Genomic DNA, 57,671 nt, shown 5'->3' on the forward strand with positions numbered 1-57,671 from the left:
GACGGCGGTCCGCCCGACCCCGCCGACGACCGGCGGCCCGCCGCCCGGCGGCGACACCAACCTCGCGCTGAACAAGCAGGCCACCGCGAGCAGCACCAACAACGGCTTCGTGCCCGCCAACGCGGTCGACGGGAACGCCTCCACCTACTGGGAGAGCTCCGGCGCCCTGCCGCAGTGGCTCCAGGTCGACCTGGGGGCGGCGGCCACCCTGGGCCGGGCCGTGCTCAAGCTGCCGCCGAACGCGGCGTGGGGGTCGCGGGTCCAGACGCTCACCCTCGCGGTCAGCTCCAACGGCAGCACGTGGACGACGGTCACCGGGCCGATCGGCGTCACCTTCAACGCGGCGACCGGCAACCAGGCGACGATCACGATCCCGGCCCTCAGCGCCCGCCACGTGCGGGTCACGATCAGCGGGAACACCGGCTGGCCCGCCGCGCAGCTCTCCGAGCTGGAGGTCTACGCGACCGACACGGTGGAGAACACGCCCCCCACTCCCCCGGGCAACCTGACCGTCACCGGCAAGACCGCGACCAGCGTGTCGTTGTCGTGGACGGCGTCGGTCGACAACGTCGGGGTCGCCGGCTACCAGGTGCTGCGGAACGGCGAGCCGGTCGCCTCGCCGGCCGGGCTGACCCACACGGTCACGGGCCTGGCCCCGAACACCTCCTACACGTTCACGGTGAAGGCCCGCGACGGGCAGAACGCCTTCTCGCAGCCCTCGAACGCGGTCACGGTGACGACCGATCCGGCCGCGAACGTGAACCTGGCGGCCGGGAAGCCGACCTCCGAGAGCGGTCACGTGCAGAACTACGGGTCGGGCAACGTCGTCGACGGCGACGCGGGCTCCTACTGGGAGTCGCCGAACAACTCCTTCCCGCAGTGGGTCCAGGTCGACCTCGGGGCGGCGACGCCGGTGTCCCGCCTGGTGCTGAAGCTGCCGCCCGCCTCGGCGTGGCAGACCAGGACCCAGACGATCGAGGTCCAGGGCAGCACCGACGGGTCGGCGTTCTCGACCCTCTCGGCGGCGTCGGGCCGGACCTTCGACCCCGCCACGGGCAACACCGTGACGGTCACCTTCGCCGCGTCGGCGCAGCGCTACGTGCGGCTGCGGTTCACCTCGAACACCGGCTGGCCGGCGGGCCAGCTCTCGGAGCTGGAGGTCTACTCCTCGTGACGTGGCGGGGCCGTGCCGACGCCAGCCGGCACGGCCCGTCGCGTGAGGCGGATCAGCAGCGGGGCCAGGAAGGCCATCTCGATCAGGCGCAGGCTCTGCACGCTGGAGATCAGCGGCAGATCGGCGTGACCGGCGGTGGCGGCGGCCAGCACCGCGTTGATGCCGCCGGGAGTGGTGGCCAGGTAGGTGTCGCCGAACGGGATCCGGGTGAGGAGGGAGACCACCCAGGCCAGCGCGCCGCAGGCGGCGATCACGCCCACGGTGCAGCCCATCGCGACCGGCACGATCCGGCGCAGCCGCCGCACGGCGTGCCGGGAGAAGCGCAGCCCGACGTCCAGGCCGATCATGGTGAACAGCAGCGAGCGCAACATGCCGTCGGGCGCGAAGCCGTGCGCGAGGCCGGTCGCGCCCGCCGCGGCCGACACGAGCATGGCGCCCATCAGGGCCGGGCTGGGCAGCCGCAGGAGCGAGCCGACCACCACCCCGGCGACCGCGAGCGCCGCGAGCAGGGCCAGGCCGGTGAGCTGGTGTGTTCCGGTGACCAGGTGCCAGGCTCCGCCCTCCTCCGCGGCGGATCCCGCCGGAGCCGAGAAGAGCAGGTTCAGCAGCAGCGGCGTGCTGCCCACGACGACGCCCAGCCGGAGGTACTGCATGAAGGCCACCTGGCGGCCGTCGGCGTCGAGGTCGCGAGCCGAGGCCACCGCGGCGGCCGAGCCGCCCGCGATCATGCCCAGGGTGGCCGTGGCCCGGTCGACGCCGCCGAACCGCACCATGATCCACGCCGCGCCCTGGCAGATGAGCAGGGTGAGCAGCGTCACCACGACCAGCGGGGCGATCGACCCGCCGAGGTGCCCGAGCGCCGCCACGTTCAGGTACGACCCCATGAGCACGCCGAGCAGCGCCTGCGACCCCTTGTTGAGAACGCCCGGCGGCGGGCGGCGGACGACCCCGGTCAGGGCCGCGGCCAGGCCGAGCAGAAGCGGGATCAGCATGTGCGGAGAGGGCAGCGCCGGTTCGCCCAGTTCTCCGGCCGCGACCATCACCGGCAGGATCAGCGCCCACCCGGCGAGCTCGCGGAACTTGGGCAGGTCTCGCATATGCCCAGGTTAATGGCGCTTTTTGGTCAAGCGAACAGGGCGCGGCCCCAGTAGTCGCCCGCGTCCACGACCCCGGGCGGGCAGGCGAACAGGCCGCTGGAGACGTGCCGGATGTACTCGTTCAGCGGATCGGACTTGGCCAGGCTCGCCTGGATCGGCACGAACTGGGTGCGCGGGTCGCGCTGGTAGGCGATGAAGAACAACCCGGCGTCGAGGCGGCCCAGGCCGTCGGAGCCGTCGACGTAGTTGTAGCCGCGCCGCAGCAGGTGGGCGTTGCCGTGCGCGGAGGGGTGGGCCAGCCGGACGTGGGCGTCGGGGCGCATCGCGGTCAGGTCGACGGGGTCGAACTCGTGCTGCTTGCCGACGGGGGCGCCCTCGTGCTTGTCGCGGCCGAAGATCTCCTCCTGTTCGCGCAGCGAGGTGCGATCCCAGGTCTCGACGGTCATCCGGATCTTCCGGGTGACCAGGTAGCTGCCGCCGGCCATCCAGGCGGCACCGTCGCCGGGGGCGGCCCAGAGCTGCTCGCGCAGCAGGTCGGCGTCTTCGAGCTTGAGGTTGTTGGTGCCGTCTTTGAAGCCCATCAGGTTGCGGGGCGTGGCCTGGGCCCGGGAGGTCGAGGAGGTGCGGCCGAAGCCGAGTTGCGAATAGCGCACCGAGACCCGGCCGAAGCCGATGCGGGCCAGGTTGCGGATGGCGTGCACGGCCACCTGCGGGTCGTGGGCGCAGGCCTGGACGCAGACGTCGCCGCCCGAGATCTCCGGCACCAGCCTCTCGCCGGGGAACTTCGGCAGGTCGGCCAGCGCGGCCGGGCGCTTGGCGGCCAGGCCGAAGCGGTCGTCGAACAACGACGGGCCGAAGCCGACCGTCAGGGTCAGGCCCGAGGGCGGCAGGCCGAGCGCCTCGCCCGTGTCGTCGGGCGCGGCCTCGCGGGAGCCGCCGGTCGCGCCGAAGGCGCCCGCCTCCTTGCCCTGGGTGAGGCGGGCGGCGGCGGCCGTCCACTCCTGGAGCAGTTCGGCCAGCTCGGCCCGGTCGGTGGTGGTGACGTCGAAGGCGACGAAGTGGAGCCGGTCCTGGGCGGGGGTGACGATGCCCGACTGGTGTTCGCCGTAGAAGGGGAAGACCTCCTCGACGTGGGCCTGGGCCGCGGGCTCGGCGGGGAGCGCGCGGGCGGCGAGGGCTCCCGCACCCGCCGCCACGGCCCCGGCCGCGCCCAGTCCGAAGACCTGCCTACGACTGATCATCTAGTGGGCCACCAGGGGCGCGATCCTGCTGATCGGCTCGGCCAGCGCGTTGATCACGTCGGAGAGCCGCTTCAGCTCGTCCTTGGACAACTCGTCGTGCAGCCGCCAGCCGTCGCCCTTCTGGTGGGTGCCCAGTTCGGCCTCGGCGGCGGCGAACTTCTCGTCGAGCGTCGCGACCAGGGCGGCGTCGCGCTCCTCCAGCACCGGGCGCAGCGACTGGACGGCGGCCTTCGACCCGGCCAGGTTGGCGGCGAAGTCCCACAGGTCGGTGTGGGACCAGATGTCCTCCTCGCCGGTGATCTTGCCGGTGGCGACCTCGTCGAGGAGCTCCTTGGCGCCGTTGGCCAGGTTGAGCGGGGTGAGCCCGGCCGCGTTGGCCTTGCCCACGATGGTCTTCACGTCGGCGATCAGCTTGTCGGCGACGGGGCCGTCCCGGCTGATGTCCCCGGTGACCCAGAGGTCCTTCTCGATCTTGTGGAAGCCGGTCCACTCCTCGCCCTCGGCCAGGTCGGCCTCGCGGGCGTCGATGGCCGGGTCGAGGTCGCCGAAGATCTCGGCGACCGGCTCGATGCGCTCCCAGTAGGTGCGCGCGACCGGGTACAGCTCCTTGGCCTTCTCGATCTCGCCGGCCTTGACCGCGTCGACGAACTCCTGCGTCTTGACCAGCAGGGTGTCGCTCTGGGTCTTCACGTAGCGCTGGTAGCTGGCGGTCGCCTCGGCGAGCGCGGCGTCGGCGGTGAGCGGCTTGTGCTCGCCGGTGACGGTCAGCGCGTTGCGGATGCCCTTGCCGACCATGCCCGGCTTGCAGGCCGTCTCGTAGGCGCCGGCGGGCAGTTCGGCGATCAGCTCGCGGGTCAGGCCGGGCACGATGTTCTCCACCTCGGCCATGACGCGGTCGCCGGGAGCGTAGACGTAGAACTCGGTGACCTTGCTGCCGCTGTTGGTGATGGCGAAGGTGGTGGTGCCCGCGGCGAGTTCCGTGACGCCGACCTCGCACGCGGTGTCGCTGGCGGCGACCGTGACCTTGCCCGGCGCCTTGGCGGGGGCGGCGTCTCCCGGTTCCCCGGCCGAGCAGGCCGTCAGGGCCGCCAGGGCGAGCGCGCCGACGGCGAGACGGGTGATGGCGGACATGGTGCTCCTGTTCAGGCCACGCGGGCGGGGGCGAGCTGCGGCCGGGACGGCCGGAGGAAGAAGTAGAGGGTCGGCGCCAGGTAGAGCAGCCACGCGAGGGTCTCCAGGACGCTGGGCTGCGGCGTGAGGTTGAGCATCCCGGCGAGCAGCGCGCCGTACCAGGAGTCGGGCGGCAGGGCGCCCGAGACGTCGAAGGCGTAGGAGGTCAGGCCGGGCAGGATGTTCGCCTCCTGCAGGTCGTGCACGCCGTACTTGAAGATCCCCGCAGCGACCAGGATCAGCAGCAGGCCGGTCCAGGTGAAGAACGTCGTGAGGTTGATCCGCACGGCCGACCTGTAGAGGGCGTAGCCGAGGACGACCGAGGTCAGCAGGCCCAGCGTGATGCCGATCAGCGGCTGCGCCGAGGTGGTCGCGCCCTGGACGGAGGCGAAGAACAGCAGCGCCGTCTCCAGCCCTTCGCGCGCCACGGCCAGGAACGCCATGACGACGACCGCCAGCGAGCCCAGCTCCAGCGCCTCGGACAACTTGCCGCGCAGCTCACCCGAGAGCATGCGGGCGGCCCGCCGCATCCAGAAGATCATCCAGGTGACGAAGACGACCGCCAGCAGCGAGGTGACCGCGTCGAAGAGCTCCTGGCCGGTGTGGCCGAGGTTGGCGGCGGTGAAGGTGAGCACCGCGCCGAAACCGACCGACAGGGCCACCGCCGCGAACACGCCGGCCCAGACGTGCGGCAGCCGGTCGGTGCGGTCGCTCTTGACCAGGAAGGCGACCAGGACCGAGACGACGAGGGTCGCCTCCAGCCCTTCGCGCAGGCCGATCAGATAACTCGCGAACAAATGTCACTCCAACCGCGGCGAACTCCAGCTACACGCGGTAGAAGTTAACATAGGCTCACCTAACTCAGCCAACCGGCCGCGTGCTCCAGCAGTTCCCGCAGGTCTTCGACGGCCTCGCCGGTCCACACGACCGTCCCGGCGGCCACCAGGATCGGCAGGAGGGCGGGCAGCGCGGACCTCCGCCGCGCCGGAGCCAGCAGCGCGGCGACCCGCCGGGGCACCGCGCCCGCCGCCGCGTGCAGCGTGCCCGGGGTGCGCCCCAGCCCGGGACGGCCCGCCGCCACCAGCGCGGCCTGGCCCACGGCCCGCGCCACCAGCCGCCGGTCGCCCACCTCGGCCGCCGCCCGCTCGTCGGCCGCCCGTTCCACCAGGAAGCCGACCTGGGCGCTCACCCGGCGCAGCGCCGGATGCGCGGCCCCGGCCAGCTCCGCGAGCCGCACCAGGCGGTGGTGCGCGCCGTCGAGGTGGGCGCGCTCGTGGGCGAGCAGCGCGGCGTACTGCCGGTCGGTCAGCGCGTCGCGCATGCCGCGGGTGACCACGACCCAGCCGGGCCGTCCGGGCACCGCGAAGGCCGTCACGGCGGCGTCGTCGACGAGCAGGACGTCGCCGTCGGGGCGTGGGAACGACCGTCCGGCGCGCAGGTCGCGGCGGTGCCGCCGGTGCGTCCACCCGACCGCGGCGACCACGGCCGCCAGCAGCGGCACCGACCCCCACGACGCCCACGGCACGTCGGCGAGGTCGGCCCGGACGATCCGGTCGGACCACCCCATCAGATGGGCCACCACGGGGAGTTCGGCGAGCGCGTGGAGGGCGAACACCAGCAGGTTCGCGGTCCCGGCCACCGCGACGGCCACGGCCGTCCAGGCCAGCACCCGCGCGGCCAGCGCGGGCGCGAGCCGCCCCGCGACGAGGGCGGCGACGAGCACGGCGAGCGGCGGCACGACCACCACCGAGACCACGAAGTGATCGAACATGCGGGCACCTCCGGGACATCAGCCTGCCACGAGATCCGGAACGTCCCGATATAGGGTGTGGCCCGATGAACACGGACCCTCATGACCACGGACCCCGGTGACCGCGACGGGCGCCGCCCGCCCGGCGGGCTGGAGGCCGCGATCCTGACGGCCCTGCGCGAGGCGGGCCGCTCGCTCACCCCCGGTCAGGTGAGAGACCTGGTCGCCCCGGAGGGCGGGTTGTCCTACAGCGCGGTGGTGACCACGCTGATCCGCCTGCACGGGAAGCAGGCGGTGACCCGGCGGCGTGAGGGCCGCTCCCACCGCTACAGCGCGCTGGTCGACCCGGCCGACCTGGTCGCCCGGCGGATGACCGCCCTGCTCCAGGCCGAGCCCGACCGTTCGGGCGTGCTCCGGAGGTTCGTCGGCGACCTGGCCGCCGAGGACGAACGCCTCCTGCGCCGCCTCCTCGACGACTCCGCCGGCGAGGATTGACCGCCTCCGTTCACGCCCCCTTCACCGTTCGATGACACGGGCGGGTTTTGATCAACCTGCCCTCCGGCGCGTGGCCGGAGGCAGGACACCGGTGGAGGGGCCGTGCCCGCATCCCGTTTACGAAGAAGGAGCAGGGTTCTGACCGCCCTGCTCGTCATCCTGTCGACGCTGCTCCAGATCGGCTTCCAGCCCGTGGCGCGGGCCGCGACGTCGGTCACGCTCGACTTCCCGATGCCCGAGGGGTTCGACCGCGCCGACCTGACCGCGTGGGCGAGCGAGTTCAACGATCGCAACGACCTGCTGAGCGAGACGATCCAGGAGGAGATCGCCGCGCATCCGGCCGACTTCCCCGGCGCGGAGGACCTGGAACCCCGCGAGTTCGACGGCGCGTTCACCGTGACCGCCACGGGCCTGTCGGTCACGATCGAGGCCGACGTGCACATCGGCGACCTGACCTGGTGGGAGGAGGTGCTGATGTGGGTCAGCGTCACCGCCGGCGGGGTCGTGTTCCGGATCGCGTGCGTCCTGACCCTCGTCCCGGTGATGGCGAACCCGAACTTCGCCAAGGGGATCTGCGCGGGCCTCGCGGTGCTCATCAGCAAGGGACTCGTCCTGCTGATCACCGCCCTCAAGCACGGGCCCTCGGACGACTGGCACTTCTGGGAGCGGGCCCTGGCGGCGCTCTTGCTGGAGGCCGTCACCGCGGCCATCTGGGACGCCTGGCTCGGCCCCTGGACCGCGAAGAACTCGTGGACCTCGGTCTACAAGACGATCGGCGACGGGTTCGAGTCGGTCGCGAACACGGTCGCACGGTGGTGGGGCTCGTCCGCCGGATTCTTCCGCACCCTGGCCCACGTCGTACGCGGACGCGGACCCGGAACCACGGCGAGCACCGTGGAGCGGGCCATGGAACTGGGCTGGATGCCCCGCACGACCGCGCTGCGGGTGATGCCGCTCGGTGACTCCATCACCCACGGCGTCGGCGGGAACCCCGGCGGCGTCGGCTACCGGGCCCGCCTGTGGGACCTGCTGCAGGACGACACGAGCACCCTCGACTTCGTCGGCTCCGTGGACTCCGGGCAGGGCCACCTCCCCGACACCGACCACGAGGGGCATCCCCGCTGGTGGGTCAGCCAGATCGACGCCCTGGCCGCCGAGTGTGCCATCGCCCGCTATCGGCCCAACGTGGTCGTCCTGCACATCGGGACCAACGACCTGGCGAACGGCCAGGATCATCTGACGACGCTCGCCCGCTTCGGCGATCTGATCAACAACATCCACGACGTCGCGCCGCTCACCACGATCATCGTCTCCAGCCTCGTGCCGTCGACGACCGCGGCGACCAACTCGCGGATCGCGCTGTTCAACGCCTACCTCGCGACCGCCGTCACCACCTGGCTCGCCGAGGGCAAGCGCGTCCGGCTGGTCAGCAACGGCGAGCTCGAGGTGACCACGGCCGACCTGGCCGACACGCTGCATCCCAACAACAACGGCTACCGCAAGATGGCCGACGCCTACCACAACGAGATCAGGGCCGCGCTGGCCGCGAACCAGATCATGCCCGCGCTCTCCGGCGACAACCGGCCGTGCACCCCGGCACCCGGCAACCCGACGCCGCCGCCTCCCCCGGGCCCCGGACCGGCCGGGTGGGACTACGTCGGCAAGATCGCCTCGGTCCCGGGCGCCACCCGGGCGCAGGTGCGCTTCGCGGACCTGAACGGCGACGGCCGCGACGACTACCTCCTGGTCGGCGACCAGGGCCAGGTCAAGGCCTGGCTGAACAATCGCGCGGGTCAGGGCGGCGGCTGGAACTACGCCGGTGAGGTCGCCTCCGGCGCGGCCTCGCGCGACCGGGTCAGATTCGCCGACATCAACGGCGACGGCCGCGACGACTACCTGTCGGTCGGCGACGGCGGCGAGGTGTCGGCCTGGCTCAACGTCGGCACCGGCAACGCCGTGAGCTGGGCGTCCAAGGGCGTGGTCGCCACCGGCGTCGGCGCGACCCGCGACCAGGTGCGGTTCGCCGACGTCGACGTCGACGGCCGCGACGACTACCTCGTCGTCGACGGCCAGGGCAAGGTGCGCGCCTGGCTGAACGGCTACACCGCCGCCGGCGGGGCGTGGACGTTCCGCGGCGAGATCGCGTCGGGCGTCGGCGCCAGCGGAAACCAGGTGCGGTTCCACGACCTCGACGGTGACGGCGACGACGACTATTCGGTGTTCGACGACTCGGGTTACGTCCGGGCCTGGCTGAACAACGTCGGCGGCAACCGGCCGTGGATCTACCAGGGCACCGTCGTCGGCGGCGCCGGGGTCGGCCCGGCCGGGCTGCTCATGGCCGACATCGACGGGAACGGCCGCGAGGACTTCCTGACCGTCAACGACGCCGGTGAGGTCGCCGCCTGGCTGAACGACCGCTGGGGCCGCCCCGACCCGTGGGACTACCAGGGCCAGATCGCCTCCACCGACGCGCCCCGCCAGGAGGTCCGCTTCGCCGACCTCAACGGCGACGGCCGCGACGACTACCTCCTCGTGGGCGACCAGGGCCGGGTCCAGGCCTGGCTGAACGTCCGGGAGGCCGATCGGGTCGGCTGGAACCACCGCGGCGAGGTCGCCTCCGGCTCCGGCCCGCGCGACCACATCAGGTTCGCCGACCTCAACGGAGACGGCCGCGACGACTACCTCGTCGTCGGCGACCAGGGTCAGGTCACGGCCTGGTTCAACAGCGGCACCGGGGACGCCGTCGCGTGGTCGAGCAAGGGCCGGCTCGCCTCGGGCTCGGCCCCGCGCGACCAGATCAGGTTCGCCGACGTCGACGGCGACAACCGGGACGACTATCTCGTGGTCGACGACCAGGGCCGCGTCAGGTTCTGGCGCAACACGGGCACCGGCGACGGCGTCTCGTGGAGCAGTCAGGGCGAGATCGCCTCCGGCGTCGGCGCGGCCGGTGCCACGGTGACCTTCGCCGACGTCAACGGCGACCGCAAGGACGACTACCTGGTCATCGGCGACTACGGTCAGCTCCGCGCCTGGATCAACAACCGGGGCGGCTCCGGCTCGGCCTGGATCGCGGCCGGCGAGATCGCCGCGGGTGTCGGCGCGGCCCGCGCCGACGTCACCCTGGCCGAGATCAACGGCGACCGCCGGGCCGACTACCTCGTCCACGACACCCTGGGCGGGGTGAAGGCCTGGTTCAACAACGGGGCGAGCGCGCCGTCCGGCTCGGCCACCCCCATGCCGGGCGACCCCCAGCCGGCCTCACCCGGCGACCTGCCGCTGTGCGTGGCCAACCGATGCCAGTGACCTGAGTCCCTCTCACAACCGGGCCGCCCTCTCCATCCGCTCGACGAACCCCTCCTCCGTGAGGGTGGCGTCGTCGAGCACGAAGTCGAGGAACACCTCGTCGATCCCGGCGTCGCGGAAGGCCGCGACGTCGGCCTCGATCTGCGCCCACGTGCCCTGGAAGGGCCGCCGCCGGGTTCCGGTGAAACGGACGTTGGCCCGCACGACCACCTCCGGCTCCGGCCGCCCCGCCTTCCGGGCGCTCTCGAACAGGGTCTCCCGCAGGGGCAGCAGCATCTCCAGCGGCAACCCGCCCGGGAGCCACCCGTCGGCCACCCGGCCGGCCCGTTCGATCGCGCGGGGGGGCGTACACCCCCAGATAGACGGGCGGGGAGGACGCCGGCGTCGGCTCGAAGGCCGTCTCGGGCACGGTGAAGAACTCCCCCGTGTACGCCGTCCTCCCGGCCGCCCACAACCCCCGGAGCACCGCGACGAACTCCTCACTGCGCCGCCCCTGGCCCTCGGGTGTGTTCCCGGCCGCCTCGATCTCGTCGAGCGACCAGCCCTGCCCCAGGCCGGCCCGCAACCGGCCGCCGCTCAGCACGTCGAGCGTGGCCAGTTGCTTGGCCAGTACGACCGGATTGTGCAGCAGCATGCACAGGACGCTCGTGCCGAGCGTGATCCGCGAGGTCACGGCGGCGGCGAAGGCCAGCGTCGTGACCGGGTCGTAGGAGATCTTCATGGCCTCCGGGAGGCCGCCGTCGCGGGTGCCGGGATAGCGGCTGCGCGGCCTGACCGGGTCGAGCAGGCGTTCGCCCGCCCACAACGAGTGGTAACCGAGCGCCTCGGCCCGCCGGGCGACCGACGAGACGAAGCCGGGTGAGGCCAGCGGGCCGATGGACGGCAGGCCGAGTCCTAGTCGCATATCGAGAAACCTTCCACGATCACTCGCCGTTGACGCTGGACGCGGCGTACGCCGACCCCCTACGGTGCCGTGTGCCTGATGCGTCGACAGAGGGGGACACCGTGCGGCGGTGGGCTGCGGGGATGGTCACGGCCATGCTGGTCGCGATCGTGTGGGGGGCGCCGGCGGCGGCCCGCGCCGACGGCCCCGGGCAGGTGGCGCTCATCGGGGTGCCCGGCCTGATGTGGAGCGACGTCACCGAAAGTGACACCCCCAACCTGTGGCGGCTGGCCGGCGAGAGCGCCGTCGGGTCATTGTCGGTGAAGGCGGTCGGCACGATCACCTGCCCCTACGACGGATGGCTGACGGTGTCGGCCGGGGTCCGGTCGGCCGTCGGCTCGCGGTGCGGGCTGCCGCCCGCGCCGGTCGAGGGCACCAACCGGCTGCACGAGTTCGGCTGGTTCGCCTCCGTCGCCGGAGTGCCCACCGCCGGATCGGTCGGCGCGCTGCCCGGCACGACGGCGATCGGTCCCGGCGCGGTGCTGGCGCTGTCCGACCGGGAGGGTTCGGTCGACCGCTACCACGCCACGGCCGAGGAGGTCGCCGACTGGTCGGCGCCGCTGATCGCGGTCGACGTCGACACGCTGATCCGGCCCTACATCGCCGCCGACGGCAAGGTCTCCCGTGAGCCCGAGGCGCTCGCCCCGGCCGACCGCGCGGCGGCGGTCCGGCAGGCCGACGCCCAGGTGGGCGCGGTGCTGGCCAAGCTGCCCGCCACGGCGACCGTGCTGGTCGCGGGGCTGGCCGACCACGGGCCGGTCCCCCACCTGCGGGTGGCGATGATGCGGGCGCCCGGCACGACCGGCACCAGCCTGCTCGGCTCGGGCTCCACCCACCGCGACGACATGATCATCCTGCCCGACCTGACCGCGACCCTGTTCAGCGCCACCGGCCAGACCGCCGCCATCCCGCCGACGGTCATCGGGCAGCCGTTGGGCGCGGGCGAGCCGATCCCGCTCGACGAGGCCGTCGACCGGCTCAGGAACGCCGACACGGCCGGGCAGACGATCCGGAACATGGGCGGGATCTTCTTCACCACGCTGGCCGTGCTCCAGGTGCTCTTCTACGGCGCGGCGTTCCTGCTGCTGCGCCGCCGGTCGGCGCTGGGCGTGGTCAGGGTGGCCGCCGTGGCGCTGGCCTCGATCCCGGTGTCGACCTACCTGATCAACCTGACGCCCTGGGAGACCGGCCCCGCGCCGACGCTCACCCTGGTCGGCGGGCTGGCCGCCTTCGACGTCGTGCTCACCGTGCTCGCCCTGCGCGCGGCCCGGCTCACCCGGCCGGAGAACATCCTGGCGCCGCTCATCGTCGTCGCGGGCGCCACCGCCGCCGTGCTGCTCGGCGACCTCCTCTCCGGCACGCACCTGCAGCTCAACAGCGTCATGGGCTACACGGGCGTGGTCGGGGCCCGCTACTACGGCCTGGGCAACATCCCGTTCGCGCTGCTGGCCACGGCGGTGCTGCTGGTCGCCACGGCCGTCGCCGACACGCTGGTCCGGCACGGCCGCCGGCCGCTCGCGGTCGGCCTCATCGCCGCGCTGGGCGTGTTCGCGATGATCCTCGGCGGCTGGCCCGGGGTCGGCAGCGACTTCGGCGGCGTGATCGCGTTCGTGCCCGGCATCGCGGTCGCCGCGCTCATCGTGGCCGGGCGGCGGGTGTCGATCTGGAAGCTCGGCCTGTTCTGCGTGGCCGGCGGCGTGACCGTGCTGACCATCGCCTACCTCGACTACCGGCGCCCGCCCGGGTCGCAGACCCACCTCGGGCGGTTCGTCGGGCAGATCTTCGACGGCACGTTCTGGCCGGTCATCGCGCGCAAGCTCGACGCCATGCTGGGCACCCTGCTCAGCCCCAACCTGATGCCCGTCGTCATCGCCGCCGTGGCGTTCCTGGTGTTCGCGGTGCTGCGGCCCGGCGCGGCGACGGCCGGGGTGCTGCCGGTGGCGTTCGAGCGGGCGCCCACACTGAAGGCCGGTCTGCTCGGCGCGCTGGTCAGCGGCGGCGTCGGCATGCTGGTGAACGACTCGGGCGCGGCCGTGTTGTCGATGGCGCTGGCCCTGGCGGTGCCGCTGGTGCTGAGCGCCGGGATCAGGGCCATCCAGCTCGACGGGGCCTCACCCGGCGACGGCGGCCGTGCGGAGGGCCCGATAGAGCAGTCGCGCGTCGCCTAGCCGGTGGCGCAGCAGCTTCTCCAGCCCGCCGATCGGGACGAGGTTCTGCGGCGCCCTCGGGTCTTTGTAGTCGACCCCGGCCATCGGCGGCAGCGCGAGCGTGACCCGGTCGGCGAGCTCGGCGGCGTCTTCGGCCGACAGGTCGGCGCCCGCCTCGCAACGGGCGATCCCGGCCCACGGGGCCGTCGAGATCGTGGGCAGCCGCAGATACCAGGCGTAGCGGCTCCAGTTCGTGCCCATGAAGAAGACCGGGGTGCGCTGGCCCGGCTTCAGGTCGGACACCACGGCCGACTGGGCCGGCGGCAGATAGGACGTGTGGTGGGTCTTCACGTAGCCGACCGCGTTGGGCAGATGGGTGCGCCCGCGCAGCGGCCCGTCGACCACCAGCAGCTCGTCGTGCCCGGTCTGCGCGCGATATCTCAGGGCCAGGTCGACTTCGAGCTCGGTCAGTTTCTGCTGGAGCGCCAGTGACCCGTCGTCGTCGCCGGTCACCTCATGGGAGGTGTACGTCACCGGCCCCGCCACCAGGTCGGCCACACCCTTGGCCGGGCTGAACACCCCTCTCCTGACCTCGACCGCGACGGGCTCGGCCCCCTCGCCGCACCGGACGATCCCGGCGGCGTAGGAGGCCGCGATGCCGGGCGCGGGCATGCCGCCCCCGGGGTCGTCGACCCAGACCCGGGCGTCGATCCGGCGCACGCCGTCGGCGACCAGCAGCGTCTCGGGCGCTCTCGTCGCCGCGCCGGGGGTGATCGGCCGCCACTGCAGGACGGGGATCTCGACGTCGAGGGTGAGGGCGGCGCTGCTGCCCTCCATCTCGGCCTCGAAGGCCAGGCTCGCGCCATAGCCGGGGTCCCAGGGATCGACGCTGAACCCGGGGGCGTGGTACGTGGTGGTCACCGAACCACCTTTCTGACGTGGGAGCCGGAGGCGTCGCGGGAGACCTCGAACCGGACCGGAACCCGGTCGGCCAGGGCCGGAACGTGGGTGACGACGCCGATCACGCGTTCCTGGCCGGAGGCGAGCTTTTCGAGGGTGGCGGCCACCGTGTCGAGCGTGGCCGGGTCGAGGGTGCCGAACCCCTCGTCGAGGAAGATCGAGTCGAGGCTCCGGGCGGCCGCCGCCGCGAGCCCGGCGACCTGGTCGGACAGCGCCAGCGCGAGGGCGAGGGAGGCCTGGAACGTCTCCCCGCCCGACAACGTGCGGGCGCTGCGGCGCAGCCCCGCCTCGGCGTAGTCGACGACCTCGATGTCGCCCCGGGCGCCGAGCACGAGTTCGTACTGGCCGTCGGACAGATCCTTCAGCGTCTCCGAGGCGGCCGCGACGAGCAGTTCGAGGGCCTCGGCGCAGAGCCAGCGCTCGAACTGGTTGGCCCGCAGCAGCAGGGCCAGCTCATGGGCGACCCTGGCCTCCCCCTCGTGGGCGGCGACGCGCGCGGCCAGGTCGGCGGCGCGCTCCCGCGCCTCCCTGACCCGGGCGAGCCGCTCGTCGGCCTGCGCGGCGGCGCGGGCGACCTGCTCGGCGATCCGGTCGCCGGAGTTGACCGTGACACCGTGTTCGGCGACCCGCCCGGCCAGCGCCCGGCGGGCCTCCTGCGCGCTCCCCCGGGCCTGGTCGAACCGCGCCTCGGCCGCCTCGGCCTCCTGCCGCCGCACGGCCGCCGCGTCGTCACGCCAGGCCAGCAGGGCGGTCCAGGCGGCGTGGACGTCACCGGGGTCGAGCGGCGGCGGTCCGAACGCGGCGACGGTGTCACGGGCGGCGTTGAGATCCCGCCACGCCTGCTCGGCCTTGCGCCGGGCCTCGTCGACCGCGCGGGCGGCCTGGGCGGCGACGCGGCGTGCCTCCCGGGCGTCGCGCCGGATGGCAGCGACCTTCCCGGCGGCCTGGTCGATCGCCGCGAGCAGTTCCCCGATGGCCGCGGCCCTCCCGGGGTCGGGCGGGGCGGTCGTGGCCAGCTCACGGGCGCGGGCGGTGAGGAGCTCGGCCTTGGCCGCCAGACCGTCGTGCCGGGTGCGGGCCTGCTGCCCCTTCTCCCGGATCGCGGCGAGGCGACGTTCCGCGTCGGCCAGCTCGTCGGCCGCGGAGACGGCGTGACGGACACCGGCCCGCTGACCGGCGGACGCGGCCCGCGCCTCGGGGACGCCGCGGCCGGCGCGGGCCTGCTGACCGGCGGGCAGGTCGGAGCCGTGCGACTCGGGGCCGCCGAGACGCGCGCCGGCTCCGTGGGCGTTCTCCCCCGCGGGCAGGTCGTCCGCGGTGACCACCTGATGGCAGACCGGGCAGGGGTCGCCCGGAGTCAGGGTGCGGGCCAGGTCGGCGGCCGTGTGGGCGATTCTCGTCTTCGTGAGGTGGCGGTCGGCTTCCTCATAGTCGCGGAAGGCGGCGGCGAGTGCCTCGGCGGCTTCGGCCAGTTGGGCGGTGACCGCGTCGGCCTCGGTCCGGGCGGCGTCGGCCTCGGCGGTGCGGCGTGCGCGGTCGGTCAGGCCGGCGAGTTCCCGCGTCAGGGCGGCCTGGTCGCCCAGGGCTTCGAGTTCGCCTTCGGCCTGCTCTTCCAGCGTGTCGAGGCGGGCCTGCTCGCCCGCCGCCGCCTCGGCCCGCTCGGTGGCGCGGCGGGCCGATTCGGCCAGGCCGGGCACCTCTCCCGGGAGCGTCAGGGCGCCGAGCTGGGACAGCGCGCGGAGCACCGTGACCCGGTCGGCGTCGGCGGCCTTGGCGGCCTCGTCGAGGGTGCCCAGTTCCTCCAGGTCGGCGCCGACCCGCTCCGACAACGCGTGGAGGGCGGCGGCGCGCTCGCGGGCGGTCTCCTCGGCCTTCTCGTCGGCGTCGTGCAGGCGGGCCAGCTCTCCCCTGGCGAACTCGGCGGCCTGGCCCTGCCTGGTCTCCTCGGCGGCGGCGGCCTTGCGGACCCGCTCGTAGACGTCGGCGTCGAGGAGCTGCACGAGCAGGTCCTGGCGGTCGCTCGGGGTGGCGTGCAGGAACTCGGCGAAGCGGCCCTGGGGCAGTACCACGCACTGGGTGAAGAACTTGTATTCCAGCCCGGTGACCTGGGCGACCTCGACGGCGACCTGTTCGCCTTCGGCCACCGGCCGGGAGGTGGCGGTCAGCTCGATGAGGCCGGACTCGGCGGGGACCGACGGGTCGAGCAGGTCGAGCCGGGCCTCCTTGGTGCGGACGGTCCCCTTGGCGTCGCGCAGGAGGGTGCGGACGGCGGCGTAGCGGCGGCCCGAGACCTCGAAGACCAGGGCGACCTTGCCGGACGCGGCGGAGGGGGCCAGCGCGTAGGCGACCACGTTCTCCTTGCCCCATCGGGGCACGCTGCCGTAGAGGGCGAAGCAGATGGCGTCGATCACGGTGCTCTTGCCCGCGCCGGTCGCGCCGACCAGCGCGAAGTAGTCGACCTCGGCGAAGTCGACGTCGGTGGCGGCCCGGAAGCTGCCGAAGTTCTCCATGTGCAGCCGGATGGGGCGCATCAGCGGGTCACCTCGCCGGTGACCTCGCTGGTGACCTCGTCGTGGAGGCGGTCGAAGAGGGCGCCCAGGGCCTCGACGTCCTTGCCCGAGGCGGCCAGGTATTCGCGGACGAGGTCACGCGGGCCTCTCCCCGCGCCGGTCGCCTGGCGTCTGCGCACGCTCGCGGGCCGGAAGTCGGGATGCAGGTCGACCTGGAGCGCCCCCGGCAGCAGCTCCCTCACGGTGTCGGCCAGCCCCGCCCGGGGCTTCTCGGCCACGACCACCCGCAGCCAGGCGTCGCCCAGGTCGGCGGCCATCGCCTCCAGCCGGTCGAGACTCCCGGTGACGGTCGTCAGCACCTTCGGCTTCTCCAGGGCCACCTCGCGCACCTTCGCCGGCACGCCCGGCTCGACCTCGACGATCAGCACGCCGGGCTGGTTCTTCTCCTCTCCGAAGTCGACGGCGATGGGCGAGCCGCTGTACCAGATCGGGCACGGCCCCGGCATCTGCTGCCGCCGGTGGAGGTGCCCCAGCGCGGCGTATTGGGCGGTGGGGGGGAACGCGGTCGACTCGAAGTAGTAGGAGAAGATCGTCTGGGCCTGGCGTTCGCCGCCGCCCATCTTCCCGCCGGGGAGGGTGCCGTGGGTGGTCACCAGATTGACGGTGTCGCCGGTGAAACCGCCCGTCAGCGCCTCGGCGAGGCGGCCGAAGCGGTCGGCGTAACTGCGGTTGTGCTCGGCCGTCGTCTCGGAGATCAGCTCGGCGGCCCGCACCACGTGGCGGTGGGACAGGAACGGCAGCACCGCGCACTTGACCGGTTCGCCGGTCCGGGCGGTGAACTCGATCAGGCCGCCCTGGTCGGGCCGCCGGAACAACCCCGACACGTGGATGCCCAACGCCCCCAGCACCGGCCGGTAGACCTCCAGGAGCTGCGCGTTGTCGTGGTTGCCGGCCAGCACGACCACCTCGCGGCCCCCCTCGCGCAACTGCATCAGCGCGTTGACGACCAGGCCCTGCGACTCGGGCGTGGGCGCCGAGGTGTCGAACAGGTCGCCGGCGACCAGCACCAGGTCGACGTCTTCGCGGCGGGCCACGCCCACCAGCTCCCAGAGCACCGCGCGGTGCTCGTCGTGGCGCCCCCGGCCCTTGAGGACCTTGCCGACGTGCCAGTCGGCCGTGTGCAGGATCTTCATGGCACGCCTCTCAGAACGGGGGGATGTCGTCTTCGGGGGCGGGCAGCCCGGCGAACGGATCTCTGTCGAGACGCGTGGTGACCGGGGCCGCCCCGGCCTCGGAAGGCCGGGTCGCCCAGGCGGGGAACGGGAAGTTCACGGCCAGCGGCACGGGGATCTCGGGCTGGACGGCGAACATGGTGCCCGGTTTGGCGATGGTGGCCCGGTCGCGGGCGGTGCCGGTCAGCCAGCCGTATTCCGACCGGGTGGCCTCGGCGGGGTCGAGCCGCCCGGCGATGCGGACCGCGCAGTTGGCGACGATGCGCCGCTCCACCTCGGAGGCGGTCTGCTGGGCCCCGATGAGGATGACGCCGAGCGAGCGGCCGCGCTCGGCGACGTCGAGCAGGATCTCCTTGATCGGCGAGTCGCCGTCGCGGGGGGCGTACTTGTTGAGCTCGTCGAGGACCACGAAGAGCAGGGGCCGGGCCGAGCCCGACAACTCCTTGCGGGCGAACTCGCCGCGCAGCACCACGCCGACCACGAACCGCTGGGCGCGTTCGGGCAGGTTGTGCAGGTCGACGATGGTGACCTGGGCGTCGGAGACGCCGATGGAGTGGGGCCGCCCGGCCGGGAGGTCGCCGCGCACGATCGGGGTGAGCGACCTGATCGAGCTGCGCAGCCGCCGCAGGAACGCGTTGACCGTGCCGAGCGAGGCCGGGAAGCCGGTCCAGGCGGCCCGGCTCGACTCGTCGGCCAGCCGTTCGTCGATCAGGTCGACGAGCTGGGGGTAGGTGCGGCACTCGACGTCGTCGACCTTGACCGCGCCCGAGTCGCCCAGCGGCTCGGCCAGCACCTTCAGCCGCGCCGCGACCTGGCCGATCAGCAGGCTGTACTGCGCCTTCTCGTCGTCGGCGTCGGCGAACACGTAGCGGAGGAGCTCGGCGTCGCAGAACTCGGCCAGCGTCCAGTAGAAGGAGCTGACGCCCTTGGTGCGGGCCGTGACGTGGGGCACGCCGTGGACGTCGCCGGGCCTCGGCGGCGCGAACACGTGGACGCTGCGGAACGGCTGGGCGGGCAGCCCGAGCGTGGCGTAGGCGGCGCGGGCGGTGTCGTCGATCCGGGTGTTGGCGTGGTCGAGGAACAGCAGGTCCTCGCCCTTGACTGAGAAGATCAGCGCCTTGGTGTTGGCCGCCTCGGGCCCCAGCACGCCGGAGTTGAACACCGAATAGAGCAGGAACGTCGCGAACGAGGTCTTGGTCGCCACGCCCGACACCCCGGAGATCGACACGTGGGCGCCGCGGGTGCCGTCGAGGAAGTCGAAGTTGAGGAAGGCCGGTTCGCCGTCGCGGCCGAGGCCCATCGGCACCCGGCGCTCCATCACGTCGAAGTAGAGCGCCTGGTCGCGGTCGGCCCCCTTGGCCCGGAACGCCGGCGCCCCCGGCAGCGGCGGCACGAACACCTCGGGCTCGACCCGGGTGACCCGCACCTCCGCGACCTCGACGACGGCCGCCGGCAGCGCGCCCTCGGAGATCAGGAACACGTCGGAGTCGTAGGCCGCGCCCTCGTGCCGGGCCTCGACGTGGGTGACCACCCCGGCGACCAGCACCGGCCCGTGGCCCGGCACCTCGCGCCGCGTCACCACCACCTCGTCGAGCTGCACGACCTTTCCCGGCTCCAGGCCGATCCAGAACGACAGGGGCGAGGCGGACTGTGTGCCCAGCACACGGCCGACAGCCTCCCCAGCAGGGGCACCAGAGAACCCATCCGTCACCCGAGGCAGGGTAGTGCAGCCTTACGACGTTTTCTCGGGCCATGCCCGCGCGAGCAACTCCCGGGTGTCCCGGAGCAACTGTGGTAGGACGCGCGTGTGCCCGACGATCGGCATGAAGTTGGTGTCGCCGCCCCACCGGGGCACGACGTGCTGGTGGAGATGGGCGGCGATGCCCGCGCCCGCGACGTGGCCGAGGTTCATCCCGACGTTGAACCCCTGCGCCCCGCTCGCCTCCCGCAGCGCGACGAGCGCCTTCTGGGTGAACTCGGCCAGCTCGGCCGTCTCGGCGGCGTCGAGGTCGGTGTAGTCGGGCACGTGCCGGTAGGGGCAGACCATCAGGTGGCCGGAGTTGTACGGATAGAGGTTCAGGACCGCGTACACGACCTCGCCCCGGGCCACGATGAGCCCGTCGGCGTCGTCCATCTTCGGGATCTCGCAGAACGGGCAGCCGTCGCCGGAACCCGGCCCGGTCGGCTTGTTCTCCCCCTTGATGTACGCCATCCGGTGCGGCGTCCAGAGCCGTCCGAATGCGTCGGGCACGTCTGTCATGTCGGCCAGCATAGGGGGACCAGGTCACGCGACCCCCGCCGACCGGGCCTAACGCCGGACAAACCCTTCGATCTTCCGGCAGAATCCTGCTGACCTGAGGAGATGATCGTGTGACCGACGTCGCGTACGAGCACCAGAACGAGACCCCCTCCGAGGAAGAAGCCCCCGCCGCCGAGGAGAGCGCCCCCGCTCCCCAGATCTCCGTCGCGGGCCTGAAAGGCAAGATCACCGTCGCCGACGAGGTCGTCGAGAAGGTGACCGCCCTGGCCGCCATGCAGGTCCCCGGCGTCGCCGACCTGGGCGGCGACCTGGCCCGCGCGTTCGAGTCGGTCCGCGACCGCATCGGCTTCGGCTCCAAGCGCGCCAACCAGGGGGTGAAGGCCGAGATCCAGGACGGCATGGTCGCCATCGACATCACGATCGTCATCCTCTACGGCCACGTCGTGATGGAGGTCGCCGCCGAGGTCCAGTCGAGCGTGGCCACGTCGGTCGCCCAGATGCTCGGCATGGAGGTCGTCGAGGTCAACGTCACCGTCGACGACGTGCGCCTGCCGGGCGAGGGCAAGGCGGAGGAGGCCGCCGCCTGACCGCCACCCGACCGGGCTCCCCGCGGAGCCCGGTCTACGCGGGCAGGTTCCCGTCGCCGCCCAGGTTGGCGACCACCCGGCGCAGCACGTTGATGGCCGTCACGTAGTCGTCCGGGTCGACGCCCGCGCGGGTCTTCTCCAGGACCGGGGCCAGCCGCTCCCACGCCCGCCGCCGCCCGGCCTCGCCGCCCGGGGTCAGGGTCATCGTCCCGCCGTCCTCGGTCAGCCAGCCCCAGTGGACCAGTTCGTCGAAGACCTCGTCGAAGTCGAGGCCGAGGTCCTCCCACGCCGACAGGCGCTCGGCCAGCTCCGCCCGGGTCCAGCGGCCCGGTGACCCGGCCGCGTGGTTGATCGTCCACCAGTGGGGCTGGGTCAGGCCCTCGACCGCCAGCTCGGCGCGGATCGCGCCCACCACCCGCCGGTAGGCCTCGCCCGTCCACGCCCCGAGGGGCTGGCCGTTCAGGACCTCCGGCGGATACTCCCTGATCGTCGTCATGGCAGACGACGCTAGAACCTCAAGCCGACTTGACGTCAACTAGGCGAGGCGGCGCTCCACCGCGTCGACGATCTCGGCCACCGCCTGGTCGACGGAGACGCCGTTCTTCTGCTCGCCGTTGCGGTAGCGGAACGACACCGCCCCGGCCGCCACGTCGTCGTCGCCGGCGAGCAGCATGTAGGGCACCTTCGACTTCTGGGCGTTGCGGATCTTCTTCTGCATGCGGTCGGCGGAGGCGTCGACCTCGACGCGGATGCCGTGGGCCTTGAGCTTCTTGGCGACGTCCTGCAGGTAGGCGACGTGGTCGTCGGAGATCGGGATGCCGACCACCTGGACCGGCGCCAGCCAGGCCGGGAACGCGCCCGCGTAGTGTTCGGTCAGCACGCCGAAGAAACGCTCGATCGAGCCGAACAGGGCGCGGTGGATCATGACCGGACGCTGGCGGGAGCCGTCGGCGGCGGTGTATTCGAGCTCGAACCGCTCGGGCAGGTTGAAGTCGAGCTGGATGGTCGACATCTGCCAGGTGCGGCCGATGGCGTCGCGGGCCTGGACGGAGATCTTGGGGCCGTAGAAGGCCGCGCCGCCCGGGTCGAGGACCAGTTCGAGGTTCTCGCCCTCGGCCACCTCGCGCAGGACCGCGGTCGCCTCCTCCCAGGTCTGGTCGTCGCCGACGAACTTCACCGGGTCCTTGGTCGACAACTCCAGGTAGAAGTCGTTGAGGCCGTAGTCGCGCAGCAGGTCGAGCACGAAGCGCAGCAGCGAGACCAGCTCGCCGCGCATCTGCTCGCGGGTGCAGTAGATGTGCGCGTCGTCCTGCGTGAGGCCGCGGACGCGGGTCAGGCCGTGGACGACGCCCGACTTCTCGTAGCGGTAGACCGTGCCGAACTCGAAGGTGCGCAGCGGCAGCTCGCGGTAGGACCGGCCACGGGCCCGGAAGATCAGGTTGTGCATCGGGCAGTTCATCGGCTTGAGGTAGTAGCGCGCGCCCTCGAGCTCCATGGGCGGGAACATGCCGTCGGCGTACCAGTCGAGGTGGCCGGAGACCTTGTAGAGGTTGTCCTTGGTGATGTGGGGCGTGTTGACGAAGGAGTAGCCGGCCTCCTCGTGCTTCTTGCGCGAGTAGTCCTCCATCACCTTGCGGATCACGCCGCCCTTGGGGTGGAAGACCGGCAGGCCGGAGCCCAGTTCGTCGGGGAAGGAGAACAGGTCGAGCTCGGCGCCCAGCTTGCGGTGGTCGCGCTTCTCGGCCTCTTCGAGGAAGGCGAGGTATTCGTCCTGCTTCTCGCGGGACTCCCAGGCGGTGCCGTAGATGCGCTGGAGCTGCGGGTTCTTCTCGCTGCCGCGCCAGTAGGCGCCGCCCGAGCGCATCAGCTTGAAGGCGGGGATCACGCGGGTGGTGGGCAGGTGGGGACCCCGGCAGAGGTCCTTCCAGACGAGGTCGCCGCTCTTGGGGTCGAGGTTGTCGTAGATCGTCAGCTCGGCGCCGCCGACCTCGACGCTCTCGCCCGAGTCGCCGTCGGCCGCGCCGCCCTTGAGGCCGATGAGCTCCAGCTTGTAGGGCTCGGCCGCCAGCTCCTCGCGGGCGGCGTCGTCGGAGACGGCCCGGCGGGCGAAGGTCTGCCCCTGCTTGACGATCTCGCGCATGCGCTTCTCGACGCGCTTGAGGTCGTCGGGGGTGAACGGCGCCTTGACGTCGAAGTCGTAGTAGAAGCCGTTCTCGACGGGCGGCCCGATGCCGAGCTTGGCCTCGGGGAACAACTCCTGGACGGCCTGGGCCATCACGTGGGCGGTGGAGTGGCGCATGATCGCCCGGCCGTCGTCGCTGCCGATCTCGACCGGCTCGACGACGTCGCCCTCGGCGGCCGGGGCGGCGAGGTCCTTGAGACCGGAGGCCACGCGGGCCGCGATCACGGTCCGGCCGTCGGCCTCCAGCAGCTCGCCGTACGTCGTGCCCTCCGTTACCGAGCGCTCGACCCCTGCGACGGTGACGGTGATAGCGGACACGATGGTTCTCCTAGGACGACGGGCGCGGATGTCAGGCCGACTCTACCGGGATTCGCGCGCCCTATTTCCCGCGCCGGTCCGGGGCGCCCAGCGCCAGCAGGTCGGCCACGGTGCCCGCGAAGACGTCGAGATCGAGCGGGCTGGCGGCGTACTGCTGAATGGCCCAGCCGGACCACGGCGCGGGCACCCTGGGCTCGCCGATCGGGCGGCCCGGGTCGGCGATCCACAGCGGATAGTCCGCCAGGCCCTCGCAGTTGCCCTCGGCGGCGAAGTGGAGGTGCGTCCAGACGAACGGGAGCAGCCCGCAACGCCGGGTGACCTCGGCGCACCACCGGCGGCCGAACTCGGCGACCTCGGCGGCGGGCAGGCCGTCGGTGGCCTTGAACTCCAGCGCGGCCAGGTCGCCGGGGGCGAGCCGGACGGTCTCCAGGAAGTGCCTGGCCTGGGCGCGGGCGTCGCCCAGCGGCCGGGCCACGTGGTAGGCGCCGCGGACGAAGCCGAACCGGCCCATGGCCGTCCAGTTCTCCGCGAAACGGGTGTCGGCGAGCCGGTCGCTCTCGGTGGCGCGCGCGAAGGCGAACACCGCGTCGGTCTCGGCCTGGGCCGACCAGTCGACGGGGCCCTGCCAGTCGGACACGTCGATGCCGTGGATCACCGCTGAAGGGTAATACCGGCGTCATCGGGTCGCGACCGGTTCGTATATTTGACCGCTCGTTCCAGATAGGCGTACCGTCCTGGTGTGGCACGGATCAGGGAGTTCGACACCGAGGCCGCCGTCGAGGCGGCCATGTGGGCCTTCCGGCGCACCGGCTTCGAGGGCACCTCGATCCAGGACCTGGTCGAGGCCACCGGGGTCGGCCGGGGTTCCCTCTACGCCGCGTTCGGCAGCAAGGAGGGCCTCTACCTGGCCGCGGTCGACCGCTACCGCGACACCTACGCCGTCCCGCTGATCGAGGAGCTGCGGGCCGGCCGCCCGGCCCGCGACCTGATCCACGGGATCCTGCTCGACCTCGTCGACGAGATCGTCGCCGACGGCGACCGCCATGCCTGCCTGTTCGTGAGCGCGGCGGTCGAGCGGGCGCCCCACGACCCCGAGGTGCGGGTGCGCATCAGGGCCACCACCGCCTCCCTGGAAGACGCGTTCGCCGACCTGATCGGCGAACAGGGCCTCGCGGGCGACCGCGACCCGCGCGACCTGGCCCGCTTCCTGATGACGACCATCCACGGCATGCGCGTCATGGCGGCCGTCACCCCCGACCGGGCGGCCCTCACGGCGATCGCGGAGGTCGCCCTGGGCTGCCTGGCCTAGTTCTTTCACGCCCTAATTCTGGAACGTACAGTCAAGAAAAGGAGCCGTCGATGGACACGATCGGCGTCGGCATCATCGGAGCGAGCCCGGACGGCTGGGCCTCCTTCAGTCACGTCCCCGCCCTCAAGGCGCTGCCCGGCTACGAACTCCGGGCGGTCGGCACGTCCCGGCGGGCCTCCGCCGAGGCGGCGGCGGAGCGGTTCGGGGTCGCGGCGGCCTTCGACGACCACGAGGCGCTCATCGCCCACCCCGGCGTCGACCTCGTGGTGGTGGCCTCCACGGTGACCCGCCACCACGAGCACGCCGCCGCCGCGCTGGCGGCGGGAAAGATGGTCTACTGCGAGTGGCCGCTGGCCCGCGGGCGGGCCGAGGCCGAAGACCTGGCGGCGCGGGCGGCGGGCCGGCGTACCGTGATCGGGCTGCAGGCCCGTTACGCCCCGGCGGTCCGGCACGCCCGCGACCTGGTCGCCGGCGGCTACGTCGGCGAGGTGCTGGGCACCACGCTGATCGGGTCGAGCATGTCGTGGGGCGGCGAGACCGACCGCGCCCACGCCCACCTCTTCGACGCCGCCACCGGCCTGACCCCGCTGACGGTCTCGGCCGCGCACGCGCTGGAGGCGATCGAGCACGTGCTCGGCGGCTTCGCCGCCGTGTCGGGAAACCTGGTCACCGCCCGGACACGGACGCGGATCGCCGACGACGACACCACGATCCCGGTCACCGTCCCCGACCAGGTGTCGGTCACCGGCCGCCTGGCGGGCGGCGCGGCGCTCTCGCTCTTCTACCGGGGCGGGTGGTCGCGGGGCGAGAACCTGCGCTGGGAGATCAACGGCACCGAGGGCGACCTGGTGCTGCGCGCCTCCGGCCCCAACGGCAACCTCCAGACGCGCGACCTGGTGCTCGAAGGCGGCCGGGGCGGCGACGACACCGTCCACGAGATCTCCGTGCCCGGCTCCTACTTCCACCCGGTGCCGCGCGGCCTGGAAGGTCCGGCGCAGAACGTCGCCCAGGTCTACGTGGCGCTCGCCCGCGACCTGCGCGACGGCACCCGGACCGTGCCCGGCTTCGACCATGCCCTGGAGCGCCACCGCCTCGTGCACGCCCTGGAGCGACAGCAGGTCAGCGCCGCTCCAGCAGCTCGGTGAACAGGGCCTCCCAGCGCGGCATGATCGAGTCGGCCGTGTAGTTCCGGGCCGTCTCCAGCGCCGCCGCGCCGAGCCGCTTGCGCAGCGTGTCGTCCTCGATGAGCCGGGTGATGCCCTCGGCCAGCGCGGTGACGTCCTTGGGCGGCACCAGCAGGCCGTTGACGTTGTCGACGATCACGTCGCCGGGGCCCGTCGGGCAGTCGAAGCTGACCACGGCGAGGCCGTGGGCCATGGCCTCCAGCATCACCATGGGCAGTCCCTCGAACCGGGAGCTGAGCACGTAGATGGAGGAGTCGGCCAGTTCGTCCCAGAGCCTCTCGGTGCGGCCGCGGAACCGGATGCGCTCCGCTTCGGTGATCTTGTTGAGCAGCTTGGGGAGCGAGGAGCCCTCTCCGTACACGTCGAGGGTCCAGTCCTTGTGCGGGACCTGCTCGAAGGCGGGGATCAACAGGTCGAAGCCCTTCTGGGTCTTCAACCGGCCGGCCGCGATCACCCGGCGGCTGGTCAGCGCCGACTGGCGGCGCCCGGCGATGTGCACCGAGTTGGGCATCAGCCGGGTCTTCACGCCGGGGGCGAGGCGTTCGTACTCGTTCTTGTCGGTCTTGGTCAGCACGGTGACCAGGTCGAGGCGGCCGTAGTGGCGGGCGATGTCCTGGCGCACCGGCTCCTTGTGGGTGCGCAGGTTCATGTGCTCCTGGCCGACCCGCACGACGCTCTTGCGGCCGTGCCGGGCGGCGATCAGGTTCAGCCCCGGCCGGGTGGTGACCAGGATGCCGTCGTCGAGGCTGGATACGTACTCGGTGACGGCCTTCTCGACGTGGGCGGTGAACCAGTGGGCGGCGAACTCGCCCTCGGGCACCGCCTTGCCGCGCAGCCGCCGCATGACGCGGTCGGTGAAGGTGACGGGCTCGATGCCGCCGCGTTCGTCGACGACGGCGGTGACCTTGACGCGCGGGTCGATCTCGAACTGGGGGCGGTCGCGGCGCTGGACGGCGCTGACGATCTCGACGTCGTGGCCGCGCTGGGCCATGGCGTTGGCCTGGGTGATGACGGTCCGAATTGTTCCACCCATGCCGAACGCGTGGAGGAGCATATAGCGGATCTTCACTTGGACAGGTACCCCCAGCTAACGCTCATCGGGCGGAGCACGTCGGGAATCTCGGACTCGTCGGGCAGGTCGCGCCCCTTCTGGACCTCGCCGGAACGGATCTTGTCCTTCCAGTCGCCCAGGCCCTTCTGCACGACCGTCTGCGCGGAGCCGTAGCGCAGCATGCCGGCTTCGAAGGGGATGCCGAGGAAGTCGCAGACCGCGCGGATCTGGCCCTCGGGGTCGGCCGTCAGGTCCTCGTAGTGGATCGTGTGACCCTTGAGGCCGTTGCGGGCGCGCTCGACGGCCTTCATGTAGCGCAGCGCGTCGGCCGCCGCCTCGGTGAAGTCGCGCTTCTCCGGGTCGGCCTCGTGCCACGACCGGGCGATCGAGACGGGGTGGCGCAGCAGGAAGACGAACCGGGCGTCGGGCCAGCAGGCCGCCAGGCGCTCGAAGGCGAAGGCGTTGGCCGGGGTCTTGTCGACGATGTGGCTCTTGCCGCTGCGCAGCAGTTCGCGGTGCAGCACCCGGTCCCACAACAGGTGCTCCAGGTCGGCCTGGTTGTGGCCGAGGGCGTGCATCGCCCGTTCGGCCAGCCCGGTGCCGAAGCCGACGGTCAGGCGGCGGACGTGCAGTTCGTGGGGGGCGTGCAGCAGCGAGTGGGCGTTCAGGATCGAGCGCAGGAGGGTCGACCCCGACCGGACCGGCGACATCACGAAGATGGGGGCGCGCAGCAAGCGGTCGGTCCGGGCGTCGGCCGGCGGCCGCACCTCCGAGGCGGGCGCGGGGGCGGGCTTGGCCGCCTTCGCCTTCCCGGCCTTGGGCGAGTTCGCCGGTGCGGACTCGCCCATCTTCGTCAGATGAAACCCGGTGAACTCGCCCAGCGCAACGTTCACTCGTTGTTTCCAGTTCATGTGTGGACCTTACGGACTTTCCCTGAGAATTACCTGGAACTGTCCGTAGGTTGGCACATCAATGCCGGTGCGTGTGATCGAAAATGGCTGATGTCGCCCGGATGCTCGTAACCGGGCGTTAACACCGCGGCCGCGCAGCGGGCGTCCGCCCGGAGCGCGAACCGCCGCCGCTTCGACGGCATCCTGCCGGTCTGTCTCCCGTCGCGGCCGGCCTGACGGTGGTCGCCCGGGACGACGCGGCCATCGGCGACACGGCCACCCCGGTGCGGAAGGTCACCGTCCCGGTGACGCTCCAGCCCCGGGGCTCGGGCGAGAGACCGCCGAAACGGGCCCGGCCCACGCCCCGATCACCACGACGGCGCAGCAGAGAACGACCATCAGGCAACCGTCGACGACCAGGTTGGCGCCGGCCGGGACCAGCTCGCGGGTGGTCCCGTCGGCGTAGCGGCACACGTGGCTCAGGGGCAGCCAGGTCCAGCTCGTCGCCGGAAAGGCGAGCGGGCCGCCGGTGCAGTACTCCCCGGTGGGCCGAGGTTCCGGGAACGCGCCCCCGGCCATCCCGTACACCCAGGCCGCGACCGCGACCACCGACGCGAGCAGGGCGCTCACGCCGCACCGGCGGGTGAGCGTCCACCGGTCGTCCACCTGTTGGTCGGTCACGGTGACCATCATGGCCTCAGGACGGGTTCTCCTCCTCGACTCTGGCCAGAAGGGTCGCCACGAAACCGCTCACGAAGGCGTCGAGCATGGCGGCGGGCAGCGCGAAGGGCGGGATCGTCGGCACGCCGCCCGTCGTCTCGATCAGGTAGGCGCGGCCCAGCGAGATCACCGGGTCGACGTCGTCGGTGAGGACGCGGCGGGCGAGTTTCGCCACCGTTTCCGGTTCGCCCATGAACCGGTTCTCGTAGAACTGCGCGAAGCGGGTCACATGACCGCCGTGCAGGTAGTAGGAGCCGGCCGCCTGCGCGATCGACTCGCCCGAACGCACCCGCACGGCCAGGTTGTAGGCGTCGGCGTCCTCGACCAGGTCGCGGAGCTTGAAGGTGCCCTCGCCCACCGGCTTGGCCAGCCGTTCGGCGCAGTAGGTGTAGCCCGAGGCGTAGCTGCCGCTGTCGCGCCGCCACTCGCCGTAGAAGGTCATCAGGTCGCCGCCCCAGCCCGCCACGTCGGAGCCGTTCTCCGCGACGATCGGCAGCGGCGGCGGGGCGACGTGGACGGCGTTGCAGGCGGCGGCCAGGTGGGAGACCTTCAGGCCGATGCCGTGGAAGGGGTCGGTGAACTCCCGGAGCGGGGTGACGCCCGCGTTCTTCACGAAGCGGACGAACCCCTCGTCGACCCCGCCGATGAGCTGCCGCCACATGACGTCGTCGTAGTCCTCGTGGCGGAGGAACTCCAGCACCAGCCGGTTCGGGTCGCCGCCTCCGTAGGCGACCGCCAGGCCGTGGAGCGCGGCGAGGTGGGTGACGAAGTCGGCCGCCGGACGGACGGGGTTGCCCACCGAGGAGACGCCGGGGTCGGCCGCCGTCCTGCGCACGTTCTTGTCGATCTGGATCCGCCCGGCGCCGGCCCCCACCCACAGGGTCTGGATCTGGTTGAACGACCAGTTCTCCGGTAGGGCGAACCCCATGTTCCCGGAGAAGCCGCTCGACATCCCCGACACGAACGACCACCGGGCGAAGGTCTCCCGGGTCACCTGTGCGCAGACGTTCCGCGAGCCGTAGACGCCGTGGACGTATCTCTTCCCCTGGTGGGCGAGCCCGCCGACCACCCCCTTGAAGTAGGGGATGACGTTCGAGGTGATCTGCGGCCGAGTCGCGTCGAAGTCGACCGCGAAGTAGATGACCGTCCCGGCGTCGAAGCCGTGACCGGCGGCGGCGGCGTGCGCGCCGAGGGCGTCGAGGTAGCCCTGGGTGTGGGTGAAGTAGGCGGCCGTCTTCCCCGAGTACTGCGAGATCGGGAAGACCCGCAGGCCGCCCCCGAAGATCGTGGCGAGTTCGCCCGGCTGGATCTGCTTGTGCAACGGCTGCGCGCTCGGCCGCTCGTCGAGGTAGCGGCCCACGATCCGGTAGCCCGCGTCCCACAGGGCGCGCGCCCGCTCGGCCGTCACGGTCGTCATGCAGTCGGCGGCCGCGCCCGGACGGTCGGGGTCTCCGGTGGAGACCAGGAGCTGACACCAGGTGGCGTAGTCGGCCGTCCCGGTCACGGGGAGCTCGGAGAACTCCTGGAACGCCCGCAGGTATCCGGCCAGGCCCGCGTCGAAGGTCTCGGTGAACTCCGCCTCGCGATAGAGGCCGTCGGCACCCGGCACCCGGCCGTTGAACACGCATGCCGCGCTCAGGATCCGCACCCAGATCCCGGTGTCCCCGGGCGCGAGCGGATGCCCGCGCAGTCCGTCGCGGGTGCCGGGCCCGAAGTTCCCGCCGGCCTGCGCGTCGGACATTCCCAGCTCGAATTGCACGGCGAGGTACAGGGCCCTCTGCACGTCCCGCGAGAATATCCCGTCACACGGGATGACGAAGAAGTTCGCCCGGTCGGTATAACGGAGATTGAGCCACTGCTGCACCGCCCGGACCTTTCCCGTCCCACCGGCGACAATGACATAGGCGTCCATTGTGAGAATCGCCTTGAATATCTTCGGCGGCACGTCGCCGTCGGCCGCGCCGAGCCCGGCGTCGGCCTTGAGTTCCCGCACCGAGGTGTCGGTCGTGGAGTCGTAGACGCCGGCCTGGTCGCCGCCCCAGTAGCCCTTGCAGAACAGCCCGTGCTGGATGATCTGGACGACGTTCATCCTTGTCGAACCGGTGCCGACGACACCCACCCCGGCCAGCGTGTCCGCCCCGAACACGCCGTCGACCTCGGGCAGGCCGAGCTCGATCTGCAGGGCGCGGGTGAGGGAGCCCATCGTGGCCCACCCGGTGACGCCGTCCTCCCGGCACCGGACGTACCCGTCGGCCTCCGCGTAGGTGGCGTTGACCCAGCGTTGCGCCGCCAGCACCTTGTGATCCATCGTCCCCCCGTTTCGGTGATTGCCGGAAGGATTGCGATCGTCACGTGTGAATTCCGGCTCCGCAAGGGAAATCCATGCTTACCCGCGCCCCGGGAAAGCCCGCCGGGGCGGCTTTCGCCTCTTCCGCCCCGGCGGGCCCTTTTCTCATTGACTATTCCGCCGGCAGCGCCTCGCGGAGGGCCGCGACCGCGGCGGTCTCGGCCCGGTGGATCTCGGCGAGCCGCTCGCCCAGCGCGGGGAAGAAGCCGGGCGCAGGCGGCGTCGCCTCCTCCTTCAGCGCCCACAGTTCCGCGGCCGCCGCCTCGGCGTCCGCCGTCCCCGCCGAGCCCTCGGCCACGGCGGCGCGGACGGCCACCGTGAGTTCGCGCAGCCGCCGGTTCTCCGCCTCCGGCAGCGCCGCCTCGGCGAAGTCGTGCCACAGGCCGTGAACGCGCCGGAACTCGGCCGCCGGTCCGCCCAGTGGCAGGCCGAGCAGGCCGGCCGCCTCGTCGAGGCCGTCGGCGAACAGGTCGCGGTGGTTGCCGCCGTCGGTGCCGACCGGTTCGACGGCCTCCCAGATCGACAACATCGCGCCCGCCAGGCCGCGGCCGTCGGCGAACACCTTCGGCCAGCCCTTCGCCGCCGATCCGTCGGCGACGGTCCGGCTCCACTTGCGCCAGGCCGGCAACGAGAACGAGTCGGAGGACCCGCTGAGGTGGGCGGCGCAGTCGCGCAACCCGGCCAGCACCGCCTCCTCCAGCCGGGGCCGGGCGGGGGTGACGGCGTGCAGCATGTTCTTGTACGACCCCACCCGCGCCCGCGCCGCGTCGAGCCGGGCCCGGTCGACGCGCAGCGGCGCGAGGTTGCGGTCGTCGACGTGGACGGCGTCGCCGTCCTCCCGGTAGACCACGACCGGATGCCCGCCCCGGCCGTCGAGGGCGGCGGGGGCGTGCCAGTAGCCGACGTGGTAGAGGTCGGGCAGCACCACGCACGCCCGGCCCGCCGCCAATTCGGCCGACAACCGCGCCGACGCGCCCTTCGCGCCGCCGGTGGTGTGGACGTCGAACGGCACCCCGAGCCGGGTCAGCGTGGTGTCCATCCACCTCTGCGGGTACTGCCAGCGGTTGCGGAACCCCAGCACGACGGTGGCCGACCCGTGGCGCTTGAACTCCCAGAGGATGTAGCCCGCGCCGAGCCCTCCCCCGGCCACGTAGACGAGCGGCTCACTGACGGGGAACCCGCCGTTGCGCAGGATGTTGGCCACCGCCGCCGAGGCCGAGTGGCGGCCGCCGTGGAGGGTCCACCCGTGGTCGGTCTGCGGGCCCGCCGCGCCCGCGACGTGCATGCGTGCGGTGGTGTAGCTCTCGCCCGTCTTGGCCATGCGCGCCCGGATGCGCGCCTTGAGCTGCTTCTTGCCGGTCATGACGACTCCATCGCGGCACACGCGGACACCCGGTCCACGCCCGCGATGTTCGCTCCGGCCGCTTCGGTTGTCGCCGTGCACGGATCCGCCGCGCTCCAGAGGCGATGAGGTCCCCTTTGCCTCCGCGTGCGGCGAGCCGCGTGGAGACCCGCTGAAGGAGGTTCGGCGGTGGAGCCCGCCACCGCCGAACTTACACCTTCGGGATGTCGACCGCGATCTCGTCGCCGAGCCGGTATCCGGTGGCCAGGTCGAGCCGGTCGCCGCTCCAGAAGCGCCCCGGGTCGTACCAGTTGGCCGCCTTCCGGTTGGTCAGCAGGCCCATCGCCTCGTAGGTCACCGCCACCACCTCGGCGCAGTAGGCCGACTCCAGGGCCATGTCGCGGGCGCGCCGCGACGGCAGCCGCCCGCGCAGCCAGCGGCCGGCCAGGTGGGCGGTCGAGGGGAACGGGGTGCCGTCGAGGCGGGCGATCGTCTTGAGGACGGCGTCTTCCATCTCGCGGGTCACGTCGGGCTGGAGCTGGCGCAGCCAGCCGCGCTGGCCGTACTTGTTCGACCAGGTCACCACGGCCTCGCGCAGGTCGTGGAGCTGCACGCCGCGCTGGCGGGTGCCGGTCCACATGTCGGTGAGGGACCGGCCCAGCTCGGCGTGCCACATCAGCGGCGGCAGGTCTTCGATCACGACCGACATGCCGACGTGGTTGACCGGGCTGTTGGTCGTCATCTGGATCGCCCGGTCGGGGACCGAACGGCCGCGGAACACCCAGACGTCACCGGTCCGGGTCTGGGTCAGCGCTTCGTCGAGGGTGATGCCGCTCATATCGGTAACCTAAGCACATGCGCTGGTGGAAAATCCTGGGCCTGGCCGCGTTCGCGGGCGTCGCGGCGACCGGAGTGGTGGCGGTCCGCGCCGAACGGCGTCGCCGGGCCTACACCCCCGAGGAGATCCGCGACCGGCTCCGCGAACGGACGGCCGAGATCTCCTCGCAGGGCACGCCTAACCCCTGACCGATCGGGGCGGCACGGTGTTGCCGGTCAGCGCCGCGTCGTCGATCGAGACGGGGCGGTAGGGCAGGGTCGCGAGCCGGCGCCGCATCTGGCCGAGGGTGTCGGCGAGGGTGTCGGCGCGGGCGCTGACGAACGCCCACTCGTGCTCGTCGGAGCCGTAGTAGACGACCGACGGGAACGCCCGGGTGAAACGCTCCCAGGAGCGGCGCAGCGTGTGGTTGCGCCACAGGGTCATGCATCCGGCCTGGGTCGACACGACCCCGCCGGGGGCCAGCGCCTTGCGGCACATCTCCAGGAACGCGGCGCCGTAGAGGCGGTCGTGCTGGGCGTCTCCCTCGGGGCTCTCGTCGGGCAGGTCGACGACGATGACGTCGTAGCCGGCGGCCGACTCCAGGAAGGCGTAGCCGTCTTCGTAACGCATGGTGATCGGGCCGGTGCCCCGCTCGGCGGCGGTGAGCTCGGCGACGGTGTAGCCGTAGGGCAGGTGGTCGGCGCAGATCCGGACCGCCCGCCGGTCGATGTCGACGTGGTCGACGACCCGGGCGCCCGCCGCGACGAGGAGCTGGCAGGCCACGCCCTCGCTCGACCCGATGACCAGGCAGCGGTCGAGCCGGTCGGCGAGCAGGGCCGGGGGGATGACCAGGGCCTCGTGGTAGACGAGCTGGCTGAACTCGGTCGACTGGCGCTCGCCGCCGCAGAACAGGCTCGCGCCCTGCTCTGTGACGGCGACCAGGACGTCTTGGAAGGGGGTCGTCTCCTCGTGGAGCACGGCGTCGACCCGCCACAGGCGGCGCATGCCGCCGGTCGTCGGCTCATCGATCCACAGGTGACCGTCGTGTTCGATCAAAGGGTTGCCTCCACTCGCTGACCGCCTCTCCCGATGATCCTCGTCGTCACCCGGCCGGGTGTCAGCTCGGCGGCCATGACGCTCATGGCCTTGCGGGGGTCGGCCCGGTCACCGCAGGTGAAGACGTCGACGAAGGCGGCGCGGTGCTGGGGGTAGGTGTGGAGCGAGGCGTGCGACTCGGCCAGCAGGGTCAGCACGGTGACCCCCTGGGGGACGAACCGGTGGGAGACCACCTCCATGACGGTCGCCCCCGCTTCCTTCATGGCCCTGGGCAGCAGCGTGCGCAGCAGGGGTTCGTCGTCGAGGAGCGCCGGGTCGGCGTCCTCGAACTCGACGATGACGTGGATGCCGCTGAACCGGCCGATCTGCGTGGTCATCAGCCCGGCACACAGAAGGTCGGCAGCGCCGGCAGGCCGTTGACCGCCGCGCAGGAGTAGCTGGAGGTGTACGCCCCGGCGTCCATGATCTCGATGGGGTCGCCGGGGGCGAGCGAGAGGGGCATGGCGTAGTCGGTGTGCTGGTAGAGCACGTCGTCGCCGTCGCTGGTCGGCCCGGCCAGCACGACCGGCCCGTCGGGGCCGAACCCGGCGGGGGTGTGGATGCGGTAGGCGATGGTGTCGTTCTCGGTCTCGACCAGGCCGTTGTAGCGGCCGACGTCGAGGAACACCCAGCGGCGCGGGTCGGCGGGCACGCCGCCGCGGACCGCCACGACCTCGGCGCGGATCATGCCAGACGGGCCGACGAGGGATCGGCCCGGCTCGATGACCAGTCGCGGACGGTCGCGGGGTTCGAAGTGGCGGGCGAGCGACAGGTCGACCGCGCGGGCGAACTCCTCGGAGGAGGCCGACGGTTCGCGGTAGGAGATCGGGAACCCCCCGCCGATGTCGATGACGGGCAGCCGCACGCCCTCGGGTTCGAGCATCTTGGCGATCTTCGCGGCGGCGGCGATGCCGGCGTCCCAGGCGGCGAGGTTGCGCTGCTGGGAGCCGACGTGGAACGTGACGCCCTGGGGTCGCAGGCCCCGGTCGGCGGCCTCGGCGAGCATCTCGGGCGCCGCCTCCTCGGGGCAGCCGAACTTGGCCCCGAACGGCATCGCGGCGGCCGGCGGGGTCACCTGGATGCGGCAGAACACCTTCGACCCGGGCGCCTCGACGATGATGTTGCGCAGGTCGCCGGGGTTGTCGAAGGCGAAGGTCCGCACTCCGCGCTCGTAGGCGGCGGCCACGTCGGAGCGCTTCTTCACCGGGTTGCTGAACGACAGCCGGGACGCGGGCACCCCGCGCGCCAGGCAGAGCTCGATCTCGGCGAGGCTGGCGACGTCGAAGCCGGCGCCTAACCGGGCGAGGGTGGTGATGACGCCGGGTGCGGCGTTGGCCTTGACCGCGTAGAGGATCTCGGCGCCGATGAACGCGAGGCTCATGGTCCGGTAGGTCGATTCGAGCGTCGGCAGATCGATGAGCAGGCAGGGACTGGGCGTCTCGTGACGGTCGGCGAAGGCGCGCAGCCGCACTGCGGCCCCCTCCATCGCGCCCTCGACACGTCGAGTGAGAGTCAGGTCTGGCACGGCTCCCCCTTACTTTCCGTGGTATATCGCCCACCGAAAGTAGTCACACGGGAACCCCGATGACCATAACCTGAAGGTGACACGGACCTTACTTAGCGAATTGATAGAGCCCGGCGGTTTTAACTCTGTGACGGGAAGGGCAGAAGAGAAGTTTCCCGTCCGCCCATATGTGGATATTTCACCAATCGTCCGCTATAGATCCAGGACGACGTCCTCGCGCACCGGCGCCGAGCAGCAGATGAGCGCGTCCCCGGCCGCCGGCGGCTCCAGCGGCTCGGTCCGATAGCGGACCTCACCCGCCAGCAGCCCCGTCACGCAGGTGTGGCACACCCCCGTCCGGCACGACCACCGCACCGGCACGTCGCACGCCTCGGCCAGTTCGAGGAGACTGCCGTACTCCTCGCCCCACCGGACGGTCAGCCCGCTGCGCGCGAAGGTGACCTCCGGGCCGGTCCCCCGGGACGCCGGCGGATGCGGCCGGACGTGCCGCGCGTCCACCACACCGGGGTTGACAGCGGCCAGTGTGCCGAACAGTTCGGTGTGCACCCGCGCGGCCGGGAGCCCCGCGCCGGCCAGCGCGTCGGCCATGGCGCCCATGAAGCCGGCGGGCCCGCATATATAGGCGTCGGTGTCGGGCGTGAGCCCGAGTCCGGCCAGGCCGGCGGCGGTCGGGCGGCCGGTCTCGGCGTGCGGCGGCAGCGGTTCGCCGGGTTCGGGGGCGGTGAAGAAGACCTTCCACCGGGCGCCGGGGATGCGGTCGAGCAGTTCGTGCACCTCGTCGGCGAACACCTGCGTCCTGACAGCGCGTGTCACGTGCAGCCACCAGACGGGCCGTTCGGCGCCCGTCTCGGCCAGGGTGTGGAGCATCGCCAGCACGGGGGTGATGCCGATCCCGGCCGAGATCAGCGCGACCGGTGAGGAGGCGTCGGCCATCGTGAAGTCGCCCCGGGGCGCGGCCACCTCCAGCGCGTCGCCCTCGGCGACCCGGGAGTGCAGGTATCCACTGACCTCGCCGCCGGGTTCGTGCTTGACGGTGATTCGATAGCCGGAGGATCCAAGCGACAACGAGTAGCTGCGCACCGAGCCGCCGGGCACCCGTACCGTCAGATACTGGCCCGGCAGGGCCACCGGCAGCGCCGAACCGTCGCCGGGGGCGAGATAGAAGGAGACGGTGTCCGCACTCTCCCGGCGCACCCGCGTGACGGCGAGCGGCCGGAACCCCGGCCACGCGGGCCGGGCGAGGGGGGCGGCGGTGAGCAGGTCCCGGAACGAGCCCTGCCAGCCGGGGCTCAGCGCCGGGTTGTCCAGCGCGGCCCGCAACCGGGCGGGGTCGCGCGGGCCGGGGAGGTAGAGCAGAGCGTCGGCCTCGGCGACCGAGACCTCCCCCGCGCCGACCGACAGGCGCTCGATGTCGTCTCCGGCCTCCACGAACCCCTCGGTGATCACCCGCAGGTAGAACCCGGGCCGCCGGTGCCCGACGAGCAGCGAGGCCATCTCGGGCACGCCCATCCGCAACCCCACCCGGAAACAGGTGACGCGCGGCTGGGTGACCTCGAAGACGGCACCGCCGATCCGGTAGCGGTCGCCGATGCGGACCTCGTCGTCGGGCAGCCCGTCGACGGTGAGGTTCTCGCCGAACTGGCCGTAGGTGAGGTCGTCGCGGCCGAGGTGACGGCTCCAGTGGGCGTAGGAGTCGATCTGGTAGACCAGCACGGCGCGCTGCTCACCCCCGTGCCCCGCCAGGTCGCCCTGCCCGTCGCCGTCGATGTTGAGCCGCCGCACCCGCCGCGGCCCCTCGACGCTGCTCTTCCAGATGCCCGTGTGGACGGTGCGGCCCTCCCAGGGCACGTCCTTGGGCAGGCCCACGTTGACCGACAGCAGTTTTCCGACGATCTCCCCCATACCGGGAGACCTACCCAGCTCAGCGCACGCGGCCCCGCGGCTTCAGCCGCAGGGAGGGCAGTTCGGGGGCGCGGAGCGGGTCGCCGTCGTAGCCGGGCACCGGGCCGAGGGCGCCCTCGCCCCAGGAGCGGCGGAACTCGACGATCTCGTCGTGCGAGCGGCCGACGAAGTTCCACCACATGACGATGCGCTCCTCGAAGGGCTCGCCGCCGAGCAGCAGCAGGCGGGCGTCGCCGCCGAGGTCCACCGAGGAGCGGCCCGCGCCCAGGTAGAGCAGCGGCCCCGGCTCCAGCGTCGTCCCGGCGACCTGCGCGGTCCCCGACAACACGAGCGCGGCGTACTCCCAGGCGGGCTTCAGCGGCAGCCGCGACGGCGCGGACACCACGATCTCGGCCCCCGCGATGGGCGTGTGCGCGGTGGCGGGCGAGGTCAGCCCGGCCAGCTCCCCCAGGAGCACGGTCACCGAGCAACCGGGCTCGGTGAGCTCGGGCAGGTCGGGGTGGTGCTCGAAGGCGGGGGCGGTGTGCCGGGCGCTCTCGGGCAGCGCGACCCAGAGCTGCGCGCCGTGCAGCCGCCCGTATTCGGACTCCTCGGAGTGGGCGATGCCGCGCCCGGCGGTCATCAGGTTGAGCTGCCCCGGTTTGATCACCTGCTCGCTGCCGAGCGTGTCGCGGTGCAGCACCTCGCCCTCGACGAGCCAGCTCACCGTCTGCAACCCCGTGTGGGGATGGGGCGGCACCGTCATCGTGGCCGGTTCGGGCCCGTAGGCGTCGGCGAAGCACCACGCCCCGACCATCCGCCGCCCGGCGGTGGGCAGCGTGCGGGTGACCTTCATGCCGCGGGTCCCGCCCAGCACGACGTCACGGCCGGGCAGCAGCTCCGGTTCGCCCGCGCCCTCGCCGCCGCAGACGGCCTCCCGGGGGTCGCTTTCGAGGTTGCTCATGTACGGGAATCTACGCCGACGCCCGTACGAGAGAAGACGAAGGCCCCGCTCGCGGACGAGCGGGGCCTTCGGTCGCGGCAGGGTCAGCCGGCGTGGGCGCCGTTCACCGACAGGACCCGCTCGGCCGGCGGGATGGCCGGGAACTGGCCGGTGTCGACGATGCCGTGCTCCAGGTAGGCGGCCTCGATCAGCGCGTGGGCCTTGGCCTCCAGCTTCCAGAGCGAGCGGAACTCCTTGGCCATGTCGATCGGGACGCCGGTCTCGCGGGCGATGTCGGCCGCGCGGGGCACGAAGCGCTCCTCGATGGCCTGGTCCCAGTAGGCGCGGGCGGCCTTGATCCACGACGAGCGCTGCATGATGTCGACCGGGGAGGCGACGGGCCGGCGCTGCTCGTCCTCCTCGTCGGCCGGGGCCATCAGGGCGCGCACGGCGATGCTCGGCTGCTGGGGCTCGGGCTCCCACGGGACCGGCGGGTGGAGGTCGAGCAGGGCGCTGGTGTTGAACAACGCGCCGATCTGCGAGAGCAGCGCCTCCTGGCGCTCGGCGTCGTTGGCCAGGCCGGTGTGCTCGACCGCCTGGTCCATGGCGCGGTCGAGGCGGGCCAGCGCGGCGCGCATGCGGCGCTCGGAGGCGCCGGTCTCGCGCAGGTGGCGGGCGCGCTTGGCGGCCAGGGCGACCCGGGTGAGGCGGCGGTGGGCGTCGACGTCGCTGGCGGTGCGGTCGCTCGACTCGGCCAGGCCGAGGCGGACCATCGCGCGCTCGGGGGTGAGCCGCCAGTGGATGCGGCTGCGGCCGGTGAGGCGGACCCGCTCGATGGCCATGCCGCGCTCCCAGAGCCACGCGGCGACCAGCGGGGCGGCCAGGCGGAAGATCGCCTCGGCGAGGCTGGCGGCGTCCATCGCCGACAACACGGCCGACAGGCCGGTGAGCACCCAGACCGCCAGGCCGTCGATGCCGGCGGCGTAGTTCTCCCGCATGTTGCGGCGGGCCCGGACGGCCGAGGTGATGACGGCGACCTCGATGAACGCGAAGAGCAGCAGCCGCAGCGGGCCGTCGAATCCGAGGACGTCTCCGGCGAACTGCCACATGCCCTGGGCGGACACCCCGGTCGCGATGCTCGCCGCGACGATGGTCAGGATGTCTTCGGTCGGCCGGGGGGCGACGTACTTGGTGAAGACACGGCCGGCTCCGCGCCAGACGGCGCGCAGGACATAGAGCAGGATGACGAGCGCCACCAGGGCGAAGACGGCGATGATCGCCGCGCCGACCGGGTTCGCGGAGACCCAGGCGGAGACCTCTTCGAATTCAGGCATACGAACCATCAATCTCGACGTCCGACGGTATAACGACGCGATCATTCCAGAATGTCGCGTGCCACGCGCACGAAACCCCTGTGACAGCGGGGAAATCGGTGATTCCAGCCTCCTGTGGCGGGCACGCTCATCGGGTACCGAACCGGCCCGAATCGTTGTTAGATGGCCCTCGGCGGAGGAGGACACGAATGGACGTCGCCGACCTCGTCAAAGGGGCCGCCGGTGGAGACGAGACCGCTTGGAACGCTCTCGTGGCCCGGTTCACCGGGTTGCTGTGGGCGGTGACGGCCGGGTTCGGGCTGGGCGACGACGACCGGCGCGACGTCGTGCAGGAGGCCTGGTTACGGCTGGCCGAGCGGCTCGACCGGATCGAGCAGCCCGACAAGGTCGGCGGCTGGCTGGCCACGACCGCCCGGCGCGAGGCGCTGCGGCTGGCGAAGGCGGCGGGCCGGGTGACCCCGGCCGGAGACGGCTTCCTCGCCGACGTCCGCTCGCCCGACCGCACCCCCGAGCAGGTCCTGCTCGACGCCGAGCAGGCGGCGCTCGACGCCGCGCGGGCGGCCCGGCTGCTGGCGGCGTTCGAGCAGCTCGGGCAACGCTGCCGCGACCTGCTGCGGATCCTGTCGGCGACGCCGCCGCCCAGTTACCTGGAGATCGCGGCCACCCTCGACATGCCGGTCGGCAGCATCGGGCCGACCCGGGCCCGCTGCCTGAAGTCGCTGCGCGCCAAACTCGGCGGCCCCGAGTAGGTATCAGGAGCGGCCGGTCACCCTCCTACCTTCCGTGACAATCGTGTCTGAACTGAGGGCCGCCTTCGTCGGACGTGACCGCGAACGGGCCGCCCTCCACGCGTGCGCCGACCGGGCCCGCTCGGGCCGCCCGGCGCTGGTCCTGGTCGACGGGCCGCCGGGGGTCGGCAAGACCGCGCTGGTCCGCAGCGCGCTGGAGGGCTTCCGGGTGCTCGCCGCGAGCGGCGATCCCCTCGAAAGCTCCTTCGATTACGGCTTCGCCCAGCAGTGGCTCCACGACGACGCCTCGGGCGACCCCATGGACGTCGGCGCCCGCCTGCTGGGCGTGCTGACCGGTTCGGCGGAGCCGGTGGCCCTGGTGGCCGACGACGCGCAGTGGGCCGATCCCCCGTCGGTGCGGGCGCTGGCGTTCGCGCTGCGCCGCCTGCACACCGGCAACGTGCTGGTCGTCGTGGTCACCCGGGACGAACCGCCCGACGGGCTGCGGCGGCTGTTCCGCGACGCGACCCGGTTGTCGCTGACCGGGCTGAGCGCGGCCGAACTGGGGGAACTCGCCGCGAACCTGTGCCCGGTGCCCCTGGGGGCGGCGGCGCTGGCCCGGTTGCGGACGCACACCGGCGGTTCCCCGCTGCACGCCGAGGCGCTGCTCCGGCAGGCCCCGCCCGGCGTGCTGGCCGACCCCATGGGGCCGCTGCCCGCGCCGCGGGGGCACGCGATGGACGTACAGGACCGGCTCGGACGGCTCGACGAGCGGACCCGCGCGCTGGTCCGGGCGGCGAGTGTGCTCGGCGAGGAGGGCCCGCTCTGGCAGGCCGAACGGCTCGCCGGCACCCCCGGCGCGATCCTGCTGCTCGACGGGGCGGTGACGGCCGGGCTGCTGGTCCACCGGGTCGGCGGGGAGCTCCTGGTGGGCTTCCCCGATCCGCTGACCAGGGCGGCGGTCTACGAGGGGCTGCGGCCGGGCGAGCGGGCGCGGCTGCACCTGGAGGCCGCCGCCATCTGCCCCGACCCGGTCGACCGGCTGCGGCATCGCATCAGCGCGGTCTCCCGCGCCGACGACGCGTTCGCCCGGGAGGTGGCCGCCTTCGCACGGGAGCAGGGGGCGGCCGGGAACTGGGAGGTGGCGGCCGACCACCTGGAGCGCGCCGCCCGGCTGACCGCGTCGGCGCGCGAGCGCGGGGTGCCGCGGGCGGAGGCGGTGCACGCGCTGCTGCTCGCCGGGCAGCCCGGCCGGGCCGCCGAGCTCGCGCGGGAGCCCAACGCCCATCCGGGCGCGCGGGCGTTCGCGGCGGGGCTCGTGGCGGAGGCGTGCGGGGACGGCGGTCGGGCGCGGAGCCTGCTCGAACGGGCCTGGCACGACCGGGAGCCGTCCTTCGAGGGCGCGGTCGCGACGGCGCTGGCGCGCCTGCACCTGTCCGACGGCCGGATGCACGAAGGCCATCGGTGGGCGCTGCGGGCGTCGGGGCCGGGCGCCGGCTTCGTCCAGGCGGTCTCCCGGTTCGCCGCCGGGCGGCAGGACGAGGTCCTGGACCTCCGGCTGCCGGACCCGGCGGTGGCCTCGCCCGGGGAGCTCGACCTGCTGACCGGCCGCGCGGCGGCGCGGCTCTGGACGGGCGACGCGTCCGGGGCCCTGGCCGACCTGAGGGGGGTCCCCGGCGCGGTGGCCGAGACGCTGCGGTGCCTCGCGGAGGTGCGGGCGGGGGCCTGGGACGACGCGCTCTCCCGCCCCCGGGGGACCTGGACCGCGCCCTACACCGTGGCGGCGCAGGCCATGGTCCACGCCGCGCGGGGCGAGGTCGCGACCGCCCGGACGCTGCTCTCGCACGGGCTGGGCGCCGTGAGCGGGCTGGCCCGGATGTTCCTCGACGCGGCGGCGGCGTTCGCCGACCAGGTCGAGGCCGGCACCCCCGATCCCGCGATTTCGCCCGACGCCGGATTCGCCGCTTGCGGGTGGATGTTGCCGATGGCGGAGGGCGGGCCGCGGGTCCGGGCGGGGGTGGCGGCCGCGTGCGGGGAGGGCGCGGCGGCGGCGCCGCTGTTCGAGGAGGCGGTGCGGTCCCCCGATCCGTTCGAGCGGGCGCGGGCCGAGTTCGCCTACGGCTCGTTCCTGCGCAGGTCGGGGCGGCGCACCGACGCGGCGGTCCGGCTGCGCGCCGCCCGCGACGGGTTCCGGGCGCTCGGGGCCACACCCTTCCTGGAACGGTCCATGCGCGAGCTGGCCGCGTGCGGGAGATCGAACGACGCGCTGACGGCCCAGGAGAGCACGGTCGCCGGGCTGGTGGTGGCGGGGCTGACCAACAAGGAGATCGCCCGGCGGCTGACGCTCAGCGTGAAGACGGTCGAATATCACCTGTCGAACGTGTTCGCGAAGCTGGGGGTGTCCTCCCGGACCGCTCTGGTGGCGCGGCTGGTGCGGGGTCAGCCCCTGCGGGCGTAGAAGCGGCCGTCGTGGCGGTCGATGCGCAGCGGGCGGCCGAAGCACGCCGACAGGTGCTCGCCGGTCAAAGTCTCCGCGACCGGGCCGCCGGCCAGCACCCGGGCGTCGCGCATCAGCAGCGCGTGGGTGGTGGTCGCCGGGACCTCCTCCAGGTGGTGGGTGACCAGCACGGTCGACAGGCCCGGACGGACGGCGAGCTCCTCCAGGGCCTCGATCAGGTCTTCGCGGGCGGGCAGGTCGAGGCCGGCGAAGGGCTCGTCGAGGAGCAGGATCTCGGGGTCGGCCATGAGGGCGCGGGCCACCCGGACGCGGGCCCGTTCCCCCTGGGAGCACACGACGAAGAGCCGATCGGCCAGGTCCTTGCAGCCCAGGTCGGTCAGCAGGGCCTCGGCCTTGGCGTGCTCGGCGGGGCCGTACTGGTCCCAGAGGGGGGCGCTGGTGCCGGTGTGGCCGGTCAGGACGACCGTCTTGGCGGTCGCGCCCTCCTCCTCCAGCAGGCTCTCGTCGACGAGCCGCTGACTGGCCGCCACCAGGCCGATGTGGCGGCGCAACTCCCGCAGGTCGACCTTGCCGAGCTGCTTGCCGAGCACCCGGGCGATGCCGGAGGTGGGGTGGCGCACGGTCGCGGCGACCGACAACATCGTGGTCTTCCCGGCGCCGTTGGGGCCGAGCACCACCCAGTGCTCGCCCTTCCGGACGGTGAGGTCCACGTCGGAGACCAGCGCGCGGCCGACGGCGCGCACGCTCACCCCGTGGAGTTCAAGCGCGGAATCGTTCATCCGCACAGCATGTCAGGGTGTTTCAGGACACCCGGAACTGCCCTCCCACGCGGTCGAGGTCGGCCGGGTGGTCGGCGATGTGGATGCGGTCGCCGTGCTTCACCCCGGCGGGCACGGCCGAGTCGAGGTAGGTGTTGATCCCCTTCACCAGGAAGTCGTCGAGTTCGCCGTCGACGAGCCGCAGCAGCGCCGCGCCGCCCTTGGCGGTGATCAGCTCGATCGGCCGGCCGTCGAGTTCGAGGCAGACGGCGCCCTCGTGGTCGCTCTGGGTCAGCACGGTCAGGTAGGCGACGTCGCGGTCGGGGTGGACGCGCAGGTAGGCGTCGGCGTGGCCGTGGGTGATCCGGACCCGCGACGCCGCGGCGGCCGGGGCGGAGGGGAGGGCGTCGGCGAGGACCGTACAGGGACGGAGGTCCTCGTCGAGGGCCGGCGCCGGGCCGTCGACCACGACCGAGCCGCCGGCCGCGATGTGCGCGGCCAGCAGCGCCTGCACGTGGCGGTGCATGAACGGCCCGCCCGGCACGGTCACGCTCCCGTGGACGGCGAGGTCGTCGACGGTGGCGCTCTGGAGTTCGACCAGCGCGTAGTCGGCGCCCTCGGCGCGGCAGCGCTCGTGGTAGGCGCGCAGCGACCGGCCCAGCCGCGGGGCGTCGGAGCCCTCGGGCGAGAAGGCGGCGATCCCGGCGTAGGGGAGGTAGAGGCCGTAGGCGCCGGCGCGCTCGGGGCGCGACTCCAGGAACTCGGCGCCGTGCAGGGTGAGGAAGTCGGACATCGACTTCAGCGTGTGGGCCTTCGGGGTGGCCGCGCCGTTCTCGTCGATCGGGGCGCAGTCGGGGTAGGGCGACTCGTGCAGGTCGTCGAGTTCGGTGGTCCAGCCCGAGGTGTTGACGCCGGTGTAGACGTTGAACCCGGTCGCGCCGGCCGCCAGCGCGAGCAGCGTCTGGTGGTAGGAGGTGGTGCCGTCGGCGTAGGCGGGGTCGTAGAGCTTGGAGAAGCCCCAGTTCTCCTCCAGGTTCGGGCCCGGGGCCCGCTTGGCGGCCGTCACGTAGCGGGCGTGGGAGTCGCGGTTGGCCGAGACGACGCCCATCCAGTTGGTGAAGCCGTAGTGGATGCCGTCCCAGATCTCCGGGCGGACCCGGGCCAGCCAGTCGTCGAACGAGTGGTGGTGCTCGGCGGGCGGGTTGAGGTTGACCACGACCGGGACGCGCGCGGCGACGGCGGCGCTCCAGCGGTGGTAGACCTCGGCCAGGTACTCGGCGTGGAAGCGCCCCCAGTCGGCGTAGGACTGCAGCTCCTCCGATCGCGCAGGCCCGGTCCACTCCCTCGGGGGCTCGATGTCGGACCAGTCGCCGATCGCGGTGCCGTGGAGGCGGTCGTACTCCTCGACGGTGCCGTACCAGTCCTTCAGCCGGTCGCGGTAGAAGGCCAGCGCCGAGGCGCTGTAGTCGTAGGCGCTCAGCGGGAGCGCGCCGCTGGTGTAGATGCCCTCGTTGGCGATCTGCATCAGGATGATCGGCCCGTCCGGCCAGGTCGCGGGCTCGATGACCTCCTTGCCGGTGGCGTTGAGCCACTGGGTGACCATGCCGTCGAACAGCGGCGCGAGCGGTGCGGGCAACGGGTCGCCGAGCCAGTTCGAGGCCTCGCCGGCGGCGTCGAGCACGGCCTCGATCGCCGAGTTGTTCTTCGGGCACACCCAGTCGGGCAGACCGCCGTAGTTGGTCTCGGCGTGGATGAACGGCCCGGGTTTGGCCACCACCTGGAGCCCGAGCTCGTGGCAGAGCGCCAGGAATCCCACCACGTCACGGTTCCCCTGGCTCTCCCCCGAGAAGTCAGGCGGACCGTCCGGGGTCGGCTGGTGGTGCCGCCACGGGAGATAGCACGTGATCACGCGGATGCCCAGCTCGTCTCGGATCGCGATGAGCCGGTCACGCCACACGGAGGGGTCGTCCCGGTAGTAGGGGTAGTCGGCCGTCACGAGCACCTGCGGCTCGCCGTCGATGACGGTAACACCGTCGCGGACCTCGATGGCCACGCTCACTCCTTCGCTGGTACACCGTATTGCTCTAATACATAGTCTATATCTTGAAAAAAGTCACCCATGGCTCGTTGGTAACGCTCCGACCACGTCGGATGACTTATTTTTGGCTCTGATCTAACATGGGCGCAGACATGGGGGAAGGAAGATCATGGTGAGGCCCGAGCGACGTACCGTCCGCGATCTCCGAAGGGGGAACCGGGCGGTCCTGTTGCGCGCTCTCTATTTCGCGGGCCCGACGAGCCGCCACGAGCTGACCGCCCTGACCGGCCTCAGCGCGGCCACCGTCAGCAACGTGACCGGCGACCTGCTCGCCGACGACATCATCGTCGAGGCAGGGCTGGTCGACAGCGACGGCGGGCGTCCGCGTGTACTGCTGCGCGTCAATCCGACCTACGGTTTCGCGATCGGCGTCGACGTGGGCGAGACCCACGTGCGCGTCGAGTTGTTCGACCTCGACATGAACGAACTGGCCAAGAGCGAGTTCGCGCTGCGCCCGGGCGCCCACGACGTCGACGTCGTCGTGCGCCACGTGCTGTCGGGCATCGACGCCGTCGTGGCCGACAGCGGGGTGCCGCCGTCGAAGGTCCTGGGCGTGGGCGTCGGCGTGCCCGGCATCGTCGAACGCGGCCCCGAGGCGATGATCCACGCGCAGACCTTCGGGTGGCACTCGGTCCCGCTCGGCAGCCTCCTGCGCGCCGGCACCCCGTTCCCGCTGCACATCGACAACGGGGCCAAGACGATGGGCCAGGCCGAGATGTGGTTCGGCGCCGGGCGGGGTTCCCGCCACGCGGTGATCGCGCTGATCGGGTCGGGCGTCGGCGCCAGCATCATCGCCGACGGCGTGACCTACCGGGGCGCCAACAGCTCCGCCGGCGAGTGGGGCCACACCAAGATCGCCATCGGCGGCCGGGGCTGCCGATGCGGCGGCCGGGGCTGCCTGGAGGCCTACATCGGCGCCGAGGCCGTGCTGGAACGTGCCGGAATCGACGTCGACACCTCGACCGAGCAGGCGGCCTTCGCCGAACTGGTGACCTCGGGCTCCCCGGTGATCGACGAGACGGTCGAATACCTCGGGGCCGGCCTGGCGAACCTGATCAACCTGTTCAACCCGGAGCGGATCGTCGTCGGCGGCTGGGCCGGCCTGCTGCTCGGCCAGCACCTGCTGACCACGATCAAGCAGAGAGCCGCCGAGAACTGCCTCACCCAGCCCTATTCGACGGCCTCGATCGTGCTCGGCCGCCTCGGCCCCGACGCCGTCGCCCTGGGCGCGGCCACCCTCGTGGTCGACGAATTCCTCCTCAGCACCACCTCGTCGTCAGTGTCGCGGGAGCCCGCCGTAAGCTAGTTCGGCGCGCTGACCTTACGGATTTCCGTCGCGTGAGGGAGCGCATACCGCAGAATGGCGTCAAACCCCCCACTGGCCGAGGAGATCACTTTGGGCACTTCACGCGACATCCTGGACCTCGCCCTCAGCGCCCGCGAACTGGCCGACAACCAGCCCGCCGGCACGTTGGAACACGCGGCCGCCACCTCCGTGGCGATCACCTGCGCGACCACACGGGACGAGGACCAGGCCCGATCGGTGCTGGAGGGGGTCTCGCCGGAGGAGGTCAGGGCCGCGGCCCTGGAACTCTTCGAACGGCTCGCCCAGCAGTAAGAGACGGCGGCACGGCTCCGGCCTGTGGGGGCGCCGGAGCTTGAGGTCGTGTACGTCCTGAGCACGGCCCCGGCGGACACCGCACCCGGGACCGCCTCTCATGTGACCGGCTGCGGCCACCAGCGGCCAGCGGATCCGACCGGCGCCGTGACGAACGCTCAGATCACGCTTTCCCCCCTTGCGTCGCTTCACTCTGCGGCGTCGGCGGTCTCCCCCGCCACCACCTCAAGAACCGAGTCGCCGTATTTGGCCAGTTTGTTCTCGCCGATGCCGCTGATCGTGCCCAGTTCGGCGAGGGTCGACGGCAGGCGGGTGGCGATCTCCTTCAGGGTCGCGTCGTGGAAGACGACGTAGGCCGGCACACCCTGTTCCTTCGCGGTGGCGGCACGCCAGGCCCGGAGGCGTTCGAACAGCGGCTTGGCCTCGGAGGACAGGTCGGCCGCCGGCGGCGCGGACTTCGCCACGGCGACCCTGGCCCTGCGCTCCGGGTCTTTGCGCATGGTGATGGTCCGCTGACCGCGCAGCACGTCGGCGCTGGCGTCGGTGAGGATCAAGGTCGGGTAGTCGCCGCCCTCGACGTCGAGGATGCCCAGGGCCAGCAACTGGCGGATGACCGCGCGCCATTCGGGCTCGCGCAGATCGGTGCCCACGCCGTAGACGCTGAGCGTGTTGTGGCCGTATTGGCGGATCTTCTCGTTGTCGCGGCCGAGCAGGATGTCGGTGATGTGGGCGGCGCCGAACTTCTGGCGGCGTTCGCGGTGCAGGCGCAGGATCGTCGACAGGACCTTCTGGGCGGCGACCGTGCCGTCCCACGACTCGGGCGGGGTCAGGCAGGTGTCGCAGTTGCCGCACGGCCCGGCCTGCTGGCCGAAGTAGTCGAGCAGGCCGACGCGGCGGCAGCCGACCGACTCGCACAGGGCCAGCATCGCGTCGAGATGGCGGGAGAGCCGCCGCCGGTGGGCGTCGTCGCCCTCGGAGGTGTCGATCATGCGGCGCTGCTGGACGACGTCCTGCAGCCCGTAGGCCATCCACGCCGTGGACGGCAGCCCGTCGCGCCCGGCGCGGCCGGTCTCCTGGTAGTAGCCCTCGATCGACTTCGGCAGGTCGAGGTGGGCGACGAACCGGACGTCGGGTTTGTCGATCCCCATCCCGAACGCGATCGTCGCCACCATCACCAGGCCCTCCTCCCGGAGGAAGCGTGACTGGTGGGCCGCCCGCGTGCGGGCGTCGAGACCGGCGTGGTAGGGCAGCGCCGGGATGCCGTTCTGGGCGAGGAAGGCGGCGACCTGCTCCACCGAGTTGCGCGACAGGCAGTAGACGATGCCGGCGTCGCCCTTGTGCTCGTTGCGCAGCAGGTCGAGCAGTTGCTTCTTCGGCTCGTTCTTGGGGACGACCCGGTATTGGATGTTGGGCCGGTCGAAGCTGGCGACGAAGTGGCGGGCGTCGTCGAGCTTGAGCCGGGTGGCGATCTCGGTGTGGGTGGCCGGGGTCGCCGTGGCGGTGAGCGCCACCCTCGGCACGTCGGGCCACCGCTCGTGGAGGGCCGACAGCGCCAGGTAGTCGGGCCGGAAGTCGTGCCCCCACTGGGACACGCAGTGGGCCTCGTCGATCGCGAACAACGAGATCTTCGCCCGGTCGAGCAGGTTCATCGTCTGCTCCGACCGCAACCGCTCGGGCGCGAGATAGAGCAGGTCGAGCTCACCGGCGACGAACAGCGCCTCGATGGCCTGCCGCTCCCCCATGTCCTGCGTCGAGTTGAGGAACCCGGCCCGGACGCCGAGCGCGGTCAGCGCGTCGACCTGATCCTGCATCAGCGCGATCAGCGGCGAGACGACCACGCCGACCCCGGGCCGCACGAGGGCGGGGATCTGGTAGCAGAGCGACTTCCCGCCCCCGGTCGGCATCAGGACCAGCGCGTCACCACCCGCGACGACGTGATCGATGATCTCCTGCTGGCCGTCGCGGAAGGTGTCGTAGCCGAACACCCGGCTCAGCACGTCGTGGGGGTCGGTGAACCGGGTCTCCTCGACCCAGGGGGCCGTTTCGAGCCGGGGTTCGTCTTCGTCGTCCCAGTCGGGGGCCTCGGCGTCGGGCCAGGGAACGAGTTCGTCGGGGGAAGCCACCCGCACACCCTAACGAGCCCGGACGACAAACCCGCCCCTCAGCGGCGGGCGGCCCGGACCGTGTCCGCGAAGGACACGACCGCGCGCAGGTCCGCCGCGCTCCACGGCATGCGGGCGCTGATCTCCTCGCTGTTCTCGTCCCACATTCTGCGGGTCGCCGCTTCGGTCCCCGCGCCCGCCGTGTGGAACGCGGCGCCGAGGGTGTCCCATCGGGCGACCGCGTCGCGCGCCTCGGCCGAGTCGGGGGCGACGTCGTCCCGCACGCAGGCGAGCAGGGTTTCGACCAGGGTGCGGAACTCCCGTTTGGCCGATTCGACGGCCTCGGGGCCGAGGGCCTCGCGGCGGGCGGTCAGGGAGTCGCGTTGTTCGGGGGTGAAGTAGGCGTCGAACATGGCCATCATCTCCAGGGCCTTCACGTAGTCGTCGGGGTCGTCGTGGGCGAGCAGGCGGGTGAGCTGTGCCCTCAGCGCGTCGAGTTCGGCGGCGCGTTCCGACAGGGCCGCCAGTTGCGCGCGCAGGAGGGCCTCCATGGTTCCCGGGGCCTCCAGCGATGCGGCGATTTCCTCCAATGACATGCCGAATGTCCGCAATGACCGGATGCGATAGAGTCGCCGAAGATCTTCCGGCCCGTAGCGGCGGTGGCCGTTGGGGGTTCTCTCCGTCGGGCGCAGGAGACCGATTTCGTCGTAGTGGCGCAGCGCGCGTACGGTCGTTCTGGTCGCCTGCGCAAGTCGGCCGATCGTCCACATGCGGCAACCGTACGACCTGCCGTGACGTCCGATTCAAGGGGAGATTCCCATGCTGGTGGCACGACTCCACGGCGCGGCCGATCTGCGGGTTCACGAAGAGGCCGATCCGGTGGCCCAGGCCGGGGAGACGGTCGTCAGGGTGACCTCGGTCGGGGTGTGCGGGTCGGATCTGCACTGGTTCGGCGAGGGCGGCATCGGCGACGCCCAGTTGACGCGGCCGCTCGTGGTCGGGCACGAGTTCGCGGGGGTGACGCTCGACGGGCGGCGGGTGGCCGTCGATCCGGCCGTGCCGTGCGAGGAGTGCCCGTCGTGCCTGCGCGGCTACCGGAACCTGTGTCCTCATGTGCGGTTCGCCGGGCACGGGCAGACCGACGGCGGGCTGCGGGAATACATGGCCTGGCCGAGCGCCTGCCTCCACCCGCTGCCCGACTCGGTGTCCGACCTCGAAGGGGCGCTGCTGGAGCCGCTGGGGGTGGCCATCCACGCGTTCGACCTGGGGCATCTCCCCCTCGGCGGGACCGCCGGCGTGGTCGGGTGCGGGCCCATCGGGCTGATGCTCATTCAGTTGCTGCAGATCGCGGGGGCCTCGACGGTCGCCGCGGTGGAGCCGCTGCCCCATCGGGCCGCGAAGGCGCGGGAGCTGGGGGCCTCCACCGACCCCCACGGCGACCTCGACGTGGTGTTCGAGGTGGCCGGCACCGACCAGGCGGTCGACACGGCCTTCGAGATGGCGCGGCCGGGCGGCCGGGTCGTGCTGGCCGGGATTCCAGACGAAGACCGCACTGTTTTCCGGGCCTCGACCGCGCGGCGCAAGGGGCTGACGATCGCGATGGCGCGGCGGATGAACGACGTCTATCCGCGGGCGATCAAGCTGGTGGCCCAGGGCCGGGTCGATCTGGTCTCGCTGGTGTCGGGGCGGTTCGCCCTGCGGGACGCGGCGAAGGCGTTCGCCGAGGCGCAGTCACGGCAGGGTCTCAAAATCGTTATCGAGCCCTAAATCGCGATTTGGGCCATACCTAAACAAGGCTACGGTCCGCTCGTTAGAGCCTTGAACTAACTCCTAAAATACCTGGCGCGTTCCACCCGTTCCGATCGCCCACGTCAGTTTCGATTGTCAACCCGCAAAAGTCCGACAGAACCGCGCGCCACGCGCCGAACGGCACTCGAAAGCACCCCTAAAAAGGTTATTGACGTGCCGACTTTTGCCTTGCAGCCGTCAAAAGTCCCGCTTAACATCCGGCAATATGGAGGACATAAACCAGAAACCCGCTGAGTCCGCGCAGGTCATCCTGCGTATGACTGGCATCGGCAAGAGTTTTCTGGGGATCCGCGTCCTGCGCGGGATCGACCTGTCGGCGACCGCCGGAGAGGTGCACGCCGTCGTCGGCGAGAACGGCGCCGGCAAATCCACGTTGATGAAGATCCTCGCCGGGGTGCACCAGCCCGACGAGGGCACCGTCGAAATCGGCGGCACGACGCGGGCGTTCGCGCATCCCGTCGAGGCGCAGCGGGCCGGGGTCGCGATCATCTACCAGGAGTTCAACCTGCTGCCCGAGCGCAGCGTGGCCGACAACGTCTTCCTCGGCCGCGAGCCCACCCGGCGCGGGCTGCTCGACCGGGCCGCGATGGACGCGGCGACCTCCCGGCTGCTCGACGAACTCGACGAGCACTCGTTCGGCCCGCGCGACCTGGTCAAGGACCTGTCGGTGGCGCAGCAGCAGGTCGTCGAGATCGTCAAGGCCCTCAGCGTGGACGCCCGGATCGTCGTCATGGACGAGCCCACCGCCGCCCTGGCCGAACACGAGGTCGACCTCCTCTACCGGCTGATCCGGCGTCTCCAGGCACGCGGGATCGCCGTCCTCTACATCTCCCACCGGCTCCGGGAGGTGTTCGACCTGGCCGACCGGGTGACCGTCCTGAAGGACGGCGCGCACGTCGCGACCGTGGCGGCCGGGGACGTCACGGTCGCCGAACTGGTGAAGATGATGGTCGGACGGGAACTGGACGCCTACTTCCCGCCCAGGGCGGCCGAGCCGGCCGCCGGGGAGGTCCGGCTGACGCTCGCCCAGGCCGGCAACGCCAAGCTCGACGGGATCGACCTCGAACTGCGGGCCGGCGAGATCGTCGGGGTCGCCGGCCTCCAGGGATCGGGCCGGTCGTCGCTGGCCAAGGCCATCTTCGGGGCCGAGCCGTTCACCCGCGGCGAGATGACGCCGGTGCGGCCCGCCAGCGTCCGCGAGGGCGTGGCCGCCGGAATCGGCCTGGTCACCGAGGACCGCAAGGCCGAGGGCCTGGCGCTCAACCAGCCGGTCAGGGACAACGCCCTCCTGGTGGCCCGCGCGATCGGGCACCGCTCCCGCGCCGCCGTCTCCGACCTGCTGCGCCGCGTGCAGCTCTCACCACCCCGCGAGGAGACCGAGGTGAAATACCTGTCCGGGGGCAATCAGCAGAAGGTCGTGCTGGCCAAGTGGCTGACCGTCGCCCCCAGGGTCCTGCTGTTCGACGAGCCCACCCGGGGGGTCGACGTGGGCGCCAAGGCGGCGATCCACGACCTCATGCGGGAACTCGCCGACTCCGGAACCGCGATACTCGTGATCTCCTCCGAGTTACCCGAGCTCATCGGCATGAGCGACCGCATCGTCGTCCTGCGGGACGGCCGCGTGGCCGGTCATCTGCCGGCCGGGGCGACCGAGGAGGCCGTCATGGCGCTGGCCGCGGCCGACGAGGCCGCCGCATGACCGGCCGTGTGGTCGCCCTGGTCGCCAACCCCACCCGGGCGGTGTACGCCGCCCTCCTCGCCACCCTCGCCATCGGCTGGGCCCTGGTCGCCTTCGACGGCGGCACCTTCACCCTCAACGACCTCGTCGGCATCCAGCAGCGGTCGGCCGCCCTGGGCATCGTCGCGGTCGGCCAGACGCTGGCCATCCTGGCCGGGTCGCTGGACCTGTCGGTGGCGTACCTGATCAGTCTGGTCTCGCTCGTCGCGGCCGAGACGATGGCCGGGCAGTCGTCCAACATCCTGACCGCCGTCGTCGTCGCGCTCGGGGTGAGCGCGCTGGTCGGGCTGGTCAACGGCGTCGTCATCACCAAGCTGAAGGTGCACGCCTTCATCGCCACCCTCGGGGTGGCCCTCGTGATCAGGGGGGTGCTCGACCACCTCTACGACGGGCCCGCCGGGCGGGTGCCGGTCGACTTCCAGCAGCTCGGGTACTCCCGGATCGGGCCGGTCCCGGTCGCGGCGATCCTGTGGGCGGCGGTCGCGGTCGGCGTCTGGTTCCTGCTGCGGCGCACCCGGTTCGGCAACCGCGTCTACGCCGTCGGCGGCGACGTCGAGGTGGCGCGGCTGTCGGGGGTGCGGACCGACCGGGTGGTGATCGCCGCGCACGTGTTGTGCTCGCTCTGCGCGGGCGTGGCCGGGCTGCTGCTGGCGAGCCGTCTCGGCGCCGGGGCGCCCACGGTCGGCACCGACGGCGGCTACGACCTGGAGTCGATCGCCGCGGTGGTCCTCGGCGGCACCGCGCTGGCCGGCGGCCGGGGCGGGGTGGCCGGGACCGTCGGCGGGGTGCTGCTGCTGGCGGTGCTCGACAGCGTCTTCAACCAGCTTGAGGTGAACTCGTTCTTCAAGGACGTCGTGCGCGGCGTCGTCATCGTCGTCGCGGTCGCCGTCTACGCCCGCCGGACCGGCAGGAGGGCGTCGTGAAACGGGCCATTCCGATCTTCGTCGTGCTGGCCGGGCTGCTGGTGGCCATCGCCGCCGCCAACCCTTTCTTCCTCGAACCGGCCGGGTTCCTGGCGTTCCTCAAGCGGGTCGCGCCGCTGGCCATCCTGGCCGCCGGGCAGTACTTCGTGATCGTCTCCGGGGAGTTCGACCTGTCGGTCGGGTCGCTGGTCACCGTCGAGGTGGTGGTCGCGGCGCGGCTGATCGACGGCGACGAGGCGATGACCTGGCCGGTGCTGGTGCTGCTCGTCGTGATCGGGCTGCTGGTCGGCCTGGTGAACGGGCTGGTCACCACCAAGCTGCGGGTGCCCTCCTTCATCACCACGCTGGGCGCGATGCTCATCCTGTCGGGCGCGGTCTTCCTGTGGACGGGCGGCGCCCCGCGCGGCGCGTTGTCGCAGGGGTTCCGGGTGTTCGGCCGCGAGGGCGTCTGGGCGGTCGCGATCCTGGCCATGGTCGTGGTCGCGGCCGTGCTGCTGATGCGGGCCGACTTCGGGCGCACCCTCGTCGCCACCGGTGACAACGAGAAGGCCGCGCGGCTGAGCGGGGTCCGGGTCGACCGGGTGCGGGTGTTCGCGTTCGTGCTCTCCGGCCTGTCGGCCGCGGTCGCCGGGATCCTGCTCGGCGGGTTCGCCGGGGTGTCGGCGCAGGTCGGCCAGAGTCTTGAGTTCCAGGCGATCACCGCCGTCGTGCTCGGCGGGGTCGTGCTCGGCGGCGGGCGCGGTCACGTCGTCGCCGCCATCGCGGGGGCGTTCACCCTCGAAGCCCTCTTCACCCTGCTCAACCTGCACGGGATCTCCGGCGCGCTGGAGTATGCCGTGCAGGGAGTGATCATCATCGCCGCCGTGGCGGTCGGGGGCCTGCGGCTCCCGGCCCTGCGGTTGACACCTTCGAAAGTGTAAGGAGTGACGTCCATGCGTCGTTTACTGGTGGCGGTCGCCGCCTTGGCACTGGCCGCCGCGGGGTGCGCCAGTGACCTGCCGCCGACCGGGGCGAGCGCCCAGCCGAGCGCCGCGCCCGCCACGTCGGCCCCGGCCTCCGAGGCGGCCTCCGCCGGGACCGGCGCGCAGTCGGACTTCTTCGTCCAGGCCGACTACGACGCCCAGCTCGCGATGCGGACGCAGACGGCCGAGGGGCCGGCCGACAAGCCGTGGGAGCAGGCGATCGCGCCGCAGATGGTCGACACGGCCAAGTACAAGAAGGACGGCCCCTACCACCTGTGCTTCTCCAACGCCGCGGTCAACAACCCGTGGCGGCAGGTCGGCTGGACGACCATGCAGGAGGAGGTCGCGCTCCACAAGGAGATCAAGGAGTTCACCGCTCTCGACGCCGAGGGCAAGGACGACAAGCAGATCTCCGACATCGCCGAGCTCCAGTCCAAGGGCTGCGACGCGCTGATCATCTCCCCCAACACGACCGCGACGCTGACCCCGGCCGTCTCGGGCGCCTGCCCCGAGGTCCCGGTCATCGTCTTCGACCGCGGCGTCGAGACCGATTGCCCGGTCACCTTCATCAAGCCCATCGGCGGGTACGCCTTCGGCGCCGACGGCGCCGAGTTCCTGATCGAGAAGGTGCCGGCCGGCGGCAAGATCCTGGCCCTGCGCATCCTCCCGGGCGTCGACGTGCTGGAGACCCGCTGGTCGGCCGCCAAGGTGGCCTTCGACAAGTCCCAGCTCCAGGTGATCGGCGTGGAGTTCACCGACGGCGACGCCGCCAAGACCAAGAGCATCGTGTCCGACTACATCGCCCGCCACGGCACGATCGACGGCGTCTGGATGGACGCGGGCGCGACCGCCGTGGCCGCCATCGAGGCGTTCGAGGACGCCGGGGTGCCCGTCCCCGCCTTCGTCGGCGAGGACCAGCAGGACTTCCTGCAGAAGTGGAAGGACGGCAACCTGACCGCCGTCGCCCCCACCTACCCGACCTACCAGTGGCGGACCCCGATCATCGCCGCGCTGAAGATCCTCAAGGGCGAGGAGGTGCCGAAGATGTGGAACCTGCCGCAGCCGAAGATCACCCAGGAGACCCTCGGCACCTATCTGCAGCCTGACATGCCGCTGCTGCACTACGCGCTGTGCGGCTGCGAGTCCATGCCCGGCTTCCCCGGGAAGTGGGGCGGGAAGTAGATGTTCCCCATCGGCGTCAACACCTGGGTCTGGGTGTCGCCGCTGACCGACGGCGACCTGGCGGCGCTCGCGCCCCGGGTCGCCGGCTGGGGGTTCGACGTGCTCGAACTCCCCGTCGAGAACCCCGGCGACTGGGATCCCGGGCGGGCCGCCGACGTGCTGGCCGAGCACGGCCTGCGGGCGTCGGTGGCGCTGGTGATGCCGCCGGGCCGCGAGCTGGTGGACGCCTCGGCCGACGTGGTCCGCGAGACCCAGGACTACCTGCGGCACGTCGTCGACGTGGCCGTCAGGGTGGGCGCCCCGGCGATCGGCGGCCCCGCCTACTCCTCGGTCGGCCGCACCTGGTCGTTGTCCGCCGGGGAGCGCCGGGCCGCGTACGCGGAACTGCGCGAGAACCTCGCGCCGGTCGTCGACTACGCCGCCGAACGCGGCGTGCGGGTCGGGGTCGAGGCGCTGAACCGGTACGAGACCAGCCTGGTCAACACCGTCGAGCAGGCTCTTGAGGCCATCCCGGACAACTGCGGGATCATGCTCGACTCGTACCACATGAACATCGAGGAGAAGAGTCCCGCCGAGGCGGTCCGCCTCGCCGGTGAGAGGGTCGCGCACATCCAGGTGTGCGGGACGGACAGGGGGACGCCCGGAGACGACCACTTCGACTGGAAATCCTTCATCGAGGCGGTGACCGACATCGGATATTCAGGACCGCTCGTGATCGAGTCCTTCACCGCCGAGAACCGCACGATAGCCACGGCCGCCTCCATCTGGCGGCCACTCGCCCGGAGCCAGGACGCCCTGGCAACCGACGGGCTCACGTTCCTCCGGGCTCTCTGAACCATCCCGCACCCTCCCAGGGAGCGCCATGCGCAGGTACCTCATCGCCCTCTTGACCCCGCTTCTACTTTTGTTAGCGCTACCAGCCCCGGCCGCGGCGGCGCCCGTCTTCCGGGCGCTGCTGTTCACCGAGACGGCGGGCTACGTCCACGACTCGATCGCCGCGGGCGTCACGATGGTCAACAACATGGCGGCCGCGAACAACTTCGAGGTCGTCCAGAGCAACAACTCCAGTTCGTTCACCGACGCCAACCTGGCCACCTTCGACGTGATCATCATGCTGCAGAACTCCGGCATGGTCTGGGACAACGACTCCCAGCGCCAGGCCCTGCAGCGGTACGTCGAGGGCGGCGGCGGCATCGTCGCCATCCACAACGCCACCGACATGGGGATCGAGTCGACGTTCCCCTACTGGGACAACCTCATCCAGGCCGGCGCCCACATGCCGGCCCACTCCGCGATCGTCCAGGGCACCGCGAAGGTGGCCGACGACGTTCATCCCTCCACGTCCGGGTTGCCTGACCGCTGGACGCGGACCGAGGAGTGGTACAACTTCGACCGCAGCATCCGGGGTGACGCGCACATCCTGGTGACGGCCGACGAGACGACCTACTCCCCCGGCGGCAACGCCATGGGGCACGACCACCCGATCTC

49 protein-coding genes and 1 pseudogene (1 of these 50 running past the window's edge) are annotated in these 57,671 nt (G+C 72.2%); 19 read left to right on the forward strand and 31 right to left on the reverse strand.

What is annotated here, in order from left to right:
• A partial coding sequence (locus tag AW273_RS27430) for a discoidin domain-containing protein (protein ID WP_198168390.1) occupies positions 1 to 1,174 on the forward strand: 1,174 nt, incomplete at its 5' end.
• Here the strand turns inward: AW273_RS27430 and AW273_RS27435 are convergent.
• Genes AW273_RS27435 through AW273_RS27455 form a run of 5 tightly spaced genes read right to left on the reverse strand, consistent with a single transcriptional unit; the run spans position 1,162 to position 6,453 of the window.
• Positions 1,162 to 2,271, reverse strand: coding sequence for an AbrB family transcriptional regulator (locus AW273_RS27435; RefSeq protein ID WP_157556220.1), 1,110 nt, complete (start codon positions 2,269 to 2,271; stop codon positions 1,162 to 1,164). The genes AW273_RS27430 and AW273_RS27435 overlap by 13 nt on opposite strands.
• A 26-nt stretch (positions 2,272 to 2,297) precedes the next feature.
• Positions 2,298 to 3,512, reverse strand: coding sequence for an iron uptake transporter deferrochelatase/peroxidase subunit (efeB, locus tag AW273_RS27440; protein ID WP_062354072.1), 1,215 nt, complete (start codon positions 3,510 to 3,512; stop codon positions 2,298 to 2,300).
• On the reverse strand, positions 3,513 to 4,643 hold the full coding sequence (gene efeO, locus AW273_RS27445) for an iron uptake system protein EfeO (protein ID WP_062354075.1): 1,131 nt from the start codon (positions 4,641 to 4,643) through the stop codon (positions 3,513 to 3,515). It abuts the gene before it with no gap.
• Positions 4,644 to 4,654: 11 nt separating this feature from the next.
• Entirely contained in the window at positions 4,655 to 5,479 is an 825-nt protein-coding gene (gene efeU / locus AW273_RS27450) for an iron uptake transporter permease EfeU (RefSeq protein ID WP_062354078.1), read from the reverse strand.
• 59 nt (positions 5,480 to 5,538) lie between these two features.
• Positions 5,539 to 6,453 carry a M48 family metalloprotease gene (locus AW273_RS27455; RefSeq protein ID WP_062354081.1) on the reverse strand — a complete coding sequence of 305 codons (915 nt, stop codon included), beginning with the start codon at positions 6,451 to 6,453 and terminating at the stop codon, positions 5,539 to 5,541.
• 81 nt (positions 6,454 to 6,534) lie between these two features.
• Between AW273_RS27455 and AW273_RS27460 the strand changes: the two genes are divergently transcribed.
• Positions 6,535 to 6,927: a BlaI/MecI/CopY family transcriptional regulator gene (locus tag AW273_RS27460; protein WP_062354085.1), complete on the forward strand. Its 393-nt coding sequence runs from the start codon at positions 6,535 to 6,537 to the stop codon at positions 6,925 to 6,927.
• Positions 6,928 to 7,029: 102 nt separating this feature from the next.
• Entirely contained in the window at positions 7,030 to 10,230 is a 3,201-nt protein-coding gene (locus AW273_RS27465) for an FG-GAP-like repeat-containing protein (RefSeq protein WP_062354088.1), read from the forward strand.
• 12 nt (positions 10,231 to 10,242) lie between these two features.
• Here AW273_RS27465 and AW273_RS39535 read toward each other — a convergent pair whose 3' ends face one another.
• Positions 10,243 to 10,545, reverse strand: coding sequence for an LLM class oxidoreductase (locus AW273_RS39535; protein WP_062354092.1), 303 nt, complete (start codon positions 10,543 to 10,545; stop codon positions 10,243 to 10,245).
• 88 nt (positions 10,546 to 10,633) lie between these two features.
• Positions 10,634 to 11,134, reverse strand: a pseudogene (locus tag AW273_RS39410) (LLM class flavin-dependent oxidoreductase); the annotation flags it as partial.
• Between the two features lie 101 nt (positions 11,135 to 11,235).
• Between AW273_RS39410 and AW273_RS27480 the strand changes: the two are divergent.
• Positions 11,236 to 13,341, forward strand: coding sequence for an alkaline phosphatase family protein (locus AW273_RS27480; RefSeq protein WP_062354098.1), 2,106 nt, complete (start codon positions 11,236 to 11,238; stop codon positions 13,339 to 13,341).
• On the opposite strand, the gene AW273_RS27485 is transcribed toward AW273_RS27480, so the two are convergent.
• The 5 genes from AW273_RS27485 to AW273_RS27505 form a co-directional block, all read right to left on the reverse strand.
• Positions 13,285 to 14,241, reverse strand: a complete 957-nt coding sequence (locus AW273_RS27485) for a hypothetical protein (RefSeq protein WP_062354100.1) — start codon at positions 14,239 to 14,241, stop codon at positions 13,285 to 13,287. The genes AW273_RS27480 and AW273_RS27485 overlap by 57 nt on opposite strands.
• Positions 14,238 to 16,811: an AAA family ATPase gene (locus AW273_RS39220; RefSeq protein ID WP_062354103.1), complete on the reverse strand. Its 2,574-nt coding sequence runs from the start codon at positions 16,809 to 16,811 to the stop codon at positions 14,238 to 14,240. Before AW273_RS39220 ends, AW273_RS27485 begins: the two co-directional genes overlap by 4 nt.
• Positions 16,811 to 17,983 (reverse strand): metallophosphoesterase family protein, encoded by a 1,173-nt coding sequence (locus AW273_RS27495; protein WP_062354106.1) that lies wholly within the window; start codon positions 17,981 to 17,983, stop codon positions 16,811 to 16,813. The genes AW273_RS39220 and AW273_RS27495 overlap by 1 nt, the downstream gene beginning before the upstream one ends.
• Positions 17,984 to 17,993: 10 nt before the next feature.
• A complete protein-coding gene (locus tag AW273_RS27500; protein WP_232327621.1) occupies positions 17,994 to 19,685 on the reverse strand; it encodes an ATP-binding protein in 1,692 nt (563 codons plus the stop codon).
• A gap of 69 nt (positions 19,686 to 19,754) precedes the next feature.
• Entirely contained in the window at positions 19,755 to 20,282 is a 528-nt protein-coding gene (locus AW273_RS27505; protein WP_232327622.1) for an HIT family protein, read from the reverse strand.
• A 110-nt stretch (positions 20,283 to 20,392) separates the two neighbouring features.
• On the opposite strand from AW273_RS27505, the gene AW273_RS27510 reads away from it, so the two are divergent.
• A complete protein-coding gene (locus tag AW273_RS27510; RefSeq protein WP_062354114.1) occupies positions 20,393 to 20,869 on the forward strand; it encodes an Asp23/Gls24 family envelope stress response protein in 477 nt (158 codons plus the stop codon).
• Between the two features lie 34 nt (positions 20,870 to 20,903).
• Here the strand turns inward: AW273_RS27510 and AW273_RS27515 are convergent, their stop codons facing one another.
• The 3 genes from AW273_RS27515 to AW273_RS27525 all read right to left on the reverse strand — a co-directional run bounded on the left by AW273_RS27515 (position 20,904) and on the right by AW273_RS27525 (position 24,024).
• The gene (locus AW273_RS27515) at positions 20,904 to 21,365 is read right to left on the reverse strand and encodes a winged helix DNA-binding protein (RefSeq protein WP_062354117.1); all 462 of its coding nucleotides are present in this window, start codon (positions 21,363 to 21,365) and stop codon (positions 20,904 to 20,906) included.
• A 39-nt stretch (positions 21,366 to 21,404) separates the two neighbouring features.
• Positions 21,405 to 23,369 carry a threonine--tRNA ligase gene (gene thrS / locus AW273_RS27520; protein ID WP_083950092.1) on the reverse strand — a complete coding sequence of 655 codons (1,965 nt, stop codon included), beginning with the start codon at positions 23,367 to 23,369 and terminating at the stop codon, positions 21,405 to 21,407.
• A 61-nt stretch (positions 23,370 to 23,430) separates the two neighbouring features.
• Positions 23,431 to 24,024: a glycoside hydrolase family 25 protein gene (locus AW273_RS27525; RefSeq protein WP_062354123.1), complete on the reverse strand. Its 594-nt coding sequence runs from the start codon at positions 24,022 to 24,024 to the stop codon at positions 23,431 to 23,433.
• 84 nt (positions 24,025 to 24,108) lie between these two features.
• Here AW273_RS27525 and AW273_RS27530 point away from each other — a divergent pair, with 84 nt between their 5' ends.
• Together AW273_RS27530 and AW273_RS27535 are read left to right on the forward strand one after the other, a co-directional pair.
• Positions 24,109 to 24,678, forward strand: a complete 570-nt coding sequence (locus AW273_RS27530) for a TetR/AcrR family transcriptional regulator (RefSeq protein WP_063910123.1) — start codon at positions 24,109 to 24,111, stop codon at positions 24,676 to 24,678.
• 50 nt (positions 24,679 to 24,728) lie between these two features.
• Positions 24,729 to 25,823: a Gfo/Idh/MocA family protein gene (locus AW273_RS27535; RefSeq protein WP_063910124.1), complete on the forward strand. Its 1,095-nt coding sequence runs from the start codon at positions 24,729 to 24,731 to the stop codon at positions 25,821 to 25,823.
• Here the strand turns inward: AW273_RS27535 and AW273_RS27540 are convergent.
• The 6 genes from AW273_RS27540 to AW273_RS27565 all read right to left on the reverse strand — a co-directional run bounded on the left by AW273_RS27540 (position 25,798) and on the right by AW273_RS27565 (position 33,050).
• Positions 25,798 to 26,931, reverse strand: coding sequence for a glycosyltransferase family 4 protein (locus AW273_RS27540; protein ID WP_062354125.1), 1,134 nt, complete (start codon positions 26,929 to 26,931; stop codon positions 25,798 to 25,800). The two genes, AW273_RS27535 and AW273_RS27540, sit on opposite strands and share 26 nt — an antisense overlap.
• Positions 26,928 to 27,806, reverse strand: a complete 879-nt coding sequence (locus AW273_RS27545) for a sulfotransferase family protein (protein WP_232327623.1) — start codon at positions 27,804 to 27,806, stop codon at positions 26,928 to 26,930. Before AW273_RS27545 ends, AW273_RS27540 begins: the two co-directional genes overlap by 4 nt.
• A gap of 291 nt (positions 27,807 to 28,097) precedes the next feature.
• A complete protein-coding gene (locus AW273_RS27550; protein ID WP_157556222.1) occupies positions 28,098 to 28,484 on the reverse strand; it encodes a hypothetical protein in 387 nt (128 codons plus the stop codon).
• 16 nt (positions 28,485 to 28,500) lie between these two features.
• Positions 28,501 to 30,831 carry a glycoside hydrolase domain-containing protein gene (locus AW273_RS27555; protein ID WP_062354133.1) on the reverse strand — a complete coding sequence of 777 codons (2,331 nt, stop codon included), beginning with the start codon at positions 30,829 to 30,831 and terminating at the stop codon, positions 28,501 to 28,503.
• 151 nt (positions 30,832 to 30,982) lie between these two features.
• A complete protein-coding gene (locus tag AW273_RS27560) occupies positions 30,983 to 32,233 on the reverse strand; it encodes a BtrH N-terminal domain-containing protein (protein WP_157556224.1) in 1,251 nt (416 codons plus the stop codon).
• 190 nt (positions 32,234 to 32,423) lie between these two features.
• Positions 32,424 to 33,050 (reverse strand): hypothetical protein, encoded by a 627-nt coding sequence (locus AW273_RS27565; protein ID WP_062354136.1) that lies wholly within the window; start codon positions 33,048 to 33,050, stop codon positions 32,424 to 32,426.
• 17 nt (positions 33,051 to 33,067) lie between these two features.
• Here AW273_RS27565 and AW273_RS38140 point away from each other — a divergent pair, with 17 nt between their 5' ends.
• Positions 33,068 to 33,238, forward strand: a complete 171-nt coding sequence (locus tag AW273_RS38140; RefSeq protein WP_198168391.1) for a hypothetical protein — start codon at positions 33,068 to 33,070, stop codon at positions 33,236 to 33,238.
• On the opposite strand, the gene AW273_RS27570 is transcribed toward AW273_RS38140, so the two are convergent.
• The 6 genes from AW273_RS27570 to AW273_RS27595 all read right to left on the reverse strand — a co-directional run bounded on the left by AW273_RS27570 (position 33,228) and on the right by AW273_RS27595 (position 39,807).
• The gene (locus AW273_RS27570) at positions 33,228 to 34,085 is read right to left on the reverse strand and encodes a spermine/spermidine synthase domain-containing protein (RefSeq protein ID WP_232327624.1); all 858 of its coding nucleotides are present in this window, start codon (positions 34,083 to 34,085) and stop codon (positions 33,228 to 33,230) included. The two genes, AW273_RS38140 and AW273_RS27570, sit on opposite strands and share 11 nt — an antisense overlap.
• The gene (gene speD / locus AW273_RS27575) at positions 34,082 to 34,462 is read right to left on the reverse strand and encodes an adenosylmethionine decarboxylase (RefSeq protein WP_062354138.1); all 381 of its coding nucleotides are present in this window, start codon (positions 34,460 to 34,462) and stop codon (positions 34,082 to 34,084) included. The genes AW273_RS27570 and speD overlap by 4 nt, the downstream gene beginning before the upstream one ends.
• Positions 34,462 to 35,649 carry a type III PLP-dependent enzyme gene (locus tag AW273_RS27580; RefSeq protein WP_198168392.1) on the reverse strand — a complete coding sequence of 396 codons (1,188 nt, stop codon included), beginning with the start codon at positions 35,647 to 35,649 and terminating at the stop codon, positions 34,462 to 34,464. Before AW273_RS27580 ends, speD begins: the two co-directional genes overlap by 1 nt.
• Positions 35,650 to 35,841: 192 nt before the next feature.
• Positions 35,842 to 37,551 (reverse strand): MOSC and FAD-binding oxidoreductase domain-containing protein, encoded by a 1,710-nt coding sequence (locus AW273_RS27585; RefSeq protein WP_062354144.1) that lies wholly within the window; start codon positions 37,549 to 37,551, stop codon positions 35,842 to 35,844.
• A gap of 19 nt (positions 37,552 to 37,570) precedes the next feature.
• Positions 37,571 to 38,494, reverse strand: a complete 924-nt coding sequence (locus tag AW273_RS27590; protein ID WP_062354147.1) for a pirin family protein — start codon at positions 38,492 to 38,494, stop codon at positions 37,571 to 37,573.
• 83 nt (positions 38,495 to 38,577) lie between these two features.
• On the reverse strand, positions 38,578 to 39,807 hold the full coding sequence (locus AW273_RS27595) for a hypothetical protein (protein ID WP_062354150.1): 1,230 nt from the start codon (positions 39,805 to 39,807) through the stop codon (positions 38,578 to 38,580).
• A gap of 188 nt (positions 39,808 to 39,995) precedes the next feature.
• Here AW273_RS27595 and AW273_RS27600 point away from each other — a divergent pair, with 188 nt between their 5' ends.
• Both AW273_RS27600 and AW273_RS27605 read left to right on the forward strand, forming a co-directional pair.
• Entirely contained in the window at positions 39,996 to 40,556 is a 561-nt protein-coding gene (locus AW273_RS27600) for an RNA polymerase sigma factor (RefSeq protein ID WP_062354153.1), read from the forward strand.
• A 43-nt stretch (positions 40,557 to 40,599) separates the two neighbouring features.
• Complete coding sequence (locus tag AW273_RS27605) at positions 40,600 to 42,993, forward strand: AAA family ATPase (RefSeq protein ID WP_062354157.1); 2,394 nt, start codon at positions 40,600 to 40,602, stop codon at positions 42,991 to 42,993.
• Here the strand turns inward: AW273_RS27605 and AW273_RS27610 are convergent.
• On the reverse strand, positions 42,975 to 43,772 hold the full coding sequence (locus AW273_RS27610; protein ID WP_062354159.1) for an ABC transporter ATP-binding protein: 798 nt from the start codon (positions 43,770 to 43,772) through the stop codon (positions 42,975 to 42,977). The genes AW273_RS27605 and AW273_RS27610 overlap by 19 nt on opposite strands.
• Before the next feature lie 22 nt (positions 43,773 to 43,794).
• Entirely contained in the window at positions 43,795 to 45,804 is a 2,010-nt protein-coding gene (locus AW273_RS27615) for a beta-galactosidase (protein ID WP_062354162.1), read from the reverse strand.
• 214 nt (positions 45,805 to 46,018) lie between these two features.
• On the opposite strand from AW273_RS27615, the gene AW273_RS27620 reads away from it, so the two are divergent.
• Positions 46,019 to 47,155, forward strand: a complete 1,137-nt coding sequence (locus AW273_RS27620) for an ROK family protein (protein WP_232327625.1) — start codon at positions 46,019 to 46,021, stop codon at positions 47,153 to 47,155.
• 90 nt (positions 47,156 to 47,245) lie between these two features.
• Entirely contained in the window at positions 47,246 to 47,467 is a 222-nt protein-coding gene (locus AW273_RS27625) for a hypothetical protein (protein ID WP_030456848.1), read from the forward strand.
• Between the two features lie 188 nt (positions 47,468 to 47,655).
• Here AW273_RS27625 and recQ read toward each other — a convergent pair whose 3' ends face one another.
• Positions 47,656 to 49,590 carry a DNA helicase RecQ gene (recQ, locus tag AW273_RS27630; RefSeq protein ID WP_083950103.1) on the reverse strand — a complete coding sequence of 645 codons (1,935 nt, stop codon included), beginning with the start codon at positions 49,588 to 49,590 and terminating at the stop codon, positions 47,656 to 47,658.
• A 38-nt stretch (positions 49,591 to 49,628) separates the two neighbouring features.
• On the reverse strand, positions 49,629 to 50,339 hold the full coding sequence (locus tag AW273_RS27635) for a MerR family transcriptional regulator (protein WP_062354168.1): 711 nt from the start codon (positions 50,337 to 50,339) through the stop codon (positions 49,629 to 49,631).
• A gap of 49 nt (positions 50,340 to 50,388) precedes the next feature.
• Between AW273_RS27635 and AW273_RS27640 the strand changes: the two genes are divergently transcribed.
• From AW273_RS27640 to AW273_RS27670, 7 genes are all read left to right on the forward strand, one after another.
• Positions 50,389 to 51,336 (forward strand): zinc-dependent alcohol dehydrogenase, encoded by a 948-nt coding sequence (locus AW273_RS27640; RefSeq protein WP_062354170.1) that lies wholly within the window; start codon positions 50,389 to 50,391, stop codon positions 51,334 to 51,336.
• Positions 51,337 to 51,634: 298 nt separating this feature from the next.
• Complete coding sequence (locus tag AW273_RS27645) at positions 51,635 to 53,077, forward strand: sugar ABC transporter ATP-binding protein (protein ID WP_232327627.1); 1,443 nt, start codon at positions 51,635 to 51,637, stop codon at positions 53,075 to 53,077.
• Entirely contained in the window at positions 53,074 to 54,039 is a 966-nt protein-coding gene (locus tag AW273_RS27650) for an ABC transporter permease (RefSeq protein WP_062354173.1), read from the forward strand. The genes AW273_RS27645 and AW273_RS27650 overlap by 4 nt, the downstream gene beginning before the upstream one ends.
• Positions 54,036 to 54,959, forward strand: a complete 924-nt coding sequence (locus AW273_RS27655) for an ABC transporter permease (RefSeq protein ID WP_062354176.1) — start codon at positions 54,036 to 54,038, stop codon at positions 54,957 to 54,959. The genes AW273_RS27650 and AW273_RS27655 overlap by 4 nt, the downstream gene beginning before the upstream one ends.
• 3 nt (positions 54,960 to 54,962) lie before the next feature.
• Entirely contained in the window at positions 54,963 to 56,183 is a 1,221-nt protein-coding gene (locus AW273_RS27660; protein ID WP_439648643.1) for a substrate-binding domain-containing protein, read from the forward strand.
• Positions 56,184 to 57,017, forward strand: a complete 834-nt coding sequence (locus AW273_RS27665) for a sugar phosphate isomerase/epimerase family protein (protein WP_062354181.1) — start codon at positions 56,184 to 56,186, stop codon at positions 57,015 to 57,017.
• Between the two features lie 28 nt (positions 57,018 to 57,045).
• On the forward strand, positions 57,046 to 57,671 hold the start of the coding sequence (locus AW273_RS27670; protein WP_062354184.1) for a ThuA domain-containing protein. 2,878 nt of this gene lie beyond the right edge of the window; the window shows 626 of its 3,504 coding nt (coding positions 1–626); its start codon is at positions 57,046 to 57,048; its stop codon lies off the right edge, out of view.

The organism is Herbidospora yilanensis (genome assembly GCF_001570565.1).
Lineage (GTDB): Bacteria > Actinomycetota > Actinomycetes > Streptosporangiales > Streptosporangiaceae > Herbidospora > Herbidospora yilanensis.

Bases quoted from the DNA above. Each gene is read 5' to 3' on its own strand.
- AW273_RS27495 (WP_062354106.1), bottom strand. From the start codon at position 17,983: ATGAAGATCCTGCACACGGCCGACTGGCACGTCGGCAAGGTCCTCAAG.
- speD (WP_062354138.1), bottom strand. From the start codon at position 34,462: ATGACCACGCAGATCGGCCGGTTCAGCGGCATCCACGTCATCGTCGAG.
- efeB (WP_062354072.1), bottom strand. From the start codon at position 3,512: ATGATCAGTCGTAGGCAGGTCTTCGGACTGGGCGCGGCCGGGGCCGTG.
- AW273_RS27645 (WP_232327627.1), top strand. From the start codon at position 51,635: ATGACTGGCATCGGCAAGAGTTTTCTGGGGATCCGCGTCCTGCGCGGG.
- efeO (WP_062354075.1), bottom strand. From the start codon at position 4,643: ATGTCCGCCATCACCCGTCTCGCCGTCGGCGCGCTCGCCCTGGCGGCC.
- AW273_RS27560 (WP_157556224.1), bottom strand. From the start codon at position 32,233: ATGACCGGCAAGAAGCAGCTCAAGGCGCGCATCCGGGCGCGCATGGCC.
- AW273_RS27460 (WP_062354085.1), top strand. From the start codon at position 6,535: ATGACCACGGACCCCGGTGACCGCGACGGGCGCCGCCCGCCCGGCGGG.
- AW273_RS27640 (WP_062354170.1), top strand. From the start codon at position 50,389: ATGCTGGTGGCACGACTCCACGGCGCGGCCGATCTGCGGGTTCACGAA.
- AW273_RS38140 (WP_198168391.1), top strand. From the start codon at position 33,068: ATGCGCTGGTGGAAAATCCTGGGCCTGGCCGCGTTCGCGGGCGTCGCG.
- AW273_RS27650 (WP_062354173.1), top strand. From the start codon at position 53,074: ATGACCGGCCGTGTGGTCGCCCTGGTCGCCAACCCCACCCGGGCGGTG.
- AW273_RS27535 (WP_063910124.1), top strand. From the start codon at position 24,729: ATGGACACGATCGGCGTCGGCATCATCGGAGCGAGCCCGGACGGCTGG.
- AW273_RS27455 (WP_062354081.1), bottom strand. From the start codon at position 6,453: ATGTTCGATCACTTCGTGGTCTCGGTGGTGGTCGTGCCGCCGCTCGCC.
- AW273_RS27600 (WP_062354153.1), top strand. From the start codon at position 39,996: ATGGACGTCGCCGACCTCGTCAAAGGGGCCGCCGGTGGAGACGAGACC.
- AW273_RS27515 (WP_062354117.1), bottom strand. From the start codon at position 21,365: ATGACGACGATCAGGGAGTATCCGCCGGAGGTCCTGAACGGCCAGCCC.
- AW273_RS27435 (WP_157556220.1), bottom strand. From the start codon at position 2,271: ATGCGAGACCTGCCCAAGTTCCGCGAGCTCGCCGGGTGGGCGCTGATC.
- AW273_RS27555 (WP_062354133.1), bottom strand. From the start codon at position 30,831: ATGGATCACAAGGTGCTGGCGGCGCAACGCTGGGTCAACGCCACCTAC.
- AW273_RS27595 (WP_062354150.1), bottom strand. From the start codon at position 39,807: ATGCCTGAATTCGAAGAGGTCTCCGCCTGGGTCTCCGCGAACCCGGTC.
- AW273_RS27505 (WP_232327622.1), bottom strand. From the start codon at position 20,282: ATGACAGACGTGCCCGACGCATTCGGACGGCTCTGGACGCCGCACCGG.
- AW273_RS27590 (WP_062354147.1), bottom strand. From the start codon at position 38,494: ATGAGCAACCTCGAAAGCGACCCCCGGGAGGCCGTCTGCGGCGGCGAG.
- AW273_RS27665 (WP_062354181.1), top strand. From the start codon at position 56,184: ATGTTCCCCATCGGCGTCAACACCTGGGTCTGGGTGTCGCCGCTGACC.
- AW273_RS39220 (WP_062354103.1), bottom strand. From the start codon at position 16,811: ATGCGCCCCATCCGGCTGCACATGGAGAACTTCGGCAGCTTCCGGGCC.
- AW273_RS27585 (WP_062354144.1), bottom strand. From the start codon at position 37,551: ATGGGGGAGATCGTCGGAAAACTGCTGTCGGTCAACGTGGGCCTGCCC.
- AW273_RS27565 (WP_062354136.1), bottom strand. From the start codon at position 33,050: ATGAGCGGCATCACCCTCGACGAAGCGCTGACCCAGACCCGGACCGGT.
- AW273_RS27635 (WP_062354168.1), bottom strand. From the start codon at position 50,339: ATGTGGACGATCGGCCGACTTGCGCAGGCGACCAGAACGACCGTACGC.
- AW273_RS27610 (WP_062354159.1), bottom strand. From the start codon at position 43,772: ATGAACGATTCCGCGCTTGAACTCCACGGGGTGAGCGTGCGCGCCGTC.